Below are 57,211 nucleotides of genomic sequence, written 5' to 3' on the forward strand. Positions count from 1 at the left end.
TCCACCCACCGCGGCTCGTCCTATAACTCCTATCTGATCCGCGACGAAAAAACCGTCCTGATTGACACCGTCTGGATGCCATTCTCGAAGGAATACGTCGCCAAGCTGGAAAATGAGATTGATTTGAATTCCATCGATTACATCATTGCCAACCACGCGGAGGTCGACCACAGCGGCGCGTTGCCTGAGCTCATGAAGAAAATCCCGAACACGCCAATCTACTGCACGAAAAACGGCGTCAAATCCCTGAAGGGCCATTACCATCAGGACTGGAACTTCGTCGAGGTCAAGACCGGCGACACCCTGGACATTGGCAAGGGCAAGCTCATCTTTGTCGAGGCCCCAATGCTCCACTGGCCGGACAGTATGTTCACGTACTACACCGCGGACAGCATCCTCTTCAGCAACGACGCCTTTGGCCAGCACTACGCCTCCGAGCTCATGTTCAATGACAAGGTCGACCAGGCTGAACTCTACCAGGAAGCCCTCAAATACTACGCCAACATTCTGACCCCGTTCAGCGCCCTCGTCACCAAGAAGATCGAGCAGGTCCTCAGCTTCAACCTCCCGGTCAACATGATCTGTACCTCCCACGGCATCATCTGGCGCGACAACCCGGTCCAGATCGTCGAGCAGTACATGAAGTGGGCGGACAATTACCAGGAGAACCAGATCACCCTCCTATACGACACCATGTGGGATGCCACCAAGCGCATGGCCGAGGCTATTGCCGATGGTATCAAGTCCGTCAACCCAGACGTCACCATCAAGCTCTTCAACGTCGGCCGTTCTGACAAAAACGACGTTGTCGCGGAAGTCTTCAAATCCCGGATGGTCCTCGCCGGTTCCTCTACCATCAACAAGAGCATCCTCTCCAATATGGCCGCCGTCCTCGACATGGTCAAGGGCCTCAGCTTCAAGAACAAAAAAGCGGCCGCCTTTGGCAGCTACGGCTGGAGCGGTGAGAGCGTGGGCATCCTCAACGAGGAACTCAAAAAAGCCGGCTTCGAGCTGGTGGATGACGGCATGAAAGCCCTCTGGAATCCGGATGAAGACGCCATCAAGGCATGCTTTGAGATGGGACAGAAGTTGGGCGCGCTGTAGAAAAAATTGAAACTAGGGGGTCCGAGGGTTGAAAGGCGCTAGCTGCAGACACCCAGTTTCACAGCTCCCGGTTCCATCAAGTTTATAAACAATAAAGCCCAAAAAAGCCGACTTTGCGAGGTTATAACCTCCAAAGTCGGCTTTTTCATTTTCGCTTTTAGTCTATGTCGACCACCTGAGTTGCCGTTACTCTCCCGTCAGCCACCTGTACGCCTCCAGGATCATCTCCGCATGATCAAAAGCAAGACTGCCTTTGCCGATAGTCACAACCCCCACCTTCCTGCCCTTCCTCACACCCAAATCCACCCAGCGTTCGGTGACCTCCAGCGACTGTTCTGCCACTTCCTCCCCGTGTCGAAGCACAATCTTGCAGTAGCGCTTTGCTTCCGTCTCCGTGTCCGCCTCGCTTTCGGCGACCGTCGACTTCCCTGGTGTCTGAAACCACAACACCTCCAGGTCCATCCACTGGGCGTCGGCGGCGTCATCATCGGCTATAAGAAGTTCTGTGAAACCGTCGGGCATCACCGAGGCAAACAGCTGCGACACAACCCGGTCCCGCGGGTCGCGGTCCATCTGGCTGTAAACGCCGAGGGGGAACACCGTCCCGGCCACGAGGCCCGTCTCCTCCCAGAGCTCGCGGATGGCGCATGACTCCAGCGTCTCGTCCGTTTTGACGTCGAAAAAGCCGCCGGGCAGCGCCCACTGATCCATGCAGGGATGGTTGCCCCGCTTCACGGCCAGGATTTGCCATTTTGGTGTGTTCTTCTTACTTTCGCCAGCACCGGTGCCGACACGCCTGAAAACAGCCAGGTCCGCCGTCAACGCCGGCTTGGGATACGCGTGAGGCTTGGCGTGGTAGTCTGCCAGAAATTCCGCCTGGGTCTGACCCCGGCTGTTCCGTTTTTCCATGATTGTCGCCCTCCTAAAAGTGTAAAATTACACTTAGCTCTGTCCCCGTTTTCAAAACTGTCCCGTCACCAAGTTGAATGTTGTCCGCGTCACCAAGTTCAAAACCGTCCGCGTCACCAATCTACATTTTAGTCCAGCTTCGCCGCGCGAAGCAGCTTTTTGAACGCTGTGGGCAGTGCAAAGCCCTTGATTGCCGATGGTCGCACCCACCGCGTCTCCGGCAGATCCGTTTCCACGGTTGCGGCTGCCTCGAAGCCCATCAAATGCATCTTCCACACACGGTGCGTGAACACATGGGTTGCAGTGCCCAGCACCTTACCGCCGGTCCCAATTTCCTTCCAGCCCACAAGCTCCACCCCATAGTCCGCCAAGAGCAGCGCTTCGACAGCCCGATAAGCCGCCTCATCCCCGGCACCAACACCCTCAGGCAAATCCACCACTGGAAATCCCCACAGACTCCCCAAGAGAACGTCCGGCGCCCGCTTTTCAATCAGGACAAGGTCTCCGCAAGTGACATAAGCCACCACTTTCTCAGATTCAACCTTCGCCTTAGCCTTTGATTTAAAAGGCAACACCTCAACCAATCCCTGCGACAGCGCCTCACACTCCTCCGCTACCGGACACCGGCCGCATGCCGGATTCTTAGGCGTGCAAATGCAGGCCCCAAGTTCCATCAGCGCTTGATTAAAGTGCCGGGCGTCCTCGGGCATTTCCTCCATCAGCCGTGTTTCAATAGCCTTATGGGCGGCCGGCAGCCGGATATCCGTATCATAGGCATACCACCGCGAAGCCACCCTGAGGACGTTGCCATCCACCGCCGGTACCCTCTTATTAAAAGCAATGCTCAGCACCGCCCCCGCAGTGTAAGGCCCCACGCCCGGGAGCTTCAGCATCTCCTCCAGCGAATCAGGAAAAACTCCGCCATGCTGCGCCACCACCGCCCGGGCACACGGGATCAGCCGCCGGGCCCTGGAATAGTAGCCCAGGCCCTCCCAGAGCTTGAAAACCTCATCTTCTTCAGCCTCTGCCAGCGACTGAACCGTGGGAAATCGCTCGACAAAACGCAAAAAATACCCAATCACCGTCACCACCTGAGTCTGCTGCAGCATAACCTCAGACAGCCAGATCCTGTAGGGGTCATGACTTTCCCGCCATGGCAGATCACGGGCATTCATAAAATACCATTTCAGGAGCTGGTCCGGCCGTGGTGCACGCGACTGATCCACTGGCACATCTTTACTCTCTAACTTGTTCATTTTCTCCACGTGTCCACCCCATCCACAAAAGCCACATTGCAAACAATATTTATTATCTAAAAAACACATTTGATCACATCCAAACAATACCAAAACAACAGTGAAACTCAAACGTATTTTAAGTTTATACCCGTTTTGGGACCGTTACAATAGGCAGAGTCTCCGCCCTTATCCTTTTCTAATCTCTTCCACTCTCAACGGATCGTGCTATACTTAAAGTAACGAAAGGCAGACCATAAAGACGTCACATGGACGAAGGGAGGCCCCGCCATGACCCACACCGATCTCACCACAGGCGACATCAAGGCCCACATCAAGCGCCTGACCATACCTGCCAGCATTGGGTGGTTCTTCAACACCATGTTCAACGTGGTGGACACCTTCTATGCCGGGAAGATCAGCACCACCGCCCTGGCCGGGCTCTCCATGTCCTTTCCCATCTTCTTCATGGTGATTGCGTTCAGCTCGGGGCTGGGCACCGGGTCCACCGCCCTGATCTCGAACGCCCTCGGGCGAAAGTCACGGGAGGATTACCACCGGCTGGGAATCAACGCCCTGGTGCTGGTCTGGATCCTGGGGCTAATCCTCATGGCTGTGGGGCTCCTCGCCGGACGTCCAATTTTTGAGCTCATGGGCGCCAGGGGCGAGGCCCTGGATCATGGGGTCCGCTATATTGATGTGATCTTTTTAGGGGCGGTCTTTTTCATTTCCAATCACATATTGAATGCCATGCTGGCCTCCCAGGGGGACACGCGGTCAAACCGGAACTATCTGATCGTCGCCTTTGTGCTCAACATCATCCTGGACCCTATTTTCATGTTTGGGTGGCTGGGTTTTCCGGCCATGGGCACCGCGGGCGTGGCCCTCGCCACCATTCTGGTACAGCTCTATGGCAACATCTATCTGGCCAGGAAGGTCGTCAAGAGCCCGGCCTTCAGCCTGGACCTGTTAAAGGCCACTAGGCTATCTGTCAGAACCATGCTGGAGATCCTGCACCAGGGCTTGCCAGCCAGCCTCAATATGATGACTAACTCCCTGGGACTGTTTATAGTCAACGCTTACGCCATGCACTACGGCGGTGATGCGGTGGTCGCGGCTTATGGGGCCGCCCTTCGGATTGAGCAGTTGACAACGCTGCCGGCTCTGGGCCTCAACATGGCTGTTCTCACCATAGCCGGCCAGAACTTTGGCGCCGGGCGGCTGGACCGGGTGCGGGAGGTCTACAGGCAGTGCCTGAAGTACGGCTTTATCCTCATGACCTCCGGTATGGTCGTCATTTTTCTGCTGGCCAGGGTGCTGATCTCCGCCTTCAACAACGACCCCGCCGTGGTATCCGCGGGTATAACCATCATCCGCATTGTCGTTCTGGTTTTCAATGCCTATATGCTGGTCAATATCTCCCTCGCCATCATGCAGGCCTCAAAGCGGCCTTATGTCGCCATGGGCGTCGGCTTCCTGCGGCAAATCGCCCTACCGTCCTTCATGTTTTACTTTCTGGGTACAACCCTTGCCATGGGCGTCCGGGGCATCTGGACGGGACTTGTCATTGACAACTGGATCGCCGCAGGCGTGGCAGTGCTGTACGCTCACAGGACCCTCCGGCGGATGGAGGAAGCCAGACGTGGTTCTTAGTTTAGGACTTTCAAGCCAAAAAACCACTTCAAACGTTGAAAATCAGACGTTGAAGTGGTTTTTAATTTGTCCTGTTATTCTGGATAAATAAACAGGAAATTATTAAAGCGCCCCTGTGTGTCATAGAGGCTCACGGCAATTTCCGTCTCATCATCCAAATTAAAGCTTTCACTGCTCCAGCCCAGGCTGCCGCTCTGAGGCGCCAGCGACAATTCATTGCTTGTGTTCATGCGCCACTCGTATTCCATATCCGCGTGATGGGTGACGGCTGCCGAAACTGAGGACGCTTTCACGTCCAGGCTCAGCAGCTCCAGCTCCCGCGCCTCCAAAGCCAGCACGGTGGCCGTGCCCTCAAATACAAGGGTTTCTGCTGCTGTCACGTCATAAACTTGGCAAGTCGCTTCCAAATTGGGCGCATACTGAGAATAGAGGTGCCTAAGGTCCTCAACCATAAGGACGTGTTCGTCGAAGTCCTTGTTATAGGTCTCATCGCTGGTTTCATAGATGCCTTCAATCCGGTCCGCGCCTTCACGGGGTGTAACCACCACTTTGAATTTGCGGTCCGCGTCCCCGGGCGCGCTGATGATTACATCATAACCAACGGGAATATGCGCGTGCTCGCCTGCTACGACATAAAACTCGTTCAGATCCGGCGCATAACGCCCCTCATAGCTAAATTGGACTTTTACCTCACGATCCGCCGGTGCCTCAGACACTTGCTCGGGTTCGCCCACCTGCGGTTCAGCGCTTTGATCAGAATCACTGCACCCAGTCATCGAGAATAACAAGACCAGGACTGCAAATATTGCCCAAAACTTACTTCTCACACGTTCTCCACCCTTCTCGAAAAAAATACTTTTTAACTGTAACTCTCCCAGAGCTTTTAGCCGATGGTCACGGATCCCACTCCAAGCCGTTTAAAGCTCTGATCTCTATTCACTTTACAGATATTATATAATTTATTTCACCATAACGAAATAATAACATCGTCTTTTCCCCTCATCCTAAAGCACAAAAAATGACTTCCACACCGGATCCAACCAGGTTCCGAGTGTGGAAGTCATTTTGCAATTCTTTAATGAAACTTGGTGTCTGACACCGAGTTTCTTTTTGAGAGGAGAAACTTGGTGTCAGACACCCAGTTCTACTTGTACGACGTCGTAATGTTAAACTCCGGCGGCTGATGCATGTGCATCTTGACGGCGCAGAGGTCCATGGAGCGGAGTATTGCCTCTCTGTACTTCTCAGGGAAGCCTTCCGGCAAGTTCAGGTTCATGGAGACTTTGGCTATCATGCCAGTCTCGCGATTCATTTCAAGATCCATAGTGAGATCCATCCCCTCAGTGGAGAGGCCTTTGTTTTTGCAGAAGCTGAGGGCGTAGATGCCGGCGCAGGTTGCGAGTGAGCCAAGAAATAGCTCGAAAGGCGATGGCGCGCTGCCTTCGCCGCCTGCTCTGGCAGGCTGATCTGTTTTGATGACATGGTTTTTAAGTCTGGCATCGACTCTAAGGCCGCCTGGGAATTCAACATTCAAAAATGACATACGATCACTCCGTTTTATTTTTATCTATCACTGGTTTTATTATACACCCCCTCCCTATGGGGGTAAAGTGTTTTTTTGAATTCTTTATTAAACTTTTTATCCAGAATAGGCAACTCTTAATGCGACCAATTGTCTTTAATGCATGAAAAAATAAAAATATCTTACTGTATATTTTGGAAATTTAATGAATTATTTATTGTGCTCAACACCAGTCAGGGCAAGTGATATCAAGGCGGATTCAGGGTATAAATATAGGCGAAGAAGAGTATGTGCAACAGGAAGCCATCCTAAGACAACCTGTGAACAGCTAATCTGAGCCTGCATATAAATTCAATATTTCTTCATGTTCTCACAGAGATCTCTTTGAACTGAGCATAGCAAAGTCGATGCCCTTTTTTATCGGCGTTTTTGAAGGAGAGGATCAGCATGAAACCTGGCTGTTTGATGAAAACTTTGTCACTTGCGATTGTTTTGATTTTGATGATGACGACCCTCAACTTGGGCGCGTACGCGGCTAAACCAGGTACAACTACACCCGTAACCATTACGACACTTCCATTCACCAAGACATTAGCTGCTGAAGAGAACTTCGAGTTTGAAGTGGTGGCTAAGTATGGGACCTCTAAATCACAATTGATTTGGACAGAGTCTGAAAATCTGACACAAAAGTCGCTATCTTTAATTTACAAAAAAACCGCTGTCGTCTCTGAAAAAGCCGTGTATACTTTCACAAATCCCGGACCGGGCACTCATGACGAAGTTGTAACGGTTACGGATGGAAGTGGCAAAAGCGCTACCCTTACAGTTACCTTCATTGTTGAAGGTGGCTCAACCACAAATAATCCACCGATTGCCAATGATCTCTCGCTGTCAACTAATGAGGATCAGTCAGTTATCGGGACAATAATTGCAACCGATCAGGATGGCGACGCCCTGACAGCAAGTATCACAAGTGCACCCGCGAATGGCAGCGCAAGCATTAATGGTTTGACCGTTACTTATACGCCAGCTTTAAACTTCAATGGTTCTGACACCTTTGTAGTTACTGTATCGGACGGCAAGGGCGGCGCTGATGCTGCCATGGTTAGTGTTACAGTCTCTCTTGTGGATGATCCGCCTGTTGCCGTTAACGACAGCGCTTCCACAATGGAGAATACCTATGTCATCATTGATGTCTTGGCAAATGATACAGATGTTGATGGTGGTATAAAAACAATTAACGCAGTTTCGAACCCACAAAATGGCGCTGTTTCCATTAACGATGGAAACAGCGTGACCTTTACGCCTGCTCATAATTTCGTCGGAACGGGCAGTTTCCAGTATTCACTGAACGGCGGATCCACCGCCCTCGTCACCGTGACCATCACCGGGTCTCAGCCACAACCACTGAAATACGTCGCACTGGGTGATTCCATTCCATATGGCCGCTACTATACCAGCGCTTTGAACTATTTATTCGGAGGTACCGACACTGACAGTTACGTGGAGCAGCTTGCACGCAGTCTTGGAGTCGCTTCTGTCGACTTCTTCGACGCCAGTGTCAGTGGCTATAACACTGTGGAAGTTTACAATCAGATTAATACGATTATAAATGAAATTTCTGCTGCTGACGTCATAACCTTATGTGTCGGCGCAAATGACATCATGGATGCCGCCGGCAGAGGCTCTTCCGGTCTGCTGAAATATGATATCAACTGGACTGTCGCAAATAACGGCAGGGACAGCTTTCAACTGTACTGGCCTCAATTGATCAACAGGATTGAAACTCTGAATCCGGACGTCACCCTGGTCGTCATGACGATTTACAATCCTTACCGCTTGACAGACTCGTTCTACAACCAAGTGGATCCATACTTCTCAGCCAGTACCGGGTCAGAATTAGGTCTGAATTATATCATTGAGAATACATTGACCCTGGAAGACACAGACTGGAGCGATTTGTTAGCTGAGGACTTCGATTACAGAGTTGCGGACGTCTACGACGCCTTTAACGCCCATTCCAATAAAGACAGCCTGACTGGTTTCTACAGGAGTTTTTGCGATCCGCATCCAAATCAACTTGGACAGACTGTTATCTTTAATGAACATTTGAAGGTAATGGGTGACTTTTAACAATGAGAAGCTGGTGTCAGACACCGTCTTCCGAGCAGAAGGCTCATTTGACAGCCGCCCCCTTATTGAGATAGGATAAAACGACGTCCAACGTGTAAGCGGGTGTCTACAGGCTTCAGGCCGCTGACATCCGCTTATGCTTTCCGCTTTTTTCAAAGGAGTTTGATCTTATCTTCTGTAGAATATGCAACACACCGACAAGAGAATTAATTCACCCCACGACAAATCAAAAGTTTTATCGCTGCACTCAGTGCGATTTTGTCTTCAAGTCCGAAACCCATTATCTTTCCACCGCTGAAGAACTGAGGGAGTACGACCTCCATTCGAATTCCATCGAGGATTCCAGCTATGTCGAGTATTTCAGGCGGTTTGTTGAGGCGGCGGTGGTGGATTTTATGACCATCGGCAGAAAAGGTCTTGATTTTGGAAGCGGGCCGTCGCCGGTACTGGCCGAGATTTTGGCACGGGACTATGGGTATAACATGGACATTTACGACCTGTTCTACGCGGCGGAGAAAGTGTACCAAGACCGACGCTATGACTTGATCACGTCCACGGAGGTCGTGGAGCACCTCGCGGATCCACTGGCGTTTTTTGAGTTTGCCCGGGATCATCTGAGGGAGGATGGGCTTCTGGCGGTCATGACGCTGTTCCATCCGGAGGAGGACGAGGCCATCCTGAAGTCCCACTATCTCAGGGACATGACGCACATCTCATTTTTTTCGCTGAAGACCATGGAAACAATCGCGGCGCTTAACCATCTGGAGATTGTCTACACAGATCACAAGCGCTATATCACCTTTAGAAAGATCCCATCCTGATCACAGCCGCACCACCAAGTTAACGCCCGAACAGGGCGCACAGAATAAATGCCCGCCAAAGCCTTGACAGCGCTTTGACGGGCATTTGTTTTATTGCGTCACTCAAGCCTGTGAAAATCCGCCAAGATGGCTCTGCGAAAAATCAGATCTGGCTGTGCACAGCTGTGAACGCCCAGGGATTATTCAATGACTCGCTCTTTCATGACTTCGGTTTGGCTCAACAGCTTGTTTGAAGTCAGCCGAATCGCCACAGCGCCAAGTGGTGCGGTCACAATAATGGAAAGCACTGCAATGGCCATAATCAACTCGCCGTCTTTCACCCCAAGGGAGAGAGGAATGGCCCCAATAGCCGCTTGAACTGTGGCTTTCGGCCAGTAAGCCAGCACGCAGAAGAGCCGTTCTTTGAGGTTCAGATTGGTCATAGCCGTTGAAGCAAGTACGCCCAGGCTTCTGGCGAACAGGCCGGCACCCAGGATCAGAAGCCCCGGAAGTCCGGCATTCACCGCAATGGAAGGATCCACTTGAGCGCCCACCAGGACAAACAGCAGAATTTCCGCGAACACCCAGATCTTGTTGAATTTGTGCGACAGCCGGTGGGCTACCACGGGCCTCTTTTCAAGGATTATGAAGCCGATGGTCATAACCCCCAAGAGTGCAGCAATTTCTATCCTGGCTTTTAATGCGTTCTCCAGAGCTGTCAGCATAATCCCAATACCTAAGATAATCAAGACCTTCTTGGTGTCCCGGATATGATGGTTCTTGAACATCCAGACCAGAAGAAAGCCGCTGAGGATACCGACGCCAATCCCCAACAGGATCGAGACCGGAATCATGGCAATCTGAACGCCTATGTTGACATGGGCGCCGCTGTAGAGTCCAAGAAATGAGGAAAAGATGGTGATGGCAACCACATCATCCACAGATGCCGCTGCCAGGATCAGCGTTGGAATATTTTTATTTGTTCCAATACCCTTCTCCGAGAGCTGGATCATCATGGGAACAATAACTGCCGGAGAGACCGCCGCCAGGATAAAGCCTAGAATGCCCCCCTGAATGAAGGTGAAGCCGAAGACTTTGGTGGCGACAAAAGCCACAGTCAAACCCTCAAACACACCTGGGAGGACACTCATTTTTAACGCGGTCACACCTACATCATTCAGTGACTCACGGCCAATGCCAAGTCCAGCTCTGAGCAGGATGATGATCAACGCGATTTTTCTGAAGTCCGCGGAAGCCGACATGAGCTCGGGTCCAATCCAGTTCACGCCATGGGGACCAATAACAATGCCCAAAAGCAGCATGCCAAGGAGCCCGGGAAGCTTGAGCCTTGTAAACAGAGTGTTCATGAGAAGTCCAAAAAGTGTGATGATCGCGAGACTGGTTGCCATAATGCTACCCCCCTTAAATAGTCAAAAACAAAAAATGACCCTGCCGAATATATTCGACAGGTGTCATCAGCTTGTCAGCGGTTAAAGGCGAACACCATCGCCATTTCGATTCAATTCTTTTCTAGAATAGCAGATCTCTTTATAAAATTCAAGTCGAAAAAATGAAAATCAAACTAGCATGTTCACTTCTGGTCATTCAATCACGAGTGGGTGTTATAACCGCCCAGCCTTCCTCATCACATGTCCCCAGCACTCCATGACAATTTTTCTCGCGGCGAAAACAGACGTCCAGGACGCGTCCAGCGCAGGCGCTACCTCCACCACATCAAAACCTATGACTGGCAGCTCGAACAAGCCCTCCAGCAGGTCCAGCAGCTCTCTGGCTGTAAGCCCGCCCAGCTGCGGCGTGCCCGTTCCTGGCGCGTAGGCTGGATCCAGCGCGTCGATGTCTAGGGTGATGTAAATTGCGTCCAAGTGCGCGAGTGCCGCCTTGGCTTTCTCGATAACCGCCGCTGTGCCCATTTTGGAGTAATCCCGGGCGCTAATCACCGGAACCGGTGTCTTCTGGATGAACGCCAGCTCCTGAGGCTCCACGGACCTAATGCCAATAAAAAACAGGTTTTCAGGCCCCGTCACGTTGTCGAGCTCCAGCGCCCGCCGCTCTGTGCAGCCGTGGGAAAGCGTGTCCCCGCCCAGCGCCTCGCAGAGGTCAAAGTGCGCGTCAATGTGAATAATCCCGAAAGCTTTGCCGATGGTCTTGTCAATGCCCTTCAGTACCGGAATGGTCACCGAGTGGTCGCCGCCAATCATAGTAAAAAACTTTTTCTCCTTCACCAACGCCGCCACGGTATCCTCCACCTGACTGAAAACCTGATCCCGGTTGGATCCTTCAAAATCGCCTATGTCTTTGATCTTGAAGCTCTCCAGAGATTCAAACCTTTCGGTCGTTGGCGCTACAGTGTAGGTAATAGACCTGAGGGCGTTTGGCGCCTCCTTGGCACCGGATCTGAAGCTGACAGAGCCGTCCCAAGGGATGCCAAAGACAACGGCGTCCGCCTCAGTTGTGGTGATTTGGGGTTGGTTCAAGCCGCCCCAGATGTCGGGGCTTTGGATTATGTCGTGGGTTGATTTCTGATCACTCATTGGAATCCTCCTGTGATGAATAAATTGTGTTTGGAGCCGTTTATGGGAAGTTAATTATTTGAAAGTCTTGCTATTGCTATAGTAACAGGAATTGGGTATAATGAAAATAGAACATGTGTTCTTTTGCGAATAAGGCTCAAATTTTCAGAATATTTTCAAGCTCTGGCACAAGATTTGAGTTGGTGACAGGCACCAAAGTTGAGTGAGTGTCAGACACCAACTTCAAACGAGTACCAGACACCACCTAGTCAAAAGGAGGTCCTCCCATGGAATGGCAAAAAAAACTCGAAATTCTCGCAGACAGCGCCAAATACGACGTTTCTTGCTCCTCCAGCGGTACCTCCAGAGGAAAAAGCCAAGGGCTGCTGGGAACAGCCGCTGCGGCCGGAATCTGCCACAGCTGGTCGGATGACGGGCGCTGCATTTCACTGCTTAAAATCCTAATGACCAACGTTTGCGTCTACGACTGCGCCTACTGCGTCAACCGGATCTCCAGTGATGTGCCTCGAGCGACGCTCACGCCCACAGAGATCTTGGAACTGACCCTCAATTTCTATAGAAGAAACTACATCGAGGGACTATTCCTCAGCAGCGCGGTCCTGGTGAGCCCGGATCACACCATGGAGCGGATGGTGGAGGTCGTCAAGCGGCTCAGAACCGAAGGAAAATTCAATGGCTACATCCATCTGAAGGCCATCCCCGGCGCGGATCCACGCTTGATCGCTGAAGCCGGGCGCTACGCGGACAGAATGAGTCTCAATATAGAGCTCCCCACCAAGAAAAGCTTGAAACTGCTTGCACCTGAAAAGAATCCGGAAACCATCACGGCGCCTATGGCCCAGATCCGAAACACCATCCTGGAGACGCACTCTGACCAAAACACCTTCAAGAAAGCCCCCTCTTTCGTCCCAGCGGGGCAGACGACGCAGATGATCGTCGGCGCGACGGGAGAAACGGATCACCTTTTGCTGAACCTCACCGAAAAACTCTACCAGCGCTACGCGCTCAAGCGTGTCTACTTCTCCGCCTATGTCCCGGTAGTCCAGAACCACCCGGTTCTGCCCGGCCAAGTTGATCACCCTATGCTCAGGGAGCACCGGCTCTACCAGGCGGACTGGCTGCTCAGATTCTATGGCTATACCGCCGGCGAACTGCTGGATGAACTCAACCCACAACTGGACCTTGAACTGGATCCCAAATGTCAGTGGGCGCTGCGGCACCCCGAGCAGTTTCCGGTAGAGATCAACAAAGCAGACCTCATGACCCTTCTAAGGGTCCCCGGCATTGGTCCGGTTTCAGCCAGACGCATCCTCAAGTCCAGACGCTTCAGCGCCCTTCGGCCCGAAGACCTCAAAGGGCTGGGAGTCGTCATGAAGCGCGCCAAATATTTCATTGAGTGCAGCGGCAAAAAAATTGAAGCTTTGAACTTCGAGACCCGCATCCTCAGACCACTGCTGGTGCGCGAGGAGCCTCTAAAGCTTCAGATGCCCTCTTCCCAACTATCCTTCTTTGACTTGAATCCCGGGCTCTGGATTCCACCCTCCAAGGAGTTGATTATAAGATGATGCAGTTCTATCTCTACGATGGCAGCTTTGAGGGCCTGATGTGCGCCATTGCCTCCACCTACAGGCTCCAGGGAGACATCCGCATACAAAAAAATGATGACCCCGCACCCCTCTTGCTCGCGCATGTTCAGGACGTCCAAACGGACAGCGTCCAGGCAGGCAAGGTGATCGAAGCCATTGTTCAAAAACTCGGCATGGAGACTTTTAAGCGGGTCTCCTACGCGTATTTCAGCGAAAACCCTGAAATCGGAACCGACATACTTCATTTTTTACGTTACGCCTTCAAAACCGGCCCCACCGCCGTGGAGCATCTGGCCCATCCCGCAGTTAAGCCTGTCTTTGAAGCTTCGCGAAAAGTAACGCGGGAAGTCCACCTCATGACAGGGCTTCTCCGCTTTTCCGAAACCAAGTCCGGCATCTATTACGGCTGCTATGAGCCCACCTACGACATCACGACGCTGCTGGCCCCCCACTTTGCCAGCCGCCTCGGCGATCAGACCTGGGTCCTGCATGACCTCAGACGGCACCTCGCCGCCTTTTACGACCAGAAAACCTGGTGGCTGGCGGCGCTGGAGCCTACAATTCAATCCTTCTCAGATGAAGAGGAATTTTACAGGACACTTTGGCAGTCGTATTTCAAGCACATTGCCATAGAAAGCCGAAAAAGCACAGAACGCCAGCGACAGCACATGCCAAAAAAGTACTGGAAATATTTGATTGAAATCAAGTGATCATGTGGGGCGGTGACCATTGGCAAAAGCAAAAGAAAAAGCAAGAGAAGCCTGTGGCCGATGGCAGCCAAACGCACACCTTCATACCAGTTTCACCTTGGCTGCAGCCTTCACGCTCTTGAAAACGCGATCATGTGGCCATCCGGATCAAGACCATAGGCAACTTCCTCGCCCCAGATCATTTGCCTCAGGGGCTGAATCAGTTTACCGCCGGCGGCTTCGAACAGGACCAGGCACCCCTCCGGATCCTCATGCTTCAGGCAAATCTCGCAGGCCGGCATGCAGCCCTCGGGACGGTGTCGCACTGCGAGGTTAAGCGTACGTACAATCCCCTTCAGCGGCACCAGACCTAGCTTGAAATTGCGCATCAGTTGAAACTCAACGAGTTCCGGTTCATCGAGAATAGGGCTTTGATCGAGTACCGTGGTATAAAACCGTTTGGAAGTATCGAGATTCTCAACATAAAAAACCGTTTTGATGGAGATCGGCTCAGAAAGGCAGGACGACTGATTTTCAAAGACCATCAAGTTCTCCTGAACCAGATCCGAATCTGTCTCCCCATTCTGATCGTATTGCTTATTCATATATCGTTCCTCCCTGGGTCTGGTAAATTAAGCTGTCATAGCCACGAGAAGTTCGTCGACACATTGGAACTTTTACGCCACTTTTGTCATTCTTTTGTCACAATTTCATTATACAACGTACACCTTAAATTAAACTGAAGATTCGGAAATTTGTGTTGATTTATTAACAATTCTATCTTCATGATTATTCTTTCATCCGTTCTACTAAGTGGTTCAATGAAGCTTCGTGGATCAATTAGAGAGGAATCATGTCAATCCACTCAAAATGCTGGCTTCGTCTTGTTGTTCAAGGCACCCCGTGCTATAATCGCTTCGATAGCAATAAGGAGCTGGTGAGAATGATTTGCGACGCACTGAATCGCTTATGGAACAAGTTTACAAATTGGATCCGCCGGGATCTTGTCTTATCCATTTCACTTGGAGCCGCCGCTCTGCTGAGTCTTATAAAGCTGCCAACTCCAACAGACCTGGATTTCAAGGTGCTGATCACGCTGTTTAATTTGATGGTCGTCCTCAAGGCCTTCGAACAGCTGAATCTCCTGGATGCCATAGCCATCCGGCTGCTCAGACAGCTTGGTTCCGAGCGGCGAGTCGCACTGGGTGTCGTCGCCCTCAGTTTCTTCAGTGCTATGCTCATTACAAATGACGTGGCGCTCCTCACCCTGGTGCCCATTGTGCTCATCATCGGACACCGGGGTCATTATCCTGTGATTCGTACCGTTGTGCTCGCGACTTTGGCGGCGAATATCGGGAGCAGCCTGACGCCTATGGGCAACCCGCAGAACCTATTTATCCTTACGCGTTACACGCTCTCAGCTGCCAGCTTTTTTGAGGTGGTGGCGCCTTTTGCAGTTCTCGGAGGTGTATGGCTCATTTGGCTGTCCACAAGACTTCCCGCGCGACGACTGTCTCTGGACCTCGAGATTCCGGACCATCCGCACCCACTGCAGCTGCTGCCCTGGGTCTTATTGTTCGGAGTCATTATCCTTTCCGTCTTCGGACTGATCAGCGATCTGGCAACCCTTTGCCTGGTGCTTGCCGTCACCCTGATCGCCCGCCCAAAACTCCTTATCGCCATTGACTACGGGCTCCTGGCCACCTTTACAGGCTTCTTCATCATAGTGGCCAGACTCTCGGAGATCCCCGCTGTGATATCGCTGATGCAGACACTCCTGAGCACTCCGGTCGCCGTCTATTTCAGCAGCCTGCTGTTCAGCCAGGTCATCTCCAACGTACCGGCTGCCATACTCCTGTCTGAATTTACGGAGGACTGGGCACCACTGCTACTGGGGGTCAATGTGGGCGGGATGGGGACTCTGATCGCTTCCCTGGCCAGCGTGATTTCCTACAGGCTGTTTCTGAAGGACCATCCCGGCGAGGCCAAGCCGTATCTAAAGTCCTTTATTCTCTACAACGCCGCCGGACTGCTGTGGTTTGGACTTTTAGGTGCCGCCTTGGTCTGTGTTGGCTTTGGTGGTTAAATCCCGCTCGGTGGAAGCAGGTGTCTGACACCTACTTCTCACAAATGAGAGTGAAACTTGGTGTCTGACACCGAGTTTCACTCAGCCATAGGCCAAAACAAAGTTGTTAAATCGTCAATTATTCAAAAAAGAAAACCCATGTCGCCTCAGCAGGTTAAGGTCTGCAGTCGCACATGGGTTTTTCTTTGGGTCTATATATTTAGAACTTGGTGACGAATTAAGTTTAAGCTGCGTCTTTCACGCTGCTGCCCTTTGCTGCAGCGATTCTGCGCGCAGATCTGACAAGCATAATAACCAGAAGCAGAATGCCAACATAACCGTTTATGACGTAAATGATATTGACGAGTCTGTCAAAAGGCACTTTGAGTCCAACGAATACGCCTATAACAGCGAGAACACCTGTCAGGACAATGAATTTCTTCGTCTTTTCCTCAGCGATTCGTGCGACGACCGACCAGAGAAGCGGTACAGAAGTCGTGTAAATTCCGGCAATGACTGTCAGAGAAAAGATGATCGCGAGGGTAGGGTGGATGTTGCCCGCCAAAATCAACGACGGAACCATGGTGCCTGCAACCAGCTCGACGTTGGCCATAAGACCGAGGGCCATTATAATGACCGCCAGCGAGAACCCTACGGCGCCAAAGATTGCGCCCAAGCTTGCTTCTTTGCGGCTCTTTGCAGAAGCGCCCATAGACGCCATAAACGCGGCCAGCCACAGCATACAGAATCCAACATAGGATAAGGCTGCGTAGACCCAGTTGCTTGAAGCCTTCAGAAGATTCATGGTCGGGATGATTTCAGCCGCTCTGGTGAGTCCGCCTGGATTCTGGAAGATCGCAGTCAGACCAAGGCCAATCGCCATAACTGTAATCACCGGACCAATTTTACCGATGACATCAACAATGCCTTTCAAACCGAAGACCACCGTGCCGAAGGCCAAAATACCCATTCCAATGCCACCGACATCAATTGGGAGACCATATTGCTGATTCAGGGTCGCGCCTGAGCCGCCGATCATAACAATAAAAGACATATAAATGAAAGCAATGGAGAAGTAGTCAAAGAACTTGCCTACGATTGGGCCGCACATATACTCGTAGATCTCACTGCCCTTATGAAACTTTTTGTCAAATCCCGTTGTGATAAAACTGACGCCAACATAGAGAAACAAAAGAAAGACGACAACTGCGCCCAAGATCCCTTTGAACCCATAGGCAGTGAAATACTGCATGATTTCTTGCCCGGTAGCGAAGCCCGATCCAATCAAGAACGCGATAAACGCGCCTGCGTAGATGACAATCGTTTTATAGCTGAGTTTTTCCTCTGACATATAATTCGCCTCCTATACCCCGAAAGTGTGAAAGCTGCTGAGAAGCCTGCCGATGGTCACCATCGGCAAACCCTCAGCAGCACGTCACCTTTATTGCGGTAGGTTCACTTTTCTAGTCAAAAATCGTTATATCTTCAACGGTTGTTCCGAGTGCCTTGACTGCGCGCTCCACAAGAGATCTTCTGAGTGCTTCTTCGCCAGGGCCTGCAATACTTGGGTTGCCGACCGGGTGAGGAATTGCGATTGTAGGGACGATACGGTTCGCGCCTACAGCTTGGGAAATGGTTGTGATGGTGGACATGTGAACTATAGGAATGCCATAACGTTCGATTTCTTTAACCATCGTTGCACCGCAACGAGTACAGGTGCCTCACGTCGAGGTGAGGATAACGCCGTCCACACCGGCTGCTTTCAACTCAGCGCCAATTTCTGTACCAAACTTCATGGAATTGCCAACAGCCGTTCCAGTACCCGTTGTGGTGTAGAAGTAGTCATAAACCTTACCTATGACGCCTTCCTTCTCGAGGGTCTTCATGACATCCAGCGGCGCGACGCGATCCGGAGTCTCATTCGCATACACAGGATCATAACCGCCATGGATCGTGTAATAAGCACCTTTGAGCGCAGCTGCGGCTGCAATGTTATATTTGCCCCACTTCTGGGCACTTGCGGATTGAATTCTGTCAGGGTTGCCAAACGGTACGATACCGCCGCTGGTAACGAGAGCAATCGTCGCCTTGGAAAGATCCTTAATCGCTGCTGCAGGATCAACGCGGTCAAACTGAGGCATAGGAAGCTCTGTTTCAAACGCTTGATCATTAAGGCGAGCGAGGAGCATTTCAACCGCTCTCTTGGAGCCGCGCTTGTCTGAGAAGACAGTCAGACGGCGTCCCTGAGGAATGTAGCCTTCTGCTTCAGGCGCGCCGAGCTCTTCGCCTTTAGCTAACTTGCGTGCAATTTTCGCCATGGTAGGCAGCGCTGTTCTCATGCCCGCAGCTGAGTCAGGTGTGCTGACGACGATCACCTTGCTGACGCAAGTGTCGAGGCCCGGGTTTTCTTTATACATACCTGAGAGTGTTGGAATGCCAAGCTCTTCAGTGACCTTGGCAGCGATTTCGCCGCAAGCCATGCCGTAACGGCCGGCGTTGAAAGCAGGACCGGTGACGACTAAGTCAGGCTTTACTGCTTTAATGGTATCCATAATGAAAGTAAACGCTTCCTTGTTGTGCTCATTGAAGTAGTTGTCGCCGCAGACCAAGGTGCCAACGACTGTACCTTCGCCTTCCAGCAATGCTTCAAAGCCTGCTGCAGGGCCGATTTTTTCTTCTTTATAGAATGGTTCGATGCCGGCTTTTTCTTCGCCGCCAACCTGGCCAAAGAATTGGTTGACATAGTAAAGTACTTTGAATGGATTCGACATTTGACTTCCTCCTCTCGCGTCTTAGTAAAGCTTAACTGTGCAGTTGTGGTATCCAATTTCGGAGGTTGCGCCAATAACAGCGTTGAGCTCGCATTTAATGGAGCCATCCTCGGAAAGGGATCCATCCCAGCCGCCAGCAAGCGTCGAGATTGCTTTAGCGCTGCCAATGACTCTGTCAGCCGGTTCGAGCGTGACGACGTGGCTGACGTTGCCAGCGGATACAACGGCGACAGCTTCTTTAGTCGTGTCTGCAAGAGGCTGTGACATACCATCCCAACCGGAGCACTCGTCAGTGATCAGGACGGTTTTGATGCCGTTCTTTTCAAGGCGCTTACAGATCATCAGGAGGTCGGAGTCCGGATTGCCGTAACCTTCCTCGGAGACTATAACACCATCCGCACCCATCATGGTGCAGAGCTTAGCAGTGTAGTCGCAGGTTCTGAACTTGCCTTCCAGAGTTGTCAGCTCAGGCGTGAGGATGACGCCGAGGAAGTTGATGGTTTTGCCGTGCTCCGCATAGAGATCGAGAATCGCGGAGTTGTTTTGGTGCTGGTATGTCGTGATTTTATCGCAAGCCGCAACACAGTTGCCACTGATGACAGCGCCGTCGAGCTCTTCATTCGGATGGATGAGTGTCGGCAGGATCTTCTGGCTGTTGACGCCGTAGATGTAACCGTCATGGAGCAGACCTTGGGAGATCAGCATTTCGACGTAGAGGACTTTAGGTAAATTAGGATATTTTGCGGACTCTTCTGCATGGTTGCCCATTTCGAAGACTTCGACCGTAGTTGGTTCTGCATTGCGGCCAGCTTCACCAATGACTTCTGCTGCTTTAAGACCAGCGATTCTGACAGTTTCTTCATGAACGTGAGGCTCAAGACCTTCGACAGGAATGATGTCCACAACGATGTTGAAAGTTTTGGAGAACGGCGTCCATTTCGCGCCTTCGCCCCACATATCCACAACGCCTTCCTGGAAACCAACGATGTCGCCAATAGTTACAACTGCAGCGCCGTCAAGAACGTTGACTTTACCGTCGCCAAGCGGAACCATTTTGCCTGTGACACCCGGGAAGCCCTTGCCTTCGCCTTCGATCTTGACACGTGGCTCAATGCAGTCCTTGACAGGAATGATTCTGGTCTTTTCGCCTGGTTTTGCCAGGTCGACTTTGATTTCCTTGACTCTGTGGTCTTCCATGAGTTTTGCGACGAGCTGGTCCTTGTTGATGGACAGAACGCCACCATTGACTTCCATTTTCTCTCCGAATACTACATCTTTGATCTGGATTTTTCTAAGCTCGAGTTTCAAGAAATTCACCTCCGGTAAATTTTGAATGAGTTGGGCAGTTCATATCTTCATAAGCTTGTATAGAAGCTTTTAGAAGCTCTTTGTCGACCACGGCGTAATCATTCGCGTGCTCCGGTTCTGCCTTGCGGCGCTGGGTCAGAGTGCGGTAGTTCAGAATGCTCTGTTCAATAAGTAAAATTTGATCCATATTCATTGCTTGGCGCTCCGTACCGACGAGAATCGAACGGTAGGGCGAGAGCAGCATTCTGATGCTGGCACCCAGGGGGCTGTCGATCAGCTCAACGCCGGAGTGGACCAGATCTCTGACTTTGATGAGGACGTCCTCATAGCTGCCGTCAATAAAAATGATGTTGTTGCTGTTATAGCTTTCCCTCACCGAGGGATTGTTGGTGACGATGCGATAGGACACATGCTTTCCTCCTCTTTTGGATCGGGGGATGAGAATTGTATCTGTTTGATTTATTGTTCGTATTCTTATTATATTTTATTGAAATACTTAATGTATTCTCAAAGTACCATAAATAATCCGAATAGTCAAATGATTATCAATGTTTTTGTTTTTGTATCAAAACAACACATTGCTAATTCTCAAATTTTACAACGCTTGATTCTGCTCATGTTCAGCTTGTTTTAATTCAAAAAGAAAAAAATAAACACCTGTTGCCCTTCTTTATAGGAAGGATCACAGGTGTGTAATCTTAACAGTACATTGTGAGGTTTTTGACGTTTACAGCATCTCTTTTTTGATTTTTTCTACAAATTGATCTATATGTTGTCTGGCACTGCGCTCTGCTTTTTCAACATCCTGCTCTTTCATGGCTTCCAGCAGTTCACCCAAGGTATCTGTAAAAATATTGATGTTGTCGATATACTGCTCGGAATAGTGCCACATTCTCTCTGTCTGCATATGCAGCCTCCCGAGGATCTCTGCCAGCGCAGGATTGCCGCTGCTTTCCAGGATGGTTTTGTGAAAGATTTCGTCATCATCAATGGCCTTTTGGTAATCTTCGGGGATTCGGTAGCTTTGCAGGCGTCCCATGATCTCCTCGAGCTTGGCGATTTGATGAGGCTGAATGCGTTCCACTGCAAGTCGTGCCGCGAAGGGATCAAGCTGCCGCGTCACTTCAAAGATGGATTTCATCTTTCTGAAGTCAACCGAAGTCACTTGGGCGCCATAACGCGGAATGATGTTGAGAAGATTGTCAGCATTTAACTGCTGGAAGATCTTGCGAATGGGCGTGCGGCTGACGTTGAACTCTTCTGCCAGCTCTTCCTCGTTTAGGACAAGACCAGGCTCATACTCGAGATGGACAACTCTATTCTTTAAAATTTCATAGATCTCTTCGGTTTTGTAGGACTTCTCCATAGGCGTATCCTTTCAAACGGATTTGAGTGCTTTGAGTGTCTGAAAAACACTGTGTATTTCACCCAAATTTAATTATACGCAATTTAAGAAGCAGACGCAAATAATTTTGTTTGGTTGATGCGTTAGGTGTTTAGTTGGGGACGCGGACGGTTTTCAACTTGGGGACGCGGACGGTAACACACACGCAATAATCCCAATGCAAACTGTTTATTATTGAGCCTGTTGAAATATCTTTCACAATCCTCCCCGCCCTTCTAAAGGATTAGCCCAGCTTTTTCAAAGCCTAATTGCCATGCTTTCAATTTGTCCTCAAAGGATACCGCATATGCAGGGCTTGTAGATGGCAGTCGGATTAAGCTCAGTTCAATCCCAGTCACAGAGTTGAGTACATACTTTTCATAGAGCTGATAGGCTTTTTCGCCATTAAAAATAATTGTGTGTATGCAGGGATGCACAGCAAAAAACGGCCCAAATTCATTCACCACAACCTCCCGAATCGCTGAGTCCGCACTCCCTTCCCGTTTGCAGGAATCCACCACATCCCACAGCGCAATCCCGTGTGCCAGCAGAATGCGCCTCCGCGCCAAATAATCTTCCGGACAAGGCTCGTTCAACAGGCGGCAAATCAGCATCCAGAACTGGTTTCTTGGGTGGGCATAATACCTCTGCCTTTCCAGCGACTCCCGGCTTGGCATTGACCCAAGGATCAGAACTCGGGCGTCAGGTGCCTCAATTGGCGAAAAAGCTCTCAGCCGTTCATTATCAGGACTCATGGGCTCACCTCATACGATTTGATAAAGATCAAAGTCGATCCCGCTTCACTTATTAATTCTGGATAATCAATTAATACCCAAACTTTCATCCTTCTGAGAAGGTTTAACACATGTTTGCAGCATATATTGGGTAACTATTACAAGAACCTGCAACTCAGCCAGTTCGAAGGCTGTTGTTTTGCCGACGGTCACCTCCACCAACACCCATCCCCATCCCGGAACTCATCCGCTCACCAATTAAATAATAAAAAAGCGAGGCTGCGAAAATGACACAAACGAACAATGACAACCCACGGGTCGTCCTGATTACCGGCGGCGGTCAAGGCATTGGAAGGGCACTCGTCCTTCACTTCCTCAAACTTGGCTATGCCGTCGCCGCTATGGAAATAGACAGAGAAGCCAACGAAGAGCTCCGCATTATTACCCAAGATCAAGGTATTTGCCTTGTCCTCGAAAGCGATGTCAGAAGCGAAAACGATATTTCAATCGCCATCGCGCAAACGATCCAAGTCTTCAGGCGTTTGGACGCTGTCATTCATAACGCCGCCATCACGGCAAATCAGCCCGTGGAGACCCTTTCCCTCGAAGACTGGAACCACGTCCTGGCCGTCAACCTGACAGCGGGATTCCTCCTGGCAAAGCACGCCGCCCCCCACCTGAAGCAGTCAGAAGGCGGCGGTTCAATGGTCCTTCTCGCTTCTACCAGAGCCTTGATGTCTGAGGCCAATACTGAAGCTTATTCCGCGTCAAAGGGCGGCATAGTCGCCCTTACCCACGCCCTTGCCGTCAGTCTAGGGCCTGAAATCCGCGTCAATTGCATCAGCCCCGGATGGATTGAGACGCGTGACTGGCAAAAGGCCTCAAAGGCGACCCCAACCGTGCACAGCGAGGAAGACAAGTCCCAACACCCTGTTGGGCGGGTCGGTGTGCCTGAAGATATCGCCAGAACCGCGGCGTTTCTGATCGATCCGGGCAGCGGATTCATCACAGGCGAGAATATTGTCGTGGACGGGGGCATGACCAAAAAGATGATCTATGTGGAATGACACTTCCAAAAAAAAGCCTGGCGCGTGTGGTTGAGACGCTTCTCAACCACACGCGCCAGGCTTTCCATTTTTGAAGGTGTAAAATCATAAAGCCCTCATAATTTCAAAAGTCACTAACTAACACTCCAACAAAAACATGCATTCACTAACTTTCGCCCATACTCTACATCTCGACGCCTTCTCTGCCGTTTCCAGTCTCAAACGCCGTTCTTCCCCATTCCTTCAGCAGTGTCACCAGATAAAACACGCCGCCGACCAATGTCAGCAATCCTGCTGGCACCTGCCCCATCAAAACCCCGGCGCCCAAAAGCGCCACAGGCAGCACCAGTTTCGCAAGACTCATGACTACGCTGAGAACCCGGCCCTTCAGGTGCTCCGGCACGACCAGCTGAAAGTGGTACATCAGCGGCAGATCAATCCACGCAATACCAATGCCAAGCAGCAGCATGCCAGGGATTAATCCCATCCAGGCAATGGACATCAAAGGCGCCGCGACTGCGGTGTCAAGATTTGCAAGCTGCCACTCCATAAATCCCATAAGCCCTCCGAGAAGCACAAAGCTCGAGGCCAGAAGAACACCAGCCACTTTCATAGCCCGGTCAACACCCCATTTAAGCCTTCCCAGTAAAATCGCCCCAAGGATCACGCCCACTGGAGTTGCCCCCTGAACCAAACCAAGGACTTTCTCACCACCCTCCAGCGCGCGGTGCAGTACATACGGCAGCGGCACAGAAACGCAAAAGCCTATGAAAAAATTGATCGCCATTAATCGCCAGGCCAGAGAACGCATAGCCGAGTCAGTCCAAACCGCCGACAAACCTTCTCCAAACTCTCGTCGCAAAGTGCGCCACAGGCTCACCTTATGCCCAGGCCCTTCTAAAATCAAATTTTGGACTGTCCTCAAACCTGAATCCATGTTGTCAGACACTAAACCTAAATCCCCACCGGGACTCTCATACCGCATCCAGCTCTCAGACAACGCGGACAGCAAAAAGGATACACCGTTGATCCACAAGAATGCCTCCATACCAATCCAGGCATAAACTAATCCGCCAAAGACCGGCCCCGCCACCGACACTACAGACTCTACAACGCGGCTCGACGCATTCAGTGACATCAGCCTTGCCTCCGTCACCAGCGCCAGCTTTGACGACTCTAGACTCACTGAAAACAGCGTTGTCAGCACCGTAGTTACCACAGCTGTCGCGTAAACTGCTCCCAGAGACAACCCATAAATTGCCGCATACAACCCCATAGCCAAAAACCACAGCCCATTCAGCGCGTCCATCCCTACCACCATCCGCTTGCGGTTGACACGGTCGGCCAGAATGCCGGCGAGGGGCATGACCAGGACCATCGGCAAAATGCCAAGGGCAAGCGTCAGTCCAAAAGTCGCTGCGCTTCCCGTCTTCGCCAGTACATACCACCCGGCCGCAAACGTATATAGCGCCGACCCAATCTGGCTCACGGCTTTCCCCGCCAAAAATAATCCTACATTCTTGCGTTCCACCAATGCGTTCATGTTACTCCCTCCTTACCCTTATTGAACACCCTGGGTCTGACCCCATGTCAACAGCCATGTGGCCGCAATTTCGACCAAATTTCAGGCCAAAACAAAAAAAGATGGCCTTAACCCCATAGTTCCCGGGCGGACCATCTCTGTTCAAATCCCCAATCTCATTCAACCTTTTGTTAGCGCCGATGGTCACAGTATCCCCCACCATCACACTCAAACAGCTTAATCATTTGCCGTCACCTCAGCCAAACCCCGCTCGCCCACCACTACGACGGTCTTGACGCGCTCATCTGCCTCAAAATAGTCTTCGAAAACGCCGCCCTGACTGACAGTCTGCGTCCTGTAAGTCTCGTCTAGCTTATACCCCAGCGATTTCAACCCCTCAAGCACTCCCGCCTCCGTAAACCAGCTGCGCCGTTCGGCTGGAATTCTGGTATTCAGACCAAATCGCTCAAAGACTATATAGGAAGCGAAGAGCCTTGCCTCCTCTCGCATCAACGGATTCACAAGGGAAGGCAAAAAACCGTCATTGTCAAAACAATAATTGCTGCTTCCAGTAAAATCCATAAGCACATCAAAGCTGTCAGTCTTGAGGGGCAACGCCCGAAAATCCGCGCACAAAAGCACGATTTTTCTGGATTCAGCGGCGCCTTCCAGAATTTTCTTCAAAAAGCGGTGCCGCTCTGGGTCGTGGTCTACCGCAATATAAATCATTGGCTCAGGGAGCTTATCGTACACCGTCCTGAGATAGAAACCATGACCACTGCCAAGCTCCAAGGCTGCGCGACAACCGGTAAAGTCCGCTCTGCCCCGAACCCAGTTTAGTCCCTCGTAGACTCGGTCCAGATATGCCGGATCTGTGGAAGTCAGATAGGCTTCCAGAAAATCCGCTGCGCTGTTACCCGCCTGTGAGACATTCCCTTTAGCTTCAATCGCCTGACGCCTAACTTCGAACTCAGAAGATTGCCGCGCCCAAAGCTCCGGTGCGAACACTATGCCCTCTTCGACAACCAGGCCGACTTCTTCACCGCAGTCACAGACACAGGCAAGCGTGCCCCGGATGACTTTTCCGTCTCTGACATCCCCCTCACTTAATGAGAGCGCGCTGCCGCAACGACTGCAAGCCAGCAGCGGCAAAGCCTCCAGAGGAAGACCCACGGTTTGCTGAAGCCTATCACCCCTGGCCTCTTCCGCATTCATCAGAGTCCTTTCAGCCCCCTCCAGTGCGGTCAATGCTTTCTGTCGAGATTCGATTTCAAGGCGTAAAGTGTTTATGCGCTGGGAATACAAACCTCGGTAGTAGAGATCTTTTTGATAATCCGTCATGACACCCAGACGCTCAAACTGGAAGATCATTTTTATCTCAGCCAAAGAAAAGCCCATGTCTTTGAGCTGAAGCAGCCTCTCCAAGTCCGCTTTGACACGCTCGTCAAACTCATATTGTCCGCCTCTTTTCTCAACCACGAGGAGGCCTAGATCCATATAGTGCCGCAGGGCATCTACCGTGACGCCGGTGCGAGTTGAAAATTCACCAATTCTCAAATTGCATGCCCCCTCTATAAGTCGAAGTGAATAGCAGTCAGCGACTCAAGCTTTGATCAGCCTCGCCACTTCAGCCGGTCTGAACGTCCGAGCTTGAAGGGTGGTTTTCGGTGACCATCGGCAGAGCTCTTGTCTTCGCTTTCTTCATGGCCAAGGCTCGACTTTCCGCTCTGGGATTCGGCCAGGTAACGGGTGAGATCCACGCGTTCGATCCTCGAAGCCAGATGCCGCCTAAAGCCAGGCCCCCACATATAAACGTTCAGGAGGAGTGATACCGCAAGGAGCCCCAAAGTCCCGTAAGGCACCAGCGTCGCGCCGTAGTGAAGGCCGCCCAGGGCGCCCACGCCAAAGGTGAGGGGAAACATCTTGCCGCTTTCCGCGTTGCGGCCGGCAATGAAAGGCTCAGAAAACGGCAGCCGCTTGCTCAGGACCCTGAAGCATACCATCAGGAACAACATGGTGCCGAAAAAGGCCACCACCAGATCCAGGGCAATCCGCGTGCCATAAATCACCAAAAAGACCGCCGACAGCAGCAGGAACACCGGCACCAGCAGCCGCAGCATCATGGCCTTGAGTGTCCCCCTGTAAACGGCTGCCATGTCGCCCACCGGCGTCGCCGCATAAATCCAGGCGCCCTTGTGGCTAGTCGAGTACTTCATCATGAGCAGGATGGTCGGCATCATCATGGCCGTGAAATAGATGAAGAGATAGGACTTCCCGGCGGTGACCTCCGCCCAGGTGCTGCCCTGCATGCTGTTGAGAATGAAAATGAACGGGAAGATCAGCGAGAATCCCAAGGACGGATACACCCGCAGTTTAAAATCCCGCTCAGTTTTGATCATGTTGAGGGCGAAGCGGAAAAAGAGCGCTTCTTCGTGAGTTCTGCAGACCAGTCCCGACAACCTGTGGCCAATTCCAAGCCTTGCGCTGCCCTTGGAACCCCGCTGTTCCAGTTTTTCAAGGCTTCGCTCAAAGGTTCGCATGCCCCGGGCATAAAGCACGACCGCCAGCACCGGTACGCCCGCCGCGAGCGCGGCCATAACCATTAACACTGGATCCCGGCTGCCGTTCAGCAGCACCTCAAAGATTGCACCGATCCATAACGGCGGCAGCAGAAACTGCCACCAGGCCGTCTGGAAAGTAACTTCCAAATCGACGAACTGGAACATCCGCCCCACAAATTGATACCCCACTGCCATAGCAATAGACAGAGCGATCTGGATATAGTTGATGATGTCCCGGAGCTTCTCTCCGTCAAAAAACCTGAGCACCACCAGGTAAAGCATGGCGGTCAGGACGATCACCAGAAGGTCCATCCAGAAGATCATCCACACATAGAGAAATCCAAAGGCCGCGCCGTGACGGATAAAGCCTGCGATCACACTAGGCCCGGTCAGAGCTCCGGTGATCATCAGCAAGTAGCCAAGGACGTGGATCGTCTTGGCTGCCGTCAGCGTCCGGCCTTCCACCGGCCGCGTCAGGACAATGCTCCGGTCCCTGAGGTCCAGCAGCACCGACGAAAAATCCGAAATTAAGGATGTCATGACCATGAACAGCACAATGCCCATAGCCGCGCTGACCTGGAACATGAAATTGCGCCCCATTATGATGAGCGGGATCAGGATGATTCCCATCAGGCCGTAGACCCAAAGGGACTTCAGGAACTGGTTGCCGCTTTTCCCTGCAGCGCCGCTCTGGCTGCCGGCCACGCTTGGTGCCTTGCGTCCGTCCATGAGGAATTTAATTGCCAGAATCCGCCGCATGACCGGGTAGTCGATGCCCGCTCTCGTAAAGAGTCCTGCGAAGCGGTCCAGGAGGCTCAGTGGGCTGAAGGTTTTTTTGTGTTTGTGTAGGGGTGGGGTGTCCGCGTCCGGGGAAACGCCCTGTGATCCAAGAGATTCAGGAGATTCAGGTGATTTAGGAGATTCAGGAGATTCAGAGACTTCAGGAGCTTCTGCCGATGGTTGCGGATCCGTCACCATCGGCACATCACTAATAATTTTTTTCTCTTCAGTCATCCCGGGTCACCCCTTGAATGATCTGCATGATTTGATTCGCGGTCTTGCTTTGGGTGTCAAAGCCCGTCAGCTGGTTGAAGATGGCCTCCAGGGAACCCTCGTGGTTGAGAGTTTTGAGGTCCTCAAAGGTACCGTTGGCGACGATGTGGCCTCCGTCCAGCAGGACGATCCTGTGGCTGATCTTCTCCACCACATCCATGATGTGGGAGGAATAGAAAATGGTCTTCCCGGCTCTGGCCAAGGCTTCCAGCAGCTCTTTCACGATCATGACGCTGTTGGCGTCCAGGCCGCTGAGGGGCTCGTCCAGAAAGAGAATCTCCGGGTCGTGGAGGATGCTGGCGATTAGGAGGACCTTCTGGCGCATGCCCTTGGAAAAAGAGGTCATGCGGGAATTATAGACGTCCTTCAGGCCGAAGAGTTCAATCAGACCCTGAGCTTTCTGGTCCGCGTCCTCAAAGGTCATGCCGTAGAGTTCGCCAATGAAGGTCAGGTACTCCCTGGCCGTCAGGTTGTCATAAAGATCCGCCGTCTCAGGGACATAACCGATGTGCCGCTTGTAGCCGACGCCTGCATTCCTGATATCCTCGCCCAGAATCTCTACAGTACCGCTGTAGCCCTCAATGAGGCCCAGCATGATCTTGACAGTGGTGCTCTTTCCGGCGCCGTTTGGGCCTATGTAGCCTATGATTTCGCCTCGTCCTGCTTCCAGATCAACACCTTTCAGGACTTCCTTTGCGCCGAAGTTCATTTTGAGGTTTTTGAGGGTGAGAACGGTTTTAGGCGTTGCTTGTGTCAACATGGCAGTCACTCCTTGATGGACTTGGTGAGAGAAACTGGGTGTCTGACACCCAGTTTCAAATCCGCTTCATTCTAAAAGTTTATCATATTGGATTTATAAAAGTGTTAAGAAAGTCTGAACAATACTGCCCTGACTATAAGGAAAGGCGCAGGGCACAGGGGGTCGGTCCGGAGTCTGTCTTCCGCTTGTCCCCCTGTGCTCTGCGCCTTGCTTTGAAGTGTATGGGTCCCGCTTTACAGGCTGATCTCAGCGCTGTACCCTGCCGGCAATGTCGCCGCTTGCCAAAGCGTCAACCTCTTCAACCGTAACAAGGTTTGCGTCGCCGAAAATGGTATGCTTAAGAGCTGCCGCCGCCACCGCGAATTCAAGCGCCGCTTGGGGCGCACGCCCTGAGGCCAGTCCGTAAATCAAGCCTGCTGCGAACGCGTCGCCGCCGCCGACTCGGTCGACGATTCTCAGCTCGTAATGTTTTGAAGTTATTAGCGAACTGCCGTCATACAGCATTGCTTCGAAGCCGTTGTCCGAGGCGGAGTGGCTGTCTCTGCTTGTGGTCGCGATGTATTGCAGGTCAAATCTTTCCTTGAGGCTCTTAAGGAGTTCTGCCGTCTGATGGATTTTTTCACCCTTTTCCATAGGGTGATCCTGGATTGACATCGTGACAGCTGGGGTCAGACCCGCTTGTAATAATGCTTCATCCTCAGACAACAGCAGTGCCGCGTCGCGCTCGCCGCCAATAAAGACGTCAACATAGGTCATTAAAGGCCGCATAATGCGTCTGGCTTCTTCCAAAGTCCATAATTTTTTTCGGTAGTTGAAGTCGAGGCTGACCGTAACCTTGTGCCGTTTCGCGGCGATAACGGCGGCTTCCACAAGAGACGCTGCTTTGGGGCCAAGTGCTGGTGTTATGCCCGAAAAATGAAACCAAGACGCATTTCTAAAAATGGCATTGAAATCAAATTCCTCTGGGTTAGCTTCCGCAATGGCGGAGTGCTTTCTGTCGTAAACGACTTTGGATGCTCTGACGGAGGCACCATTCTCTAAAAAATAGATGCCAAGACGTTCTCCGCCCCTTGAAATATGCATGGTATTGACATTGTGCCTTCTTAGAGCTTCAATCGCGCACTGACCAATGTCATGGTCAGGGAGCTTCGTGACAAAGCAGGCGTCCATTCCGAATTGAGCCAGCGAGGCCGCCACATTGGCTTCACCACCGCCATAATTAACCTCAAACTGATTGGCTTGACCAAATCTGAGATGACTTGGCGGTGACAGCCTCAGCATGATCTCACCAAGTGTGACAATTTTTGCTGACATGGGCGGACACTCCTTATATTGAAAATTTAAGTACTGATGAATGCTATGGCACCAGATTCAACTTGGTATCAGACACCAAGTTGAATTCAGTGTCTGACACCAAGTTCATTTCGGTGTCTGACACCAAACCGGGCTTCCCAATCCTGTATAACTTCCCTCTAGAGTCGCGCTTGTCTTACAGCTTCCACAAACTTCCCAGCCATTTCAGTCACCTGGGTGTAGTCGCCTGTCTTTGCGCCACGGGTCAGTTCGCTGCCGGTCCCAACTGCCACAGCACCGGCGCTGAGCCAATCCCCGACATTTTCAAGACTGACGCCGCCAGTCGGCATAAAATTGCCTTGGGGCAATGGTGCCTTGAACGCACTGATGACAGATGGTCCAAAGGCGCTTCCGGGAAAGACCTTGCAGATCTCGACGCCGAGTTCCAGTGCCTCAATGGCTTCCTTCATTGTCATAATGCCAGGCAGGATGGGGATTCTATAACGGTTGCAAAGGCGAACCGTATCGGGATTCAGGCATGGGCTCACAATATACTCGGCCCCTGCGAGGATGCATAATCGAGCGGTTTCCGGGTCCAGGACCGTGCCAGCCCCAACGAGAACGTCCGTCCCCTTGTATTGTTCAGCAAGCGCCTTTATGATTTCAATGGCTCCCGGCACAGTCATGGTGATCTCAAGGGCGTGAATGCCCCCTGCCCTGACCGCTTCCGCGATTTTGAGACCTTGTTCAGCGGTCTCTGCTCTGATGACTGCGATGATGCCACCATCGGCTATTTTTTTTAGAGTTTCCATTCGCTTCATAGGTTTGACCCTCCCAGTGACAATGTTTTCACTATACGCCTGAATAGGCGTTGAAGCCGCCATCCACCGGGATGACGACGCCGTTGACAAAGCCTGAAGCCTTGGCATCCGCCAGGAAGAGAAGCGGGCCAAGAAGCTCTTCCGGTTCGCCAAAGCGCTCGCACGGCGACTTGTATATGACCTTTTGAGCGCGTGGCGTAAAGGTACCATCCTCATTGAGCATCAGCCTGCGGTTCTGCTCGGTGATGAACCAGCCCGGCGCAATGGCGTTGACGCGGATACCGACCTTTGAAAAGTGGACGGCCAGCCACTCGGTAAAGTTGCTGATGGCCGCCTTGGCCGCACTGTAAGCCGGCACTTTGGTCAGCGGTGAATACGCGGCCATGGAGGAGATGTTGATGATGGTCGCATCTTTCTTGCCCACCATATCACGGCCGAAGACCTGGGAAGGGATCAGCGAGCCCATGAAATTGAGGTCGAAAACGTAGCCAATACCTTTGGGATCCAGATCAAAGAAAGTCGTTCTGCCCTCAGTATTGTCCAGATCCTCCATTCGGAAATACTCTTGTGAGGAAATGCCATTAGGATGATTGCCGCCGGCAGCGTTGACCAAGATGTCGCAGGTGCCGAAGGCATCGTGAAGGACATCTCTGACCGCGTTCATGCTGGCTGTGTCCAGCACGTCGCCCGGGATTGCCATAGCCTCACCGCCCGCCGCTTGGATGCGGTCCGCGACCAGTTGCGCTTTATCCTTTGACCGGTTCACAATGGCCACTTTGGCGCCTGAAAGCGCCAGCGCCTCGCAAAAGTAGCTGCCTAACACACCGCCGCCGCCCGTCACAACAGCGACCTTTCCCTTCAAATCGACGTGAAGTGGTAAATTCATGGTATTGCCTCCTTATTTGACACTTGTGGTGGCGTTGGGTTTGGGACTGAGGTTGGGGTTGGATTTGTGGTTTGTATTTTTGGAGTCATTGTCAGCTTATTTCGACTTGAAATAGCCGGGATACCTTTCCATCAGCTCCGACTGCTCGTGAAGCAGCTTTCTGGTGTGCATAGAGATAATTTCCTGCCCTCGGGCTTCATCCCTGTTCCGGATGGCCTCTAATAACGCAGCATGCTGATCAATCAAACTGCTGATCATATTGTTGAAACTGTAGCTGAGTATTCTGACGCGTCTGTATTGAGTGTTGACCTGCTCAATAACCTCCCAGGTCCTCTGCTTATGAACACTTTCAAAAATAATCTCGTGAAATTTTTCATCCAACTCCATGTAAGTTGTGAAGCCGTCGGCATCCGTCCACCGTCGCTGAGCCTCCAAATTCTGCTCAAGCAGTTTAATAAAAGTCACATCAATGCCCTGAGTCACAAGCTTCAACACTGCACTTTCCAGCACCTCGCGGATAAACCTGGCCTCTTCCACTTGCGTCATGTCGATCTGAGAGACGTAGGTGCCCCGCTGGGGCAGCACATAGAGCAAATCTTCCCGGGAAAGCTTGATAAAGGCTTCTCTCACCGGGGTTCTGCTCACGCCGAGAAGCTCCGATATCTCATTTTCACTGATGCGCTTGCCAGGCTCCAGCTTCAGTCTGACGATATTGCGCTTGATCAACTCGTAAACATAGTCTCCCACTGTGGTTTTATCAGATTGGGGTATAACTTCGAGGGCCATAGCCTCACTTCCTTTTATTCATTCTATTTAACTTGTATACTAGTATTGTATCAGATTTCGTCCTGAAATCAATCTGCCTGTTCAAATTCATAAGAAAAAGCCAGCGACAAAAGGAGTTAACTCATTTCGCCACTGGCATAGCCGTATTTTCTTTATAAATTTAAAATCTTCTCCCACACCTCCGGCACCACTTCTATGCCGTTTTCAAGCTGCTCCAGGCGCACCTTATAATCGCGTTCACCTGGGTAGCGGAGGGTGGCATCCTCAACCATCGGCCGAGAGCTCTTGAGGTCCTGAATCACGGATTCAATTAGACCATCTGAAAATTCCACCGTGTTAAACTGATTTTGGCCGATGGCGACGAAAACCTGCGACAAGCCATACTCCTCCGTATAGCGTCGGCCGACCTCCGAGGTGGTGAGTCCCGCTGACAGCAGCGCAGCGATGAGATCCAGCGCGATCGACATACTGGAGCCCTTCCAAAAACCTGTTGGCAGAACGCGCATGGTCTTTTCGATTTCGACGGGATCATTTGTGAGTTGGCCGTTTGAGTCATAGCCGCCGGCGACTGGGAGCTTTTTGCCTTGGAGTCGTGCTTCCTCAATTTTGCCATAGGAGAACTGCGACATGGCCATGTCGACGACGACGTGGCGGCCATCGCTTCTGGGGACGGCCAGGACGAAGGGATTGTTGCCTATTTTCTTATCCACGCCGCCCCATGCGGGCATATTGGGTCTGGTGTTGGTCCAGCAAATGCCTACGCACCCTGCGTCTGCGGCTTGCCAGCCATAAGCGCCGCCCCGCATCCAGTGGTTGGTGTTGGCGAGGGCGACGATACCGACACTGTGTGTGGCAGCCAGCTCGACAGCCCGGTCCATGGCGGCTTTAGCATTCAGGACACCCATGCCCAGGTGCCCGTCCCACCGCTCGAAAGCCCCTGCGCTGAGAAGGCATTCCGGATTGGCGTTGACGTCGATGTAGCCTTCGTCAATATACTGGATCAATCTTGGGAAGCGGTTGGCACCGTGGGTGTAAACGCCGTCCAGGCTGTTGTCTGCCATAATTTTGGCGGTAAGGGCAGCGGCCTCCGGCGGGACGCCTCGCCGCGAGAGGATGTCGGTGAAGGTTTGGATCATGTCCTTGTAGGCAATGCGCATTTTCGGCTCCTTTCGGGGGTTTGGATCGATTAAGCCTTTCCCATTTTGGCTTTATTGAATCTGAGGCTTCTGGAGGTTTGGGCATGGTCAACGGCGAGGATGCCGTCCAGGTGGTCGTACTCGTGCTGGAGGAGCTCGGCGAGGTCACCATCGGCTAAAAGCTCTTGTTCTTGCCAGTCCAGGTCGAGGTATTTAATGCGCACGTGTTTGTAACGCTTCAGCCAAACTTCGAGGCCCGGAAAGCTGAAGCAGTCGTCCCAGACATAGAAGGTCTCCTTGTCGACAGGCTCCAGAACCGGATTGACGAGGACGGTCTCTTCGCCGTTCAAGTTCATATAAAGGATTCTGACTAAGGCGTCAATTTGCGGAGCGGCAATGGCGCGTCCGAAGCCAAAATTTTTCCTGAAGTTGAGGAGGGTATCCCTGAGGTCCTCTGCTACTTTTGCTGCCAACTCTTTTTGGGTGTCTTCCAGGGGCGCGCACTCGACTCTGAGGTGGTCGTGTCCCAGAAGCAGGATTTCTCGAATGGCCATTTCTACTGCTCCCTTCTGAAATGATAGTGTCCGACATGGTCTACGGGGACGAAGCCCAGTCGCTTGTAAATTCTTCCGGCGCTTGGGTTGTCATATTGGAGGGCGAAGGCTCTTCCCGGTGTGGCCAGGCTTTTTATCAGCCCCGCGACACAGGTTGAGGCGATGCCCCTGCCTCTGGCTTCAGGTTCTGTAGCCACACCCACGATCAAGGCTTGATGGGGGGATTCAAATTCACTTTGGGCACAGCCTATGATCCGACCGTTTTCCCGGACGACGACACCATGGCCGCGGCTGGTAAGGAGCTTCTCCTCCATGATGGGCCGGGGCGTGAAGGAGTGAAAGCATTGCTGGTAAAGGTCAATGATCTCGTCCAGATCTTCGACTTTGAGAGGCTCGAGGTTGAAAGTGATTTCTTTTCGGAGGGCCTCTGAAGCTGCGAGTTCAGGCGACATGACGGAGATTTCTGCGCCAATGAAGTGGCTCACAAAGAGGTTAAAAGGCTCAAGCTGCTTGCAATAGGACGCTGCTGCGATGAGCTGATTGAAGCCAATTTGCCGGATGGCTTCTGCGAAGGGCCGCAGGCTCTCCGGCTGAATGACAGGGTTGAGTAGATCTTGTGACATCATAAGCTGCGCGTTGCCTGAGGACCTCTGGAAATAAGCAGCTTTCAGTATGTCGTCGCTGCCTCGCAGGGTGATGACACTTTGAAAGGTCTTTTCTGGGTTAAGAAGCCCCAGCAAAATAAAGTAATGCCTCGCCGGGTCCTCCTGGGCGATGCTCTGGAGCTCCCTCCATAACCCGCGCCGGGTGATTTCGTCAGCTTCAAGGAATTGAGCGCTGTATTTGATTGGATGTGTCATGGATCACCTCGAAGGTTTGGCTTGAATGACATATTTCTTTGTATCTATGTTACCCTTTTTCTTTGGGGACGCGGACAAAAAATATTACAGTCCGCGTCCCCAACTCCACTTTGGTGCCAGAGCTACACCACGAAAAAAGCCGCTAAGGCTTTTAACCATGCGGCTTTGGATCACTTTATAGAATCACTGAAAACGGCTGGAATTTTTCTATTTCCCTGTCAAAGCGCTACTAAAAGTCATCCGACAGCAAACGCTTCTGCCCCTCAATAGCCTTAATTGGCGCAATGTTCTGCGTGACTTCCAGAGTCCCCAAGTACGCACCCTGATCATCACGCACCGCAAAGTATCGGATATAAATCATAGCGTCGCCCATCTGAATCCAGAAATGCTCGTGATCCTTGCGACCAGCCTTAAAGGCTTCAAGTATAGTCTCCACCACATGTACGCTTGAAGGCGGGTGGCAGTTCTGAACGGAGCGGCCAATGACGGACTTCGTGCGTGGGAAGATCCGCTCAGCGGACTGGGAGAAGTATTTGACGGTGTCGTCTTTGTCGATAAACGTCATGTCGATTGGCAGCGTATTCAGGAGTCGAGTCAGCTCATCCACACTAAGAATCCCCGTCTCCAGGCGGATGAGGCCATCCGAAGCAGTTGTGGGCTCAGCATCACCAGCCACAGCCTTTCCAGGGGCGCCAAACGGCACCATTCTGGATGGCTTCCACTTCGCTTCAGGACTGACGATACAGTAGCCAATTTCCTCGCTGTCCAGGGCGATCTCGACCCACTCGTCCTCAGTCAGAGTCTCCAGCAGCATTGGGATCAGGATGGAATCTTCCTTAAAAATCATGTCGAGAATCTTCGCATTCATGGCTTCAGCGGATTCCTGAAGCTCTGCAGCCGTCGCACCCGGACCAGCCAGCAACGCCTTGAATCCCTTGATCATCGCCCGAATCTCATCATCCACGCCCCACATGACTTTTGGCGGCGCTGAAATGCCGTACTTCTCCATGTAAGGGAAGAAAATATTCTCCTTGCGGCTGTAGTGCTTATCTATGTCCAGGAGCAGATTGACATCCTCAAGCAGCTCATAACGCTTCTCCGCCACAGTCGCATCCGTCAACGCCGCGACCTTTGGCATCAGCGTATTCTTCAGCAGACTCTCAATGGCAAAGTTCTCCTCGCGAAGCACCCGAACCGGATGACCGGGCTTTTCCTCTTCCTTCGAGGTTGTGTGAATCTGGGTGACCGCACCTCGGAAGATCTCCGCGTGAACGTCGCACAGCTTCTGGATCTCCTCAATGGCCATGCCCTCCGCGACCAGGCCGGACTCCATCTCGGAGATCTCGCTGGCCGACACGCCGTCGATCAGCTTGGCGAATTCGTTCTTGACGTCCGCAGGATCCTTGCCCTCGTGCAGCTGCAGGATGATGTCCTTCAGGACCTTCTGGCGCTCCGCGCGGTTGCTTTTCGCACTGCTTCGGTTATCAATGTACTCACTCAAAGTCATTCTCCTCCTTCAACGACAAACCCCGCCTCCTGCAAGGCAGTGATGATGGTGACCATCGGCACACCCTTCATTTGAGCGGCCTTAGGGATGGTCATGATCCGCGCCGCGGTCTTCATCATGATGGGATTGCCTACGCTCTCAAAGCCAAGGCTCTGCAGGATCCCGACCAGCTGCGGATAGTCCTCGCACAAACTATAAACCGTTTTATTCAAATCTAATATACCCATTTGTACCCTCCGTAACGATTTTCTGTCTCCATCTTAGCGAAATCGCGCAGGAAAAACTGTGATCGAAATCAAATAATGAGGGTAAAAATGATGAAAATAGTTTTAGCCGATGGTCACGGACCGCCAAATAAGCAGAGAGGGCAATAGGGGTAAGCCGCCGGGGTGGAAGCCGGTGTCAGACACCTTCTTCCACGTCATCTCACCCATCTCGCCAGCAGTTCGTGCACCGCCCGAATCACCGCCTGATTCTCCTCAAAGCTATAGCCGTCGACGGTGGCTTCCCGGCGTTTGGTGGCGCCATCGACTGCGCCCATGTCGACCATAGTCTGGAGGAGGTCGGAGGCGGTTTCGGTGGAAATCAGGAGGTCTCGGCCGCAGAGGAGGGACAGAACCCCCACTAGCACGTAGGCGCCCCAGTTGGAGACGGCCGCCGGCATCAGAATGTCTGCTGCTGTGACTGCGGCGATCGCATCGCCTTTTGGCACCTGCTTCACGACGGCCTCATAGAGCCGGCCCATGCCAATCTCGTTGCCGCCGTCGCCTATAGCCAGGGTTGGCTTGTGGTCCCGGGCTGCCAATTCAAAGAACAAGTCAAGGGAGGGGGTCATGTCGGAGATCACTTCGCCGCGCATGGAGTGGCAGAGACCATCGGCAGCTTTCCCCGGGCGCTCGATGGCAAACACCAGGTCCGGAGCAAAGTCGGTGTAGAGGTACTGAAGGGTCAACTCGTCGGCCTCAGCCGTGAAGGGATGAATGGCGGCGCGGAGGTTGAGTTTTGGGCTGCCGAGGGCCAGGAGCGGCGCGGAGTAGGCATCCGTGGCGAAGGCCGCCTGTATGCCCAGCCTCTCAAGGGCACAGCCGAGGGCTAGAGCGCCCGGAGGTCCGTCCGTCTCGCCGAGGGCCGCACCCCGGATGGGAAACCCGGTCAGAATAAGGACGCGTTTGGCGCCAAGGAGCCCCTGTGCAGCCTCCAGGTAAGCCCCTGGAAGATCCAAGCCACCGAGGCCACGACTCTCAAGCCTCTCATAGGCAAGGGCTTCGAGCTCAGAGAGGGTTCGCGCCTGATCAGCGCTCAGGTGATACGGTTCCTTTGGCATGGGTCGGTGTCCTCCTTGGGCTTTGGTTTAGTTCCATTTTACCCCGCAAGAATTGTGAAAACAAGAACAATCCGCCGATAGTCGTTGATCCGACTGAATCCTACACATTGAAAGGGGTTTTATGAAATGTCTGTCAACACTTCGCCCGAGTCGTCTAAGAAAGTGGACTACAAAAAAGATTTCAAATGGCTTTACCTGCCTAAGGAAAAGCCGGAGCTGCTTGAGGTGCCGGAGATCTTGTACTTGACCATTGAAGGCTCCGGCAGCCCGGACGCCCCGGCGTTTTCCGAGGCGGTGGAAGCGCTGTACGCACTCAGCTATGCGATCAAGATGTCCTATAAGAGCGCTGCGGTTCCGGACGGTTACTACGAGTACACTGTCTTCCCCCTGGAGGGTGTCTGGGATCTGATCGATTATACTCAAGCGACACTGGATAAGGAGAATTTCAAGTACACCTTGATGATCCGGCAGCCGGACTTTCTGACGCCGGCATTGTTTGAGCGGTTTTTGGCTGAGACCCTTAAGAAAAAACCGGGGCTGCCGGTGTCACGGGTGATGCTGACGACTTTGACGGAGGGCGCTTGCTGCCAGATGATGCACATGGGAAGTTATGCCGATGAGCCCGCAAGCTTCGCCGTCATGGAGGCCTACTGCGCTGAGCAGGGCTGGGTGCGTGCCTCCAAGACACACCGTGAAATCTATCTCTCTGATCCAAGAAAGACAGAATCCGCCAAACTGAAGACAGTGCTGAGGTTTCGAGTGGCGAAGAAATGACTTTTTTAGTTTGGGGACGCGGACAACTTTCATTTTGGGGACGCGGACGGTTTTCATTTTAGTGCCAGAGCTTGGTGTAAATTTACACCATTGAAGGCACTTAAACGTACCCTTCAAATTTTTCATCCGGTGAAACTTTTTAAGACTTCTGACGTCTAAGTTTATATTCCTGCTATTATAAACCGAAGCAGCTGTGGCCAGAAGCGCACTAACAGCCACAAAACAGAGATTTGAAAGGAGACCTCACGGATGAAAAAACTATCGATTCTCAGCATTATGCTGATCTTTGTGTTCACCCTCACTGCCTGCGCCACGCCACCAGCACAGCCGGAACCAGCGCCTGAGCAGCCACCGGTGACGACACCTCCAAACGGCGAAACCCCGGCCGAAGACCAATCCTACACAACGCCGCCTTTTGCCTTTCCAATTATTGGCGACTATCACGAAGGACTCGCCGAAGCCCAGAGCGCACTTCGCGAAAAAGGAGAAGGCCAGTTGTTCGGGCTTCTTATCGACAACACCGCAGCCTGGGAAAGAGCCATTGAAACCTATGGCTTTATAAGCGCCCGGGAAGGCCAGACTCTGAACTACGGCGATGCCTATTTTCAAAATTACGCGCTCCTGCTCGTCTTCGCGGACCAAGGCTCCAGCAGCGTTCAGTATCAGTTCGGAAAGGCTGAAGCTACGGACTACCTGATCGATGTCACGTTAGAGCAGTATCTGCCTGAAATTGGCACCACAGATATTGTCATGAAAGGCTTCGTCGCAGGCCTTGAAAAAGAATCCCTCTACCTACAGGACGGCAGCCCTAAACCTCTCAACATTACTCAGCGCACCATTCCGGTCGTGACCGACACGCCGGTGGATGATCTGACCATTGAAGATCTCAGGCTTGGCAATCTTGCAGTGAGACTCGCCGCCCTGGAACTTGACTTCCGAATGGCTCAAAAACCCGAGCGCGTCGAACTGAACCACGACGGTTACGAAGAGACACGCTACTATGAAAATGGCATAGAAATCATGATCATTGAGAACGAGGTCTTCATGATCTCCACAGACAATCCCAATTTTCCTACGCCGCGAGGCCTCAAGGTCGGAGACAGCCTCGAAACCCTCACCACCCTCTACGGCGAGGCTTCCGTGATCGAAACTCTCGAAAACGGCAACACTCTCCACAGCTTTGACCTCTCCGGCGAATACCACCTCTTCCACGCAGAACTTGAGGATAACACTATAGTGAGATTGCAAGTGAATTTGACAATGTAGCGGAAATCGTAAAAAGGGGGCTCCGGGGCAAGTTCTTACTTGTCCCAGAGTCCCCTTTTCATGAAGGGGCTGTTGCAAAATAGGCCCCCCTAAAAAAGAGACAGATGGAAATCTAATTGATGACCATCTGTCTCTTTAAATGCAAAAAATGAATCAGGACCGGCTCCAAGAGCCAGTCCCGATAGGGTATAATTGATTTATGCAGAACCAAATAACCCTAGATCATCATAACGCTTCAGCCCAATTTTGGCAACTGCCAATGAATTTTAGTGTGGGCACATTAATTCCAGAGGATAGCAAGGTCAGACTGGTGTGCAAAATAGTAGAGAGGATGGATTTAAGCGCAATAATAAGCACCTTGCCTAAAAAGGGCAGAAAGCCAGCCGTAGATTTTGTTAACTTCCTTAAAATTGTTCTTTTCTGTAATAGCGAAGGAAAATCATCAAATCGAAAAATTGAAGATTTTTGTGAGTATGATGTGAGAGGACACTACCTTCTTGGAGGTAGAAAAGCGCCGGATCACACCACGATCTGTCGATTTCAAAACATGCTCATTGATCATATGGCGGATTTGCAGAGACAATTTGTGGAAATACTCATAGAAGATGGGCATGTAGACCTAAAGAGTCTGTATATAGATGGGACTAAGATTGAGGCAGTCTCCAATCGATACACATTTGTTTGGCGCAAGGCTGTCGAAAAATATCAAAGCAAGCTAAAAGAACGCATGCTCAAAGAACTTAACATGTCAGAAAATAGCACCTTAAAAGAAGTCCAATCAAGGGTGTGTGCGGAGTTTAACAACATCAGAAACAGATGCAGCAAGCTGAAAATTGAGTTTGTGCGTGGTGTAGGTCATCGCAAGACCGTGCAGCAACGTGAGTACGAGTACTATAAAGAGATAAAAGAAAAGTTTGAAACATATGAAAAGCATCTTAAGGCTATGGGCACCAGAAACAGTTATTCAAAGACAGATCACGATGCAACCTTCATGCGCATGAAAGATGATCATATGCGAAATGGTCAACTTAAGCCTGCTTATAACATCCAAATGGCTTCAAGCGGCGCATTTGTCGTAGGCGTGATGGGCAGCCAGCATACGAATGATCTGCATACACTGAAGCCTTTTCTCGAAGAACTGCTGGCAGCGTATAGTTCTCGCATAAAAAACATCGTCACAGACGCAGGGTATGAAAGCGTGGAAAACTACGCGTATCTAGCCAGCAAAGGTTTGAAAGCTTACATCAAACCGGCAAATCATGAAACGAAAGACATAAAAAAGGTAAGAGAAGACATTAGCCGAAGAGAAAACATGCAATATATGGAAAATGAAGATGTCTATGTTTGCAAAGCTGGCAAAAAGCTCATCCGATGTAAAGACAGCATCAAGAGATCTGCTTCAGGCTTCGAAGACATCAACTGGGTTTACACATGCTTTGAATGCAAAGGCTGCCAATACAGTGACCAATGCATTAAAAGTCGAAAGAATCCTGATCCTGAAAAGAAAAGCCTGAAGTACTCTCCTGCCTTTGAAGCGTTCCGTAGTCAATCCGCAGAAAATATTGCATCAGAAGAAGGCATCAACGAGAGGATCAACCGCTCCATTCAGGCGGAAGGTGTATTCTCAAAAGTCAAAGATGGTCTTGCTTATGACCGGTTTCGACGTAAGGGAATGAAAAAAATAGTAGCGGATATGATTATGGTCGCTATGGCGATTAACCTGAACAAACTCCATAATAAAATCCAAAACAACCAGACCGGCATTATCGAGTACAAAAAAGCGGCTTAGCCTAGAAATTTTAAAACGCAGACACTAGGCTTTTTTGTCGACCCTATAATTAATGTTAATGGGTGACTCGAGCTAAAAGTCAATTTTCTCGAAAGCAAGTTATTGCAAATAGCACGCAAAAAGGCTGCTACAAAACTAAATTTACTAGTTTTGCAACAGCCCCTTCATCTTTTGTTTGACTGAGAGGAACTCGGTGTCTGACACCGAGTTCCACCCTTTTTCCCCTACAAAATCACATTCCGCAAGCGCCCAATGCCCTCAATCTCGCAAATGACCTCATCTCCAGCCTTCAGGTATTTAGGCGGGCTGAAGCCCATGCCAACGCCCTTCGGCGTCCCTGTGGCTATGATGTCACCCGGCTCCAGCGTCATGCCCATCGACAGATCCGCAATGACCAAGGGTATATCAAAAATAAAATCCGACGTATTGCCGTCCTGGCGCAGTTCGCCGTTGACGTAACTCTTCAAATCGAGGCTCAGTGGGAGCGGCAGCTCCGACTTGTGCACAAGGCATGGGCCGATGGGCGTAAAACCGTCAAGGCTCTTGCCCTTAAACCACTGCAAATGTCTGGCCTGCATGTCTCTGGCGGAAAGGTCATTCAGGATCGTGTAACCGAAGATGTAGTCCTCGGCCTGATCCGCAGGAATATCGCGTCCAGCCTTGCCTATGACGACCGCCAGCTCCACTTCATAATCCAGCTGAGTCGATCCGGAGGTGGAATAAGAAATCTCATCATCGGGACCCATCATTTCATAGACACGCTTCGAAAAATAGACTGGGTGCTCCGGCATGGTAGGCGCGTGGTTCAGATTCTTGGCAGTTTCCTTGACGTGCTCCCTGTAATTGAGTCCGAGACACAGCACATCGTGCTTGGTCTTCTGAATAGGTGCGAGCAGCGTCACATCTTCAGCCGCATAAGACGGAAATTCCTGCAGCGCGGCGCAGCAGCTGATTTCCTTTAGTACTGCAAGTTCGTCTTCAGTGACACGTTCAACAAACGCGTTCAAGGTTTCAAACTGCTTTTCGGGAATCAAATAGTTCAGGTCATAGATGTGCGTCATTGCCTTATTGTAGAGTCCCAGCTGAATCTGGTCTCCCGTTTTGAATCTGACAAATTTCACCGTGTGGCCTCCTTTGCATACTATTAGATTCATTATACTCATGTTTTACATCTTTTTTCGCGCTGCTCGCAGAAATATTGTTTTTTTTGTTAATCCCTGCATTATAATTAGGGTAGGTCTAATTTACCAGGGACTCGTTTACTGTGATTCGGCCGTCAGAGGGGCGAATGTGTTGTTTGCTGACCATCGGCTAAAAAAAATAACTGTCTTAACAGGAGGTTACTATGAACGACGTTATAAAAGCTTTGTACGAACGAAAAAGCGTCCGGCGCTTTCTTCCGGACCAGCTGAAGGACGAGGACATCCTCGCGGTCATTGAGGCAGGGAACCAGGCACCCAGCGGACACAACACCCAGCCGGTGCGCTTCACGATCCTGCAGGACCAGGCGCTGATCAACCACATCAACGAGGCCACAAAGAACGTCATGCGGGATTCTGAGATCGACTGGATCCGCAAGTTTGGCGCGAGCGAGCGCTACCACCTGCTGCACAAAGCGCCTACAGTCGTCATTGTCTCTGTCCGAAGCGACGTCTATTCCCCGGTGGCGGACGCCTCAGCGGCGGTGGAAAACATGCTGGTGGCGGCGCACAGCCTGGGCATAGGCTCTGTCTGGGTCGGGCTGATCAGTTCTTACTTTCAGCTGCCCGAGGCTAACGGGACCCTGAAAATCCGCGACGGCTACAAGCCGCTCTACGCCGTGTGCCTCGGTTATGAGGATCCCAAAAAGGTCCTTCCCAAGCCGTCCAGACAGAAGGATGTCTTTGACTGGATCCGTTAATAGCCGGTCTCTCGGGGCGGTTTGAGAAGAACATGGCCGATGGTCACACGCCTCAACCCCAGGACATCGACCACCACAAAGCTTGTGGCGCATTTTATTGTGAAGGAGAGATTCCCATGCAATTTCTGGTAATTGGACGCGACGGCTCTGACGAAGGCGCCATGGCGAGACGCCTGGCCGTCAGAGACAACCACCTTGCCTTGGCCCAGCAAATGAAAAATACGGGCGAACTGCTTTACGCGGCCGCATTGATGGACGAACGCGAGCGCATGGTTGGCTCTGCCTTGATTTTGGAATTCGAAGACCGCGCGTCGCTGGACGCGTGGCTGGAGGTCGAGCCCTATGTCACCGGCGACGTCTGGAGAACCGTCGAAGTCAGCCTTTGCAAGGTTCCGGGATTTATTAAGCCTTAGGTTTAAGTTAAGGGCCAATAGGCCACAGGCCGCGCGGACGGGTTTCATTCTGGGGACGCGGACAGATTTTAATTTGGGGACAGAGCTCGGTGTCATAATACTCAATTCTACGATAAAAGTCCTTCACTCCAGTGGTTTGCTCGCCACTATGAAGTGAAGGACTTTAAATTTTATGATTTCAGGTGCGCGTTGTTGGTTAAGGGACCATCGGCAGACTAAACTCTTTAAGGCTTTGTCTGGTGTGGTTCTGATCCCGGCACCAGACCCATACACCCTACACACTACACACTACACCCAACACCCTACAACTTACACTGCTTCAGCGTATAAATATCCTGCCTGCGGTGCGCAAGGAGCGGCAGCTCCCGCCTGACCTTCTCGACGTAATCCATGTCAAGCTCCGCCAAAATCATGCCCGGTGCCGCGTCCAGCATTTCGATAACATCCCCCCACGGGGACACTGCCAGCGAATGGCCGTAGGACACGTATGGACCTTTCACATCCCGCGCAGGCGCCACCCCTAACACATAGGCCTGATTGTCCAGCGCCCGGTTCCTGAACAGAATCTCCCAGTGCGCCGGCCCCGTCGTCATGTTGAACGCCGCCGGCACCACCAGGATTTTCGCGCCCTGGTCCACCATCATCCTGGCCAGCTCGGGGAACCGCAGGTCATAGCAGATCGCCAGGCCAACACGCCCGAATTCCGTCTCAAAAACCGTGACCTGGGACCCGGCCGACAGCGTGTCCGATTCCTTGAACCGCTGCCCGCCCTCAATGTCAATGTCAAACAGATGCATTTTGCTGTGCTTGGCCACTTGACGCCCCCTGCGGTCGAACACAAAGGACGTGTTGTAGAGCTTCCCATCCCGCGCCCGCTCCGGAATGGACCCGGCCACCAGCCAGATTCCCAGGCGCCCGGCAAGCTTGGAGAGATACTGATGGGTTTCGCCGCCCTCGGGCTCCGCATAAATAGGAAAACTGTCGCTTGAATACGGGCAGTTGAACATCTCCGGCAGCACCACCAGGTCTGCCCCGGCCTCCGCCGCCTGCGCCGCGTACCCCGCGGCCGTCTCGAGATTCGCACGCTTGTCCGCGGTCACCGCCATTTGAACCAAAGCTGCTTTAAGCTTCACGATCAGCCCTCCAGTACTTGAATAAACGCCTTCATGTAGGCCGGCAGGTCCATAGGCGCCCGGCTCGAAATCAGGTTGCCGTCCACGACCACTTCCTCGTTGACCCACTTGCAGCCCGCGTTTTCCATGTCGTCCCGGATCGCAGGCGTCGACGTCGCCGTGCGCCCCTTCATAATCCCGGCGGAGATGGTGACCCACCCCGCATGGCAGATTATGCCGATGGGCTTCCCATCCTCATTCATCTCCCGCACAATCGCCTTCACCTTATCATAACGTCTCAGCTTGTCCGGCGCCCAGCCGCCCGGAATGAGCAGCCCCGCGAACTCTGACCCGCTGATGTCGTCCCAGGACACATCGCTTTTATAAGGTACACCATGCTTCCCTTTGAGACCGCGACCACCTGCGTCCGAAGCCATCACCACATTATAGCCCGCCTCGATCATCCGGTAGTATGGATACAGCAGCTCAAGGTCCTCCGCGTAGTCATCCGTGAGAATCAGAATTTTGTCTTTTGCCATGTTCAAGCTCCTTTCGGTTGTCGCGTTCGGTTAGCCAACGACACTGTGAGAGTAAGTGCCTGTCTCACTTTTTTACCCGATTTTTCTAATTTGAAAACAGTCTGTTTGCCTCGAATGCGTTTGCCGCTGTTTGCTGCGGTCTCATTCTGGGTAACGTTGTAGTTATATAATTTGACGCTGCTTGTCAATGACGCGACTAATTTGTATAGATAGCAGATTGAATAAAAGCAAATAAAAGCAAATATAAGCAAAGAATGAAAAAACAATAACAAAAAAAGGAGGGCCGATGGCCATGTCCGATCCCCAGCACCCCGCCTATATCCCAGGCCTGCGCAACCTCAAAACCGCCCTGGCAGTCCTGATCATTTTGATCCTCGCGAAGCTGATAGACTACCCTGCCCCCATGTACGCCGGCATTGCGGCGATCACCACCATGCAGGACAGCATTCCCCATTCCATTTCCTATGGCAAAATGCGGATTATGGCCACTTTGGCTGGCGGCCTCATGTCTGTTATCATTCTGTACGCCACGCGGCACATCCCGGTCGAAAGCATTTCCATCCTGTTAATCCCTCTGGGCATTGTGTTGACCATTTTGCTGTGTAACATCATCCGCTTCAAGGAAGCGTCCGGGCTCGCGACGGTGGTCTTCGTCATCATCATGATGCAGTATACCGGCGACCCCTACACTTATGCCATTATCAGAACGATTGAGACCATTGCCGGAATCCTCATAGCCGTGGTGATCAACCGCTTTGTCAAGAGCCCGGAGCCTCCGGAAACGCTCAATACCGGCGCCTAAAAAAGACGGATTAAATGGGATCTCTCCCCATTTAATCCGTCTTTTCTATTGTCTACTTCATCATCAGCCAAGCACCCACAGCCGCCGCGATCACTGCAAAGACGTAAAAGAAGATCACAGTCCCCTGCTCGCCCAGCAGCTTCCGGAACAGCCTGATTTTGGCCATATTCCATATCTTTTCAGGTTTTTTCGCCGCAATCCAAACGACCGCGACGCTATACAGCATGAGAAATATACCTAAAAGTGCGAGTCCGTCCATTCAATAGACCTCCCTTTAAAGTTCAGTTCACCCTTCCGGTGGAAGAAGGGGTTGATAGGCAACAGCCGCTGATACCAATTTCCTTCCATCTTTATCCATCCATCCTCAGTTCAACCCCCGCGCAATCCGCCTGCTCAGCAGCGCGAAGACCACCGCCGTAATCCCCAGCACAATCCCCGTGTTCCGCAGAATCACGCCCCAGGTTGCCTCCAGCAGCACTATGCGGTTCATGCTGTCAAAAGCCCAGTAAAACGGCGACCAGTACAGTAAAAGATGCCACTTGTCCGCCAGGAAAATCGCACCCATGATCGACGCTAAAATGGGCACAAACAGCACTTTCATGCTGGAGGCCGCACTGATCACGTTGTCGTTCATAACCCCAATCACAAAGCCAATCAGCACGCTGATCAACGCCACTGAAAATACCGCCACCGTGACCATGCCATAGTTCAGCCCCTCAAATCCCAGGATCAGCAGCACCCCAAAGGCGTGGATCACCGGAATCACGACACCCAAAAGTCCTTTTCCAATAACAAAGGCCGCCCGGCTCACCGGCGTCACGTTCATAGCCGAAAGCGTATTGTCCTGCTTCTCCTCCACCAGGTTGATCAGGATCACCATGCCCCCGAAAACCGACATGAAGACCACCAGCACCGACGCCCCGTATTGCTTGAGCGGCGGCAGCTTCCATCCAATGTCGGAGACGAGCGCGTCCATCGGCAGCGCCAGGTCCTGGTTGACATAGGCATCCAGCACCAGCTCAAAAATCTCGTCCATGCCCTCCTGCTCGTTGCCTTCCTTCACAATCTCAAAGCCCCGCTCACCTACCTGGCGCAGGCCAAACACGTCGTCCGTGGCCCGGACCCTGCGTTCCACGGCCTCCACGTCCGCCTCCAGAACCTCCACTTTGCCGATGGTCTCAAGATATTCCACCACCGCCGGTTCTACACTCGGATCCACGGCTATCTGCAGCACATTGGCCCCTACGGACGGAATCAATCCCCGCAGGATGAGCGCGCTGAGGAACGGCGCCAAAATGACATACACTATAATATTATCCCTAAGGCCACTCCGAACATCCCGTCCGGTGATTCTCAAAATCTTACGAAGCATTACCCGTCACCTCCCCTTTGACCGAGTTCAGGACTAAGATCAAACCCATTTACCGGTCCAAATCCTAGCCTATGACCAAAACCGGTCCCAAACTCAAACTCAAACCGTCAGCGTCTTCTTGAACCGGTAAAGTGCCAGCATGAAAATCAGAGTCGCACCGGCCAGGAGCCCACCCGCCGTCGCAAAAACATAAGTCAGGTTTGGCTGCTGATACAGCAGCTCCCGGATCGACACCAGCATAGGATAAGTCGGGATCATCCGGATGATGAGCGGGCTGAAGGACGGCATAAAATAGGAAATCGTCGAAAACGCCAGCACAAAGACGACGACAAAAATGCTGCTCATGGCCTTCATCAGGTCATCGTAAAAACTGGTGAGCAGGAGCCCAATCGCTGTACCAAACAGGTTGGCCGCCGCCATAAAAATCATGAGCGGCCCATAGTGGGCGGACCCCCGAGCTATGGCCAGCGTCACCAGAAGCGACGTGAGCATGCCCGTGACCAGCATCATCCCCAGCTTGGCCAGCAGATAATCCGAAATCTTCGCGGGTGTCACCGTCAGCGCCTTGATCGTCCCTTCATCCTTGTCCATAAAGATGTAGGCCGCTACAATGAACAGCCCAGTAAAGGCGGAGTTCAGCACCAGGAACACCGGCAGCACCGTCAGCCGGTCAGACAGCTTCTCCCTGGTCCCGCCAAGGGTCGTGATTGACACCTGATCTTCATAGTCCGGCATATAGGTCGTGAGGTCCCCAATAAAAGTCTGCTTCAGCAGTTCCACCAGCTTAGGACTCTCGTAGCCCTGAAGCACAAAGTCATAGGTGATCCGTCCCTCTGCGCTCCTAAACACATGGATTCCCGCGGCCTCACGGTCCTCAAGCAAGGCGTTTTCAATGGCTTTACGGCTGTCCAGATAGATCAGCCGGTCCGCCTCAGCGCCCTCGTCGAACAGCGTCCGAACTTGAGTATAGGCCGGCTCCTCCAGCTCAATCAGCGTATAGATGTCATGCTCCGTTGTGAAATTCTCCGGCAGCACAAACAGCATCACCAGAATGAAAATCACCGCCAGCGCAATTTCAATATAAATGTAGAAGGTCCGAAAGGACAGCTTCAGGTCCTTCAAAAAAGTCGTCAGAAATTTCATAGCCTACACCAGCTTTCTACCGGTGACCTTGATGAAAATCTCCTCCAGCGTCGCTTCCTTGGTGTGCATTGTCTCAATCTTCCTGGTGGCCAGCACCTCCTGAAGCGCAGCGACCTCCACCGGATCCACCAGGGAGAAGTGGCGCCGGATCAGTCTCATGCCGCCTCCAGTGCTGCTTCCAGTGCCAGTAACAGTACCCCCGCCGATGGTCGCCTGACTCACAATGCCGGTGCCGCTTGCATCCAACTTAACGGCCTCCTCGGCCTCTTCCACATACTCCACCTCGACCAGCTTTTCGCCGTACTTGAGTTTGAGGTTTCTCGGAGAATCGATCAGCCTGAGCGTCCCGTCCACAATGAACCCCACCCGGTCGCACAGCTCGTCCGCCAGAAACATGTTGTGGGTCGTCAGGAAAATGGTGGTGCCCCGCTCCTTCTTCTCCTTCACAATATCCTTGATCACACTGGCGATGGCGGGATCCAGCCCCGTCGTAGGTTCATCCAGGAACCACAGGATTGGCTGATTGAGCATGCTGCGCACGAAGGTCAGCCGGTGCTTCATCCCCTTCGAAAACGTCGCCGCCTTCTTGGCCGCCACTTGGTCCAGCCCCACGAGGGTCAGCAGTTCCATAGGATCCAGGGTCGGCACGTCGAACAGCTTCCTGTAAAACTCCAGGTTCTCCAGCGCCGTCAGCTTGCCGTAGACGTTGGACTGCTCGAAGGAAACCCCCAGCTTATTGAACATCTCCCGCTTCGGATGGTGCATGTCGTAACCCGCCACCCGGACCTCCCCGGTCTTCAGCGGCAGCAGACCCGTCAGGATGTTCTGCGTCGTGGACTTCCCAGCCCCGGACGGCCCCAGGAGCCCGAAGGATTCCCCCTCCTCGATCTCAAAGCTGATGTCCTTCACCGCGTACTTGTCGTCGTTGGTGTACGAGTAGTATAGCCCTTCCACTCTTACCATGTGTTTCACCTCCTGAAATTGCAGAGCCTATTAAGCCTTCCCAATCCCAAACTTCAAAAGATCCAAAAATTTGCCGATGGTCACCAAAACCCCATCATCATAAAAATAGTCGTCCTTCTTGGCAATGTGCTTCTGGTAGTATTCGCTGATCTCCACGTTGAGGGCGCTGATCAGGTGGGCGGTGAGCCCCAGATCAATGTCCGGCCGAATCTCCCCCCGCTGGATCCCCAAGGTCAGCAGCTGCTCGAACACCTGATTCGACTTGTCTATGTTGTCCTCGATGATCTCCTTGAACAGCGCATGAGACGGATCGGACCTCAAACGATTCCCTATGACCACAAAATCCGGATTATCCCTCGCAAAATTTAGCCCTGTCTCATACATTTCTTTAACGATGACAAAAAAGTCGTGGTCAAAGGGATTTTTCATCACCGGCGTCAAGTACTCCATTTTTTTTGCGATGATCAGGGACATGATGTGTTTGTAGAGGTCCTTCTTGTCTTCGAAGTATTGGTAGAAGCTGCCCTTGGGTATCCCGCTCCCCTTGACGATCCGGTTCACGCTGGCGCTTTCGAAACTGTATTCCACGAACTCCCGAATGGCAGCTTCTTCGATTTTAGCGCGTTTTTCCGGCGGCAGATTAAAAAAAGTCTCTTTTGGCATAGCTGCACCTCCTGCTCAATTTGCAGATCTTTCTATTAATATGACCACTTAGTCATGTGACTTCTTGGTCATATTATACCTCTAATTCGGCGCGATAATCATTAAATATGGATTAAGGTTGGTGACGCGGACAACTTTCAACTTAGGGACGGGGGTGCGGACGTTTTCTTGGACGGTTTAGGCTACTAGTCCTTTGCTTCGCCTGAACACCAACGGGCTCATTCCACCCAGCGACATTTTGATTCTTTTTTCGTTATACCAGATTAAGTATTCATCTAATATATTCATAAACTCGTTCAGGCTAACACCGACCCATGAGCGATAATAAAACATTTCAACCTTGAGTCTGCCGAAGAAGCCCTCGCAGGCAGAGTTATCAGGTGAACAGCCTTTCTTTGACATTGATCTCACCAGGCCTGCATTGTCCATTCTGGATAGCCACCCTGGCCAACGGTAGTGGCATCCTCTATCCGAATGGACAATTGGACGCTGATCCTCTTGTAGCTTGTCTATGGCGCGATCAAGCATACTGTTAACCAGAGCTGCGTCGGGTCTTGTTCCAATTGACCAGCTCGTTATATAACCGTCATAGCAGTCTACTATTGGGGATAGGTATATCTTACCGGCGGGGATTGAAAACTCGGTTATATCCGTAAGCCATTTTGTATTTGGTGCGTCCGCATGGAAATCCCGATTAATCAGGTTGTCTGCTGCAGGTGCTATCTCACCTAAATAGGAACTGTACTTTCGCTTCTTTTTCCCGAAAACAACAAGTTTTAATGTTGACATGATACGTCTCACAATCTTCTCCGAAACACGAATGCCTTCCTGCTGAAGGAGTTCGTTAATCCGTCGATATCCAAATCTTCCGTGGTTTTCTTTAAAAAGATCAATAATTCGAAGCTTGATATTCTCGTATTTCTCAGGCATCAATGCAATCTGATGATGATAATGATAACTGCTTTTTGGTATATCAACATATTTCAATAATTCCTTAAGGGTATATTTATTTCTTAGGGCGTCGATCAATGTTGCTCTCACTTTGTTTGTCAATTTCTTCGGATCGACGCCCGGGTTCTTTTTTAGAATTATTGAGAGTTCTCCCATGAGTTCTTTTTCAATTTCCAATTTCCTGATTTGTTTTTTTAGCAATTCGATTTCAACCAAGAGAGCCTCTGTTCCTTCAGGGGGCTTGCCTTCATGGAGTTTATCATCAACTTTCAACATGATTATTGGATACTCCTTAGCGAGCAGAACACCGTTGTGTTTATAATTAGTTCTTCGGCCGACACTGTGCTTATCTCCGAGATCCGTCGCCCTGACACACGGCGTGTCGGGTTCTACGACGGCTTCCTTTTTCTGCGCTTGAGTGCATTGTATACTACTGACGTGCATTTTGCGATCATTTGGATTCAATTCATCACACCAGAGTCTTAATTTGCCCGTGGATGGATAGCCTAAAGCTCTTACTGTTCTTGAAAGATTTCTCCCGTGCGCCAGGTAATGATTAACGGCTACTTCCATTTGCTCTACTGAATACTTGACCTTTCTAGGTTTCCTCCCCCATTCGTCTCCGATTGATTGACCCCTTAGATAGTCTTTGTACCATCTCCGGATGACTCTACACGATGGAAAACCGAGCTCATTTGATACAGCGGCCGCAGACTTGTCGTACTTGATGTATAACTCGATTACTTTTTTCCTAACTTCCAACGAATACATACGGACAACTCCTGACTTTTTCATAGTCCAGGTTTTTGTCCGCACCCCCGACGCGGACGGTAATGTTTTGTTAACACAAGAATGTAAATTTGTTTATTATTAGCGTCCATTCGACCGCCATCCCCGAGGTGAAGGTTGTTCCGCAAGTCTTCCAAACAAAGCGGGGCATCCCCCGGCTGTCCACTGCAAACAGCCGGGGGATGCCCCGTTACCTTTTTCAGACTTGCTGCCAGCATAAATCGCTGCTTTGTTCATGCACGTCTGTTGGTTTTTACGACCATCGGCAGACGCCTTGGTCTTGATCTCTTAATTCCTGAGGCTGTGAATCGGTGCCGGAATCCGGCCGCCGCGCTCCACGAAGAGCTTGGAGGACGCCTTGTTCACCGGCATGATTGGGGCCCGGCCCAGCAGACCGCCGAACTCCACGTAGTCGCCCACGCCCTTGCCCTCGACCGGAATAACGCGCACCGCTGTGGTCTTGTTGTTGATCATGCCAATCGCTGCCTCGTCTGCGATGATGGCCGAAATCGTCTCCGCCGTCGTATCCCCCGGGATCGCGATCATGTCGAGACCCACCGAGCACACGCAGGTCATAGCCTCGAGCTTGTCCAAGGTCAAGATGCCCTTCTCGACGGCTTCGATCATGCCCTCATCCTCACTGACCGGAATGAACGCGCCGCTGAGGCCGCCCACGTGGGAAGACGCCATGGCGCCACCCTTCTTGACTGCGTCGTTGAGCATTGCCAGGGCCGCCGTGGAACCGTGGGTCCCGCAAGTCTCCAGGCCCATCTCCTCGAGGATTCGGGCCACGCTGTCCCCAACCTCAGGCGTCGGTGCCAAAGACAGGTCCACAATGCCGTAAGAAACCCCCAGCCTCCGCGACGCCTCCCGGGCCACCAGCTCGCCCATGCGCGTCACCTTGAAAGCCGCTTTCTTGATGGTCTCCGCCACCTCGTCGAAGCTCTTGCCGCGCACCTCTTCCAGCGCGACCTTCACAACCCCCGGTCCGCTGACGCCCACGTTGATGGTGCAGTCCGCCTCGCCCGGCCCGTGGAAGGCCCCCGCCATAAACGGATTGTCCTCCACCGCATTAGAGAAGATGACCAGCTTCGCGCAGGCGATGCTGTCCTGGTCCTTGGTCAGCCGCGCGCACGCCTTCACCACCTGGCCCATCTCCCGGATGGCGTCCATGTTCATACCCGCCCGGGTTGTCGCCACGTTCACCGAGCCGCAGACGATCTCCGTCTCCGACAGCGCCCTTGGCAGTGCCTGAATCAGGCGGATGTCGCCCTTCGTCATGCCCTTGTGGACCAGTGCCGAAAAGCCCCCTATAAAGTTGACCCCCACTGCCTTGCCCGCCCGGTCCAGCGCGTGGGCCAGCTCCAGCGTGACATCCTCCTCGGAAGCCCCCGCCAGCATGGCAATGGGCGTTACCGAAATCCGCTTATGTATGATGGGAATCCCGAATTCCTTTTCGATCTCCTGCGCCACTGGAACCAGCCGCGCGGCGACCCTTGTGATCTTGTCGTAAATCTTCTGCGCCATGACCTGACCGTTGCCATCGGCACAATCCATGAGAGAAATGCCCATAGTCACGGTCCGGATGTCGAGTTTCTGTTCGTGGAACATTTCCTGGGTGTCCAGGATTTGCCGCATGGTTAACATAACATCCTCCTAAATCTGGTGCATAGCGGTGAAAACCTCTTCCCGCTTCACTCTGATCTGCATGCCCAGCTCGTTCTCGACTTCCTGCATCTTCGCCTGCAGCTCCTCAATGTTCGTGTTGAGGCTGCCCAGGTCCACAATCATGACCATGGTAAACAGCCCCTGCATGATGGTCTGGCTGATGTCGTCGATGTTGACTTCCCGCTCGTACAGCGCCGTGGCGATCTTCGCGATGATCCCCGGCCGGTCTTTACCAAGAACTGTGATGACTGCTTTCAATTGAATTGCCCCCATTTCCCTCAAACAGGTCAGGTGTGACGGTGACGGTGTTAGCGCTTGCGCAGGAACCCGCCCGGGTCCGAGAACCAGAATCAGACTCAGAACCAGGACCAGGACCAGGACCAGACCAAAACCAAAACCTCCGCCGATGGTCACCCACCCACACCTTTTCTCCCGTTCAAGTTTTCAGAATTTTTCACATTATAGCACAGAACAGAAGGGCATGAACAGCATTTTATTAACAATATTTTATTTATATTAACGATTGTTCGTAATATTGTATGATTTTGTATACAATAATGCGGAAATACGACATCTTACCGTGATCGAACGTCATAAATTACAAACAATTAACTGTCAACTTCTATAAAAAAATGTGACTAAATAGAAAATAATCAGCTGAAGCCCGTATTTCTGCGGATTTGCTTGCAAAGATACGGGCTTAGTGTTATACTGTATTTAGTCACATATGTTACTAAAAAGGAGGACGAAAATGTACCTCGATTTTCTAGTCAAAATACCAGAAGTAACAGGTAAAATAACCTACAGAAAACGAGACGACTCCTGTTATGTTTACTATGAGTACGATAGGATCTATGATCCTACGCGAAAATTTACGAACGTAAAAAGAGCGATGATTGGGAAGCAGTCCAAAGCTGATCATCTTATGATGCAGCCAAACCAGAACTACCTGAAGTTCTTCCCGGAAGTAGAGCTTCCCGAAGAAAAGGATCGTTCATTAAGAAGCAGTTGTTTGCGAGTCGGGACTTATATAATTCTCCAAAAACTCATCAGAGAAAGCGGAATCCCGGACATGCTCAGCCGAGATTTTAGTAAAAAAGATGTAGGGTTGTTCTTGGACATGGCAGCCTATTCGATTATTACTGAAAGTAACGCTGCCCAGTACTATCCAGATTATGCTTATAATCATGCACTATTTACCACAGATATGAGGATTTTCAGTGATTCCAAGGTTTCGGATTTTTTAAAAAATATAACAGATGATCAAAGTGTGGGATTTTTGAATTCATGGAACGAATCAAAAGATCACAGAGAAAAGATCTATATCTCCTATGATTCAACAAATAAGAATTGTCAGGCTGGAGATATTGAAATGCTTGAATATGGCAATGCCAAAGTAGATCAAGGATCTCCAATTTTCAATTATTCAATAGCTTATGACACGAGAAACAAAGAACCACTTTTTTATGAAGCTTACCCAGGAAGTATAAATGACGTGTCACAGCTTCAGTTTATGCTGGATAAAGCAAAAGGATACGGCTATAGGAAGATAGGTTTTATACTGGATCGTGGTTACTTCGGCAAGAGAAATATTGAGTACATGGATCAGTGTGGTTATAGCTTTGTGATCATGGTCAAGGGAATGGCATCCCTCGTAAATCAGCTCATTCTGAAACATAAAGGATCATTTGAGAAGAAGAGACTCCATCATATCAGTGAATACAGAGTTTATGGCATGACAGTAAAGAAAAAGCTGTATGCTACGGATGAAAAAGATCGCTATTTTCATATCTATCATAGTATTGATAAGGAAAGTGCTGAGCGCAATATACTGGAAAATCGGATTGATGAGATGACAAAATTCATGAAACGTCATGCCAATGAAATGCGTGAATTTGGTGCGGGATTTGAGAGGTATTTTGAACTCTACTATGATGAACAAAAGAAGACGTTTCTATTTCCTGTTGAGAAGGCTGGTGTAATAGAAAGCGAGATTGATTTATGCGGATATTTCTGCATCATCACCTCGGAAAAGATGACTGCAAAAGAAGCTATTGATCTTTACAAAAGTCGTGATGTCTCAGAAAAGCTATTCCGGGGTGATAAGTCGTATCTTGGTAATAAGAGTCTTCGTGTGCACTCAGATGAATCGGCATCGGCGAAGATATTTATAGAATTTATTGCGCTGATCATCAGAAGCAAGATCTATACAAGTCTCAAAGAAGAAATGAACAAAATAGATAAAAGGCCGAACTTTATGACGGTCCCTGCGGCAATAAAAGAACTTGAAAAAATTGAGATGGTTAGACAGCTGGACAATGTTTATAGACTGGACCATGCCGTTACAGCAACTCAGAAGACGATACTTAAAGCCTTCGGAATTGACGTTTCATATGTAAAGTACAAAGCTGCTGAAATAAGTGAAGCGCTTATGAATGCAGAAAAAAATTACAAATAAGAGAGGATGCGAAACATGGCGAGAACGGTTGGAATGGATGCGTTGGAACAAAAGA

The 57,211-nt window shown here is 51.4% G+C and carries 54 protein-coding genes and 1 riboswitch (2 of these 55 cut by a window edge); of the genes, 16 read left to right on the forward strand and 38 right to left on the reverse strand.

What is annotated here, in order from left to right; all coding sequences use genetic code 11:
- A protein-coding gene (locus AC4PHM_RS12105; RefSeq protein WP_492018018.1) for an anaerobic nitric oxide reductase flavorubredoxin crosses the window boundary here: on the forward strand, positions 1–1,104 show its 3' portion. The gene continues 81 nt to the left of window position 1, outside the view; only the last 1,104 of its 1,185 coding nucleotides appear in the window; its start codon lies off the left edge, out of view; the stop codon is at positions 1,102–1,104.
- Between the two features lie 186 nt (positions 1,105–1,290).
- On the opposite strand, the gene AC4PHM_RS12110 is transcribed toward AC4PHM_RS12105, so the two are convergent.
- Both AC4PHM_RS12110 and mutY read right to left on the reverse strand, forming a co-directional pair.
- Positions 1,291–2,013: an NUDIX domain-containing protein gene (locus AC4PHM_RS12110; RefSeq protein ID WP_492018019.1), complete on the reverse strand. Its 723-nt coding sequence runs from the start codon at positions 2,011–2,013 to the stop codon at positions 1,291–1,293.
- Positions 2,014–2,141: 128 nt separating this feature from the next.
- On the reverse strand, positions 2,142–3,269 hold the full coding sequence (mutY, locus tag AC4PHM_RS12115; RefSeq protein WP_492018020.1) for an A/G-specific adenine glycosylase: 1,128 nt from the start codon (positions 3,267–3,269) through the stop codon (positions 2,142–2,144).
- A gap of 270 nt (positions 3,270–3,539) precedes the next feature.
- On the opposite strand from mutY, the gene AC4PHM_RS12120 reads away from it, so the two are divergent.
- Positions 3,540–4,901 (forward strand): MATE family efflux transporter, encoded by a 1,362-nt coding sequence (locus AC4PHM_RS12120; protein WP_492018021.1) that lies wholly within the window; start codon positions 3,540–3,542, stop codon positions 4,899–4,901.
- A gap of 74 nt (positions 4,902–4,975) precedes the next feature.
- Here the strand turns inward: AC4PHM_RS12120 and AC4PHM_RS12125 are convergent, their stop codons facing one another.
- Together AC4PHM_RS12125 and AC4PHM_RS12130 are read right to left on the reverse strand one after the other, a co-directional pair.
- A complete protein-coding gene (locus tag AC4PHM_RS12125) occupies positions 4,976–5,728 on the reverse strand; it encodes a hypothetical protein (protein WP_492018022.1) in 753 nt (250 codons plus the stop codon).
- Between the two features lie 317 nt (positions 5,729–6,045).
- On the reverse strand, positions 6,046–6,444 hold the full coding sequence (locus AC4PHM_RS12130) for an OsmC family protein (protein ID WP_492018023.1): 399 nt from the start codon (positions 6,442–6,444) through the stop codon (positions 6,046–6,048).
- Positions 6,445–6,870: 426 nt separating this feature from the next.
- On the opposite strand from AC4PHM_RS12130, the gene AC4PHM_RS12135 reads away from it, so the two are divergent.
- Positions 6,871–8,556 (forward strand): Ig-like domain-containing protein, encoded by a 1,686-nt coding sequence (locus AC4PHM_RS12135; RefSeq protein ID WP_492018024.1) that lies wholly within the window; start codon positions 6,871–6,873, stop codon positions 8,554–8,556.
- Positions 8,557–8,951: 395 nt separating this feature from the next.
- Positions 8,952–9,377 carry a class I SAM-dependent methyltransferase gene (locus tag AC4PHM_RS12140; protein WP_492018025.1) on the forward strand — a complete coding sequence of 142 codons (426 nt, stop codon included), beginning with the start codon at positions 8,952–8,954 and terminating at the stop codon, positions 9,375–9,377.
- A gap of 179 nt (positions 9,378–9,556) precedes the next feature.
- Here AC4PHM_RS12140 and AC4PHM_RS12145 read toward each other — a convergent pair whose 3' ends face one another.
- Together AC4PHM_RS12145 and speB are read right to left on the reverse strand one after the other, a co-directional pair.
- Complete coding sequence (locus tag AC4PHM_RS12145; protein ID WP_492018026.1) at positions 9,557–10,765, reverse strand: cation:proton antiporter; 1,209 nt, start codon at positions 10,763–10,765, stop codon at positions 9,557–9,559.
- A 50-nt stretch (positions 10,766–10,815) separates the two neighbouring features.
- Positions 10,816–10,876: riboswitch (Fluoride riboswitch) on the reverse strand.
- Positions 10,877–10,978: 102 nt separating this feature from the next.
- Positions 10,979–11,908 carry an agmatinase gene (gene speB / locus AC4PHM_RS12150; protein WP_492018027.1) on the reverse strand — a complete coding sequence of 310 codons (930 nt, stop codon included), beginning with the start codon at positions 11,906–11,908 and terminating at the stop codon, positions 10,979–10,981.
- Positions 11,909–12,174: 266 nt separating this feature from the next.
- On the opposite strand from speB, the gene AC4PHM_RS12155 reads away from it, so the two are divergent.
- The gene (locus tag AC4PHM_RS12155; protein WP_492018028.1) at positions 12,175–13,473 is read left to right on the forward strand and encodes a putative DNA modification/repair radical SAM protein; all 1,299 of its coding nucleotides are present in this window, start codon (positions 12,175–12,177) and stop codon (positions 13,471–13,473) included.
- Positions 13,470–14,204 carry a TIGR03915 family putative DNA repair protein gene (locus AC4PHM_RS12160; protein WP_492018029.1) on the forward strand — a complete coding sequence of 245 codons (735 nt, stop codon included), beginning with the start codon at positions 13,470–13,472 and terminating at the stop codon, positions 14,202–14,204. The genes AC4PHM_RS12155 and AC4PHM_RS12160 overlap by 4 nt, the downstream gene beginning before the upstream one ends.
- A 110-nt stretch (positions 14,205–14,314) precedes the next feature.
- Here AC4PHM_RS12160 and AC4PHM_RS12165 read toward each other — a convergent pair whose 3' ends face one another.
- A complete protein-coding gene (locus tag AC4PHM_RS12165; RefSeq protein WP_492018030.1) occupies positions 14,315–14,788 on the reverse strand; it encodes a VOC family protein in 474 nt (157 codons plus the stop codon).
- Positions 14,789–15,126: 338 nt separating this feature from the next.
- Between AC4PHM_RS12165 and AC4PHM_RS12170 the strand changes: the two genes are divergently transcribed.
- Complete coding sequence (locus tag AC4PHM_RS12170) at positions 15,127–16,269, forward strand: SLC13 family permease (RefSeq protein WP_492018031.1); 1,143 nt, start codon at positions 15,127–15,129, stop codon at positions 16,267–16,269.
- A gap of 223 nt (positions 16,270–16,492) precedes the next feature.
- Here the strand turns inward: AC4PHM_RS12170 and AC4PHM_RS12175 are convergent, their stop codons facing one another.
- The 6 genes from AC4PHM_RS12175 to AC4PHM_RS12200 all read right to left on the reverse strand — a co-directional run bounded on the left by AC4PHM_RS12175 (position 16,493) and on the right by AC4PHM_RS12200 (position 22,466).
- Positions 16,493–17,599, reverse strand: coding sequence for a YkvI family membrane protein (locus AC4PHM_RS12175; RefSeq protein WP_492018032.1), 1,107 nt, complete (start codon positions 17,597–17,599; stop codon positions 16,493–16,495).
- Positions 17,600–17,711: 112 nt separating this feature from the next.
- Positions 17,712–19,019 carry a glycine/betaine/sarcosine/D-proline family reductase selenoprotein B gene (locus tag AC4PHM_RS12180; RefSeq protein WP_492018033.1) on the reverse strand — a complete coding sequence of 436 codons (1,308 nt, stop codon included), beginning with the start codon at positions 19,017–19,019 and terminating at the stop codon, positions 17,712–17,714.
- Positions 19,020–19,040: 21 nt separating this feature from the next.
- Positions 19,041–20,327 (reverse strand): glycine/sarcosine/betaine reductase component B subunit, encoded by a 1,287-nt coding sequence (locus AC4PHM_RS12185; RefSeq protein ID WP_492018034.1) that lies wholly within the window; start codon positions 20,325–20,327, stop codon positions 19,041–19,043.
- Positions 20,311–20,736: a GrdX family protein gene (locus tag AC4PHM_RS12190; protein WP_492018035.1), complete on the reverse strand. Its 426-nt coding sequence runs from the start codon at positions 20,734–20,736 to the stop codon at positions 20,311–20,313. The genes AC4PHM_RS12185 and AC4PHM_RS12190 overlap by 17 nt, the downstream gene beginning before the upstream one ends.
- A 318-nt stretch (positions 20,737–21,054) precedes the next feature.
- On the reverse strand, positions 21,055–21,693 hold the full coding sequence (locus AC4PHM_RS12195) for a GntR family transcriptional regulator (RefSeq protein WP_492018036.1): 639 nt from the start codon (positions 21,691–21,693) through the stop codon (positions 21,055–21,057).
- A gap of 254 nt (positions 21,694–21,947) precedes the next feature.
- Positions 21,948–22,466, reverse strand: a complete 519-nt coding sequence (locus AC4PHM_RS12200) for a DNA-deoxyinosine glycosylase (RefSeq protein ID WP_492018037.1) — start codon at positions 22,464–22,466, stop codon at positions 21,948–21,950.
- 266 nt (positions 22,467–22,732) lie between these two features.
- Between AC4PHM_RS12200 and AC4PHM_RS12205 the strand changes: the two genes are divergently transcribed.
- Complete coding sequence (locus AC4PHM_RS12205) at positions 22,733–23,512, forward strand: SDR family oxidoreductase (protein WP_492018038.1); 780 nt, start codon at positions 22,733–22,735, stop codon at positions 23,510–23,512.
- 163 nt (positions 23,513–23,675) lie between these two features.
- On the opposite strand, the gene AC4PHM_RS12210 is transcribed toward AC4PHM_RS12205, so the two are convergent.
- From AC4PHM_RS12210 to AC4PHM_RS12275, 14 genes are all read right to left on the reverse strand, one after another.
- Positions 23,676–25,034, reverse strand: coding sequence for an MFS transporter (locus tag AC4PHM_RS12210; protein WP_492018039.1), 1,359 nt, complete (start codon positions 25,032–25,034; stop codon positions 23,676–23,678).
- Positions 25,035–25,250: 216 nt separating this feature from the next.
- Positions 25,251–26,570 (reverse strand): MerR family transcriptional regulator, encoded by a 1,320-nt coding sequence (locus AC4PHM_RS12215; RefSeq protein ID WP_492018040.1) that lies wholly within the window; start codon positions 26,568–26,570, stop codon positions 25,251–25,253.
- A 56-nt stretch (positions 26,571–26,626) separates the two neighbouring features.
- The gene (locus AC4PHM_RS12220) at positions 26,627–28,588 is read right to left on the reverse strand and encodes a hypothetical protein (protein ID WP_492018041.1); all 1,962 of its coding nucleotides are present in this window, start codon (positions 28,586–28,588) and stop codon (positions 26,627–26,629) included.
- The gene (locus AC4PHM_RS12225; protein WP_492018042.1) at positions 28,581–29,387 is read right to left on the reverse strand and encodes an ABC transporter ATP-binding protein; all 807 of its coding nucleotides are present in this window, start codon (positions 29,385–29,387) and stop codon (positions 28,581–28,583) included. Before AC4PHM_RS12225 ends, AC4PHM_RS12220 begins: the two co-directional genes overlap by 8 nt.
- A gap of 246 nt (positions 29,388–29,633) precedes the next feature.
- A complete protein-coding gene (locus AC4PHM_RS12230) occupies positions 29,634–30,701 on the reverse strand; it encodes a PfkB family carbohydrate kinase (protein ID WP_492018043.1) in 1,068 nt (355 codons plus the stop codon).
- Between the two features lie 158 nt (positions 30,702–30,859).
- Positions 30,860–31,501 (reverse strand): bifunctional 4-hydroxy-2-oxoglutarate aldolase/2-dehydro-3-deoxy-phosphogluconate aldolase, encoded by a 642-nt coding sequence (locus AC4PHM_RS12235; protein ID WP_492018044.1) that lies wholly within the window; start codon positions 31,499–31,501, stop codon positions 30,860–30,862.
- A gap of 31 nt (positions 31,502–31,532) precedes the next feature.
- Positions 31,533–32,387 (reverse strand): SDR family oxidoreductase, encoded by an 855-nt coding sequence (locus AC4PHM_RS12240; RefSeq protein ID WP_492018045.1) that lies wholly within the window; start codon positions 32,385–32,387, stop codon positions 31,533–31,535.
- 96 nt (positions 32,388–32,483) lie between these two features.
- Positions 32,484–33,173, reverse strand: coding sequence for a GntR family transcriptional regulator (locus tag AC4PHM_RS12245; RefSeq protein ID WP_492018046.1), 690 nt, complete (start codon positions 33,171–33,173; stop codon positions 32,484–32,486).
- Between the two features lie 152 nt (positions 33,174–33,325).
- Positions 33,326–34,330: a 3-dehydro-L-gulonate 2-dehydrogenase gene (gene yiaK, locus AC4PHM_RS12250; RefSeq protein WP_492018047.1), complete on the reverse strand. Its 1,005-nt coding sequence runs from the start codon at positions 34,328–34,330 to the stop codon at positions 33,326–33,328.
- A gap of 29 nt (positions 34,331–34,359) precedes the next feature.
- The gene (locus tag AC4PHM_RS12255; RefSeq protein WP_492018048.1) at positions 34,360–34,863 is read right to left on the reverse strand and encodes a peptide deformylase; all 504 of its coding nucleotides are present in this window, start codon (positions 34,861–34,863) and stop codon (positions 34,360–34,362) included.
- Positions 34,864–34,865: 2 nt separating this feature from the next.
- Complete coding sequence (locus AC4PHM_RS12260) at positions 34,866–35,723, reverse strand: GNAT family N-acetyltransferase (RefSeq protein ID WP_492018049.1); 858 nt, start codon at positions 35,721–35,723, stop codon at positions 34,866–34,868.
- Between the two features lie 229 nt (positions 35,724–35,952).
- Positions 35,953–37,224, reverse strand: coding sequence for a DUF438 domain-containing protein (locus AC4PHM_RS12265; RefSeq protein WP_492018050.1), 1,272 nt, complete (start codon positions 37,222–37,224; stop codon positions 35,953–35,955).
- 2 nt (positions 37,225–37,226) lie between these two features.
- Positions 37,227–37,457, reverse strand: a complete 231-nt coding sequence (locus tag AC4PHM_RS12270) for a DUF1858 domain-containing protein (protein ID WP_492018051.1) — start codon at positions 37,455–37,457, stop codon at positions 37,227–37,229.
- 194 nt (positions 37,458–37,651) lie between these two features.
- On the reverse strand, positions 37,652–38,554 hold the full coding sequence (locus AC4PHM_RS12275; RefSeq protein ID WP_492018052.1) for a DUF4392 domain-containing protein: 903 nt from the start codon (positions 38,552–38,554) through the stop codon (positions 37,652–37,654).
- Positions 38,555–38,680: 126 nt separating this feature from the next.
- Here AC4PHM_RS12275 and AC4PHM_RS12280 point away from each other — a divergent pair, with 126 nt between their 5' ends.
- From AC4PHM_RS12280 to AC4PHM_RS12290, 3 genes are all read left to right on the forward strand, one after another.
- Positions 38,681–39,328 (forward strand): GyrI-like domain-containing protein, encoded by a 648-nt coding sequence (locus AC4PHM_RS12280; protein ID WP_492018053.1) that lies wholly within the window; start codon positions 38,681–38,683, stop codon positions 39,326–39,328.
- A gap of 249 nt (positions 39,329–39,577) precedes the next feature.
- Complete coding sequence (locus tag AC4PHM_RS12285) at positions 39,578–40,594, forward strand: hypothetical protein (protein WP_492018054.1); 1,017 nt, start codon at positions 39,578–39,580, stop codon at positions 40,592–40,594.
- A gap of 259 nt (positions 40,595–40,853) precedes the next feature.
- On the forward strand, positions 40,854–42,383 hold the full coding sequence (locus AC4PHM_RS12290) for an IS1182 family transposase (protein ID WP_492020509.1): 1,530 nt from the start codon (positions 40,854–40,856) through the stop codon (positions 42,381–42,383).
- A gap of 224 nt (positions 42,384–42,607) precedes the next feature.
- On the opposite strand, the gene AC4PHM_RS12295 is transcribed toward AC4PHM_RS12290, so the two are convergent.
- On the reverse strand, positions 42,608–43,504 hold the full coding sequence (locus AC4PHM_RS12295; protein ID WP_492018055.1) for a fumarylacetoacetate hydrolase family protein: 897 nt from the start codon (positions 43,502–43,504) through the stop codon (positions 42,608–42,610).
- Between the two features lie 224 nt (positions 43,505–43,728).
- On the opposite strand from AC4PHM_RS12295, the gene AC4PHM_RS12300 reads away from it, so the two are divergent.
- The gene (locus tag AC4PHM_RS12300) at positions 43,729–44,283 is read left to right on the forward strand and encodes a nitroreductase family protein (RefSeq protein ID WP_492018056.1); all 555 of its coding nucleotides are present in this window, start codon (positions 43,729–43,731) and stop codon (positions 44,281–44,283) included.
- Positions 44,284–44,399: 116 nt separating this feature from the next.
- Positions 44,400–44,696: a YciI family protein gene (locus tag AC4PHM_RS12305; protein WP_492018057.1), complete on the forward strand. Its 297-nt coding sequence runs from the start codon at positions 44,400–44,402 to the stop codon at positions 44,694–44,696.
- Between the two features lie 302 nt (positions 44,697–44,998).
- Here the strand turns inward: AC4PHM_RS12305 and AC4PHM_RS12310 are convergent, their stop codons facing one another.
- Entirely contained in the window at positions 44,999–45,829 is an 831-nt protein-coding gene (locus tag AC4PHM_RS12310) for a carbon-nitrogen hydrolase family protein (protein ID WP_492018058.1), read from the reverse strand.
- A 2-nt stretch (positions 45,830–45,831) separates the two neighbouring features.
- A complete protein-coding gene (locus AC4PHM_RS12315) occupies positions 45,832–46,347 on the reverse strand; it encodes a type 1 glutamine amidotransferase domain-containing protein (protein ID WP_492018059.1) in 516 nt (171 codons plus the stop codon).
- A 292-nt stretch (positions 46,348–46,639) separates the two neighbouring features.
- Here AC4PHM_RS12315 and AC4PHM_RS12320 point away from each other — a divergent pair, with 292 nt between their 5' ends.
- Positions 46,640–47,149, forward strand: coding sequence for an FUSC family protein (locus AC4PHM_RS12320; protein ID WP_492018060.1), 510 nt, complete (start codon positions 46,640–46,642; stop codon positions 47,147–47,149).
- A 52-nt stretch (positions 47,150–47,201) separates the two neighbouring features.
- Here the strand turns inward: AC4PHM_RS12320 and AC4PHM_RS12325 are convergent, their stop codons facing one another.
- The 8 genes from AC4PHM_RS12325 to AC4PHM_RS12360 all read right to left on the reverse strand — a co-directional run bounded on the left by AC4PHM_RS12325 (position 47,202) and on the right by AC4PHM_RS12360 (position 55,112).
- On the reverse strand, positions 47,202–47,408 hold the full coding sequence (locus AC4PHM_RS12325) for a hypothetical protein (RefSeq protein ID WP_492018061.1): 207 nt from the start codon (positions 47,406–47,408) through the stop codon (positions 47,202–47,204).
- Between the two features lie 105 nt (positions 47,409–47,513).
- Positions 47,514–48,521 carry an ABC transporter permease gene (locus AC4PHM_RS12330; protein WP_492018062.1) on the reverse strand — a complete coding sequence of 336 codons (1,008 nt, stop codon included), beginning with the start codon at positions 48,519–48,521 and terminating at the stop codon, positions 47,514–47,516.
- A gap of 99 nt (positions 48,522–48,620) precedes the next feature.
- Positions 48,621–49,664 carry an ABC transporter permease gene (locus tag AC4PHM_RS12335; RefSeq protein ID WP_492018063.1) on the reverse strand — a complete coding sequence of 348 codons (1,044 nt, stop codon included), beginning with the start codon at positions 49,662–49,664 and terminating at the stop codon, positions 48,621–48,623.
- A 3-nt stretch (positions 49,665–49,667) separates the two neighbouring features.
- Positions 49,668–50,627, reverse strand: a complete 960-nt coding sequence (locus AC4PHM_RS12340; RefSeq protein WP_492018064.1) for an ABC transporter ATP-binding protein — start codon at positions 50,625–50,627, stop codon at positions 49,668–49,670.
- A gap of 30 nt (positions 50,628–50,657) precedes the next feature.
- Complete coding sequence (locus AC4PHM_RS12345) at positions 50,658–51,290, reverse strand: TetR/AcrR family transcriptional regulator (protein ID WP_492018065.1); 633 nt, start codon at positions 51,288–51,290, stop codon at positions 50,658–50,660.
- A 177-nt stretch (positions 51,291–51,467) separates the two neighbouring features.
- Complete coding sequence (locus tag AC4PHM_RS12350; RefSeq protein ID WP_492017433.1) at positions 51,468–53,012, reverse strand: IS3 family transposase; 1,545 nt, start codon at positions 53,010–53,012, stop codon at positions 51,468–51,470.
- Between the two features lie 306 nt (positions 53,013–53,318).
- Positions 53,319–54,677: a PFL family protein gene (locus tag AC4PHM_RS12355; RefSeq protein WP_492018066.1), complete on the reverse strand. Its 1,359-nt coding sequence runs from the start codon at positions 54,675–54,677 to the stop codon at positions 53,319–53,321.
- Positions 54,678–54,686: 9 nt separating this feature from the next.
- Positions 54,687–55,112, reverse strand: coding sequence for an ACT domain-containing protein (locus tag AC4PHM_RS12360; RefSeq protein ID WP_492018067.1), 426 nt, complete (start codon positions 55,110–55,112; stop codon positions 54,687–54,689).
- A gap of 337 nt (positions 55,113–55,449) precedes the next feature.
- On the opposite strand from AC4PHM_RS12360, the gene AC4PHM_RS12365 reads away from it, so the two are divergent.
- Positions 55,450–57,156, forward strand: coding sequence for an IS1634 family transposase (locus tag AC4PHM_RS12365; RefSeq protein WP_492017490.1), 1,707 nt, complete (start codon positions 55,450–55,452; stop codon positions 57,154–57,156).
- Between the two features lie 15 nt (positions 57,157–57,171).
- Positions 57,172–57,211, forward strand: partial view of a hypothetical protein gene (locus AC4PHM_RS12370; RefSeq protein WP_492017489.1) — the beginning only. Its footprint extends 191 nt past the window's final position; 40 of the gene's 231 nt are visible here — the first part of the coding sequence; it begins with the start codon at positions 57,172–57,174; its stop codon lies off the right edge, out of view.

It is taken from the genome of Acidaminobacter sp. QWL-03 (assembly GCF_058683855.1).

What these genes read in the sequence shown, in the direction of transcription:
- AC4PHM_RS12110 (WP_492018019.1), bottom strand. Translation starts at nt 2,013, where the DNA reads ATGGAAAAACGGAACAGCCGGGGTCAGACCCAGGCGGAATTTCTGGCA.
- mutY (WP_492018020.1), bottom strand. Translation starts at nt 3,269, where the DNA reads ATGAACAAGTTAGAGAGTAAAGATGTGCCAGTGGATCAGTCGCGTGCA.
- AC4PHM_RS12120 (WP_492018021.1), top strand. Translation starts at nt 3,540, where the DNA reads ATGACCCACACCGATCTCACCACAGGCGACATCAAGGCCCACATCAAG.
- AC4PHM_RS12130 (WP_492018023.1), bottom strand. Translation starts at nt 6,444, where the DNA reads ATGTCATTTTTGAATGTTGAATTCCCAGGCGGCCTTAGAGTCGATGCC.
- AC4PHM_RS12135 (WP_492018024.1), top strand. Translation starts at nt 6,871, where the DNA reads ATGAAACCTGGCTGTTTGATGAAAACTTTGTCACTTGCGATTGTTTTG.
- AC4PHM_RS12140 (WP_492018025.1), top strand. Translation starts at nt 8,952, where the DNA reads ATGACCATCGGCAGAAAAGGTCTTGATTTTGGAAGCGGGCCGTCGCCG.
- AC4PHM_RS12145 (WP_492018026.1), bottom strand. Translation starts at nt 10,765, where the DNA reads ATGGCAACCAGTCTCGCGATCATCACACTTTTTGGACTTCTCATGAAC.
- speB (WP_492018027.1), bottom strand. Translation starts at nt 11,908, where the DNA reads ATGAGTGATCAGAAATCAACCCACGACATAATCCAAAGCCCCGACATC.
- AC4PHM_RS12155 (WP_492018028.1), top strand. Translation starts at nt 12,175, where the DNA reads ATGGAATGGCAAAAAAAACTCGAAATTCTCGCAGACAGCGCCAAATAC.
- AC4PHM_RS12160 (WP_492018029.1), top strand. Translation starts at nt 13,470, where the DNA reads ATGATGCAGTTCTATCTCTACGATGGCAGCTTTGAGGGCCTGATGTGC.
- AC4PHM_RS12165 (WP_492018030.1), bottom strand. Translation starts at nt 14,788, where the DNA reads ATGAATAAGCAATACGATCAGAATGGGGAGACAGATTCGGATCTGGTT.
- AC4PHM_RS12170 (WP_492018031.1), top strand. Translation starts at nt 15,127, where the DNA reads ATGATTTGCGACGCACTGAATCGCTTATGGAACAAGTTTACAAATTGG.
- AC4PHM_RS12175 (WP_492018032.1), bottom strand. Translation starts at nt 17,599, where the DNA reads ATGTCAGAGGAAAAACTCAGCTATAAAACGATTGTCATCTACGCAGGC.
- AC4PHM_RS12195 (WP_492018036.1), bottom strand. Translation starts at nt 21,693, where the DNA reads ATGGAGAAGTCCTACAAAACCGAAGAGATCTATGAAATTTTAAAGAAT.
- AC4PHM_RS12200 (WP_492018037.1), bottom strand. Translation starts at nt 22,466, where the DNA reads ATGAGTCCTGATAATGAACGGCTGAGAGCTTTTTCGCCAATTGAGGCA.
- AC4PHM_RS12205 (WP_492018038.1), top strand. Translation starts at nt 22,733, where the DNA reads ATGACACAAACGAACAATGACAACCCACGGGTCGTCCTGATTACCGGC.
- AC4PHM_RS12210 (WP_492018039.1), bottom strand. Translation starts at nt 25,034, where the DNA reads ATGAACGCATTGGTGGAACGCAAGAATGTAGGATTATTTTTGGCGGGG.
- AC4PHM_RS12220 (WP_492018041.1), bottom strand. Translation starts at nt 28,588, where the DNA reads ATGACTGAAGAGAAAAAAATTATTAGTGATGTGCCGATGGTGACGGAT.
- AC4PHM_RS12225 (WP_492018042.1), bottom strand. Translation starts at nt 29,387, where the DNA reads ATGTTGACACAAGCAACGCCTAAAACCGTTCTCACCCTCAAAAACCTC.
- AC4PHM_RS12230 (WP_492018043.1), bottom strand. Translation starts at nt 30,701, where the DNA reads ATGTCAGCAAAAATTGTCACACTTGGTGAGATCATGCTGAGGCTGTCA.
- AC4PHM_RS12235 (WP_492018044.1), bottom strand. Translation starts at nt 31,501, where the DNA reads ATGAAGCGAATGGAAACTCTAAAAAAAATAGCCGATGGTGGCATCATC.
- AC4PHM_RS12240 (WP_492018045.1), bottom strand. Translation starts at nt 32,387, where the DNA reads ATGAATTTACCACTTCACGTCGATTTGAAGGGAAAGGTCGCTGTTGTG.
- AC4PHM_RS12245 (WP_492018046.1), bottom strand. Translation starts at nt 33,173, where the DNA reads ATGGCCCTCGAAGTTATACCCCAATCTGATAAAACCACAGTGGGAGAC.
- yiaK (WP_492018047.1), bottom strand. Translation starts at nt 34,330, where the DNA reads ATGCGCATTGCCTACAAGGACATGATCCAAACCTTCACCGACATCCTC.
- AC4PHM_RS12255 (WP_492018048.1), bottom strand. Translation starts at nt 34,863, where the DNA reads ATGGCCATTCGAGAAATCCTGCTTCTGGGACACGACCACCTCAGAGTC.
- AC4PHM_RS12260 (WP_492018049.1), bottom strand. Translation starts at nt 35,723, where the DNA reads ATGACACATCCAATCAAATACAGCGCTCAATTCCTTGAAGCTGACGAA.
- AC4PHM_RS12270 (WP_492018051.1), bottom strand. Translation starts at nt 37,457, where the DNA reads ATGGGTATATTAGATTTGAATAAAACGGTTTATAGTTTGTGCGAGGAC.
- AC4PHM_RS12275 (WP_492018052.1), bottom strand. Translation starts at nt 38,554, where the DNA reads ATGCCAAAGGAACCGTATCACCTGAGCGCTGATCAGGCGCGAACCCTC.
- AC4PHM_RS12280 (WP_492018053.1), top strand. Translation starts at nt 38,681, where the DNA reads ATGTCTGTCAACACTTCGCCCGAGTCGTCTAAGAAAGTGGACTACAAA.
- AC4PHM_RS12285 (WP_492018054.1), top strand. Translation starts at nt 39,578, where the DNA reads ATGAAAAAACTATCGATTCTCAGCATTATGCTGATCTTTGTGTTCACC.
- AC4PHM_RS12290 (WP_492020509.1), top strand. Translation starts at nt 40,854, where the DNA reads ATGAATTTTAGTGTGGGCACATTAATTCCAGAGGATAGCAAGGTCAGA.
- AC4PHM_RS12300 (WP_492018056.1), top strand. Translation starts at nt 43,729, where the DNA reads ATGAACGACGTTATAAAAGCTTTGTACGAACGAAAAAGCGTCCGGCGC.
- AC4PHM_RS12305 (WP_492018057.1), top strand. Translation starts at nt 44,400, where the DNA reads ATGCAATTTCTGGTAATTGGACGCGACGGCTCTGACGAAGGCGCCATG.
- AC4PHM_RS12315 (WP_492018059.1), bottom strand. Translation starts at nt 46,347, where the DNA reads ATGGCAAAAGACAAAATTCTGATTCTCACGGATGACTACGCGGAGGAC.
- AC4PHM_RS12320 (WP_492018060.1), top strand. Translation starts at nt 46,640, where the DNA reads ATGTCCGATCCCCAGCACCCCGCCTATATCCCAGGCCTGCGCAACCTC.
- AC4PHM_RS12325 (WP_492018061.1), bottom strand. Translation starts at nt 47,408, where the DNA reads ATGGACGGACTCGCACTTTTAGGTATATTTCTCATGCTGTATAGCGTC.
- AC4PHM_RS12330 (WP_492018062.1), bottom strand. Translation starts at nt 48,521, where the DNA reads ATGCTTCGTAAGATTTTGAGAATCACCGGACGGGATGTTCGGAGTGGC.
- AC4PHM_RS12335 (WP_492018063.1), bottom strand. Translation starts at nt 49,664, where the DNA reads ATGAAATTTCTGACGACTTTTTTGAAGGACCTGAAGCTGTCCTTTCGG.
- AC4PHM_RS12340 (WP_492018064.1), bottom strand. Translation starts at nt 50,627, where the DNA reads ATGGTAAGAGTGGAAGGGCTATACTACTCGTACACCAACGACGACAAG.
- AC4PHM_RS12345 (WP_492018065.1), bottom strand. Translation starts at nt 51,290, where the DNA reads ATGCCAAAAGAGACTTTTTTTAATCTGCCGCCGGAAAAACGCGCTAAA.
- AC4PHM_RS12350 (WP_492017433.1), bottom strand. Translation starts at nt 53,012, where the DNA reads ATGTATTCGTTGGAAGTTAGGAAAAAAGTAATCGAGTTATACATCAAG.
- AC4PHM_RS12355 (WP_492018066.1), bottom strand. Translation starts at nt 54,677, where the DNA reads ATGTTAACCATGCGGCAAATCCTGGACACCCAGGAAATGTTCCACGAA.
- AC4PHM_RS12365 (WP_492017490.1), top strand. Translation starts at nt 55,450, where the DNA reads ATGTACCTCGATTTTCTAGTCAAAATACCAGAAGTAACAGGTAAAATA.